The organism is Phreatobacter aquaticus (assembly GCF_005160265.1).
GTDB classification, from domain to species: domain Bacteria; phylum Pseudomonadota; class Alphaproteobacteria; order Rhizobiales; family Phreatobacteraceae; genus Phreatobacter; species Phreatobacter aquaticus.
Map to the genome: position 1 here is coordinate 2,320,262 of NZ_CP039865.1, position 55,566 is coordinate 2,375,827.

Annotated in this window: 56 protein-coding genes and 1 pseudogene (2 of these 57 only partly in view); 27 read left to right on the forward strand and 30 right to left on the reverse strand. The window is 66.4% G+C overall.

Annotated elements, in window-relative coordinates:
- The 5 genes from E8L99_RS10845 to E8L99_RS10865 form a co-directional block, all read right to left on the reverse strand.
- Positions 1–259 carry the 5' portion of an RES family NAD+ phosphorylase gene (locus E8L99_RS10845; RefSeq protein ID WP_137102073.1) on the reverse strand. 236 nt of this gene lie to the left of the window's left edge, so the window shows 259 of its 495 coding nt (coding positions 1–259); it begins with the start codon at positions 257–259; its stop codon lies off the left edge, out of view.
- A gap of 10 nt (positions 260–269) precedes the next feature.
- Complete coding sequence (locus E8L99_RS10850; RefSeq protein WP_252511335.1) at positions 270–647, reverse strand: antitoxin Xre/MbcA/ParS toxin-binding domain-containing protein; 378 nt, start codon at positions 645–647, stop codon at positions 270–272.
- Between the two features lie 127 nt (positions 648–774).
- Entirely contained in the window at positions 775–1,461 is a 687-nt protein-coding gene (locus E8L99_RS10855; RefSeq protein WP_137099550.1) for an alpha/beta fold hydrolase, read from the reverse strand.
- 88 nt (positions 1,462–1,549) lie between these two features.
- A complete protein-coding gene (locus E8L99_RS10860; RefSeq protein ID WP_215907073.1) occupies positions 1,550–2,788 on the reverse strand; it encodes a multidrug effflux MFS transporter in 1,239 nt (412 codons plus the stop codon).
- A gap of 144 nt (positions 2,789–2,932) precedes the next feature.
- On the reverse strand, positions 2,933–3,802 hold the full coding sequence (locus tag E8L99_RS10865) for a ChaN family lipoprotein (protein WP_137099551.1): 870 nt from the start codon (positions 3,800–3,802) through the stop codon (positions 2,933–2,935).
- A 207-nt stretch (positions 3,803–4,009) separates the two neighbouring features.
- Here E8L99_RS10865 and E8L99_RS10870 point away from each other — a divergent pair, with 207 nt between their 5' ends.
- The 8 genes from E8L99_RS10870 (at position 4,010) to E8L99_RS10905 (ending at position 8,577) form a co-directional block, all read left to right on the forward strand.
- Positions 4,010–4,987, forward strand: a complete 978-nt coding sequence (locus tag E8L99_RS10870; protein ID WP_137099552.1) for a Bug family tripartite tricarboxylate transporter substrate binding protein — start codon at positions 4,010–4,012, stop codon at positions 4,985–4,987.
- A gap of 105 nt (positions 4,988–5,092) precedes the next feature.
- Positions 5,093–5,575: a DUF3828 domain-containing protein gene (locus tag E8L99_RS10875; protein WP_137099553.1), complete on the forward strand. Its 483-nt coding sequence runs from the start codon at positions 5,093–5,095 to the stop codon at positions 5,573–5,575.
- Between the two features lie 92 nt (positions 5,576–5,667).
- Complete coding sequence (locus E8L99_RS10880; protein ID WP_137099554.1) at positions 5,668–6,015, forward strand: ArsR/SmtB family transcription factor; 348 nt, start codon at positions 5,668–5,670, stop codon at positions 6,013–6,015.
- Positions 5,999–6,520 carry an SRPBCC family protein gene (locus E8L99_RS10885; protein WP_137099555.1) on the forward strand — a complete coding sequence of 174 codons (522 nt, stop codon included), beginning with the start codon at positions 5,999–6,001 and terminating at the stop codon, positions 6,518–6,520. Before E8L99_RS10880 ends, E8L99_RS10885 begins: the two co-directional genes overlap by 17 nt.
- Positions 6,521–6,540: 20 nt before the next feature.
- Positions 6,541–7,062 (forward strand): SRPBCC family protein, encoded by a 522-nt coding sequence (locus tag E8L99_RS10890; RefSeq protein ID WP_137099556.1) that lies wholly within the window; start codon positions 6,541–6,543, stop codon positions 7,060–7,062.
- Between the two features lie 86 nt (positions 7,063–7,148).
- Positions 7,149–7,568, forward strand: a complete 420-nt coding sequence (locus E8L99_RS10895; RefSeq protein WP_252511336.1) for a VOC family protein — start codon at positions 7,149–7,151, stop codon at positions 7,566–7,568.
- 31 nt (positions 7,569–7,599) lie between these two features.
- A complete protein-coding gene (locus E8L99_RS10900) occupies positions 7,600–8,088 on the forward strand; it encodes an SRPBCC family protein (RefSeq protein WP_137099557.1) in 489 nt (162 codons plus the stop codon).
- A gap of 195 nt (positions 8,089–8,283) precedes the next feature.
- The gene (locus tag E8L99_RS10905) at positions 8,284–8,577 is read left to right on the forward strand and encodes a hypothetical protein (RefSeq protein ID WP_137099558.1); all 294 of its coding nucleotides are present in this window, start codon (positions 8,284–8,286) and stop codon (positions 8,575–8,577) included.
- Positions 8,578–8,640: 63 nt separating this feature from the next.
- Here the strand turns inward: E8L99_RS10905 and yacG are convergent, their stop codons facing one another.
- Together yacG and E8L99_RS10915 are read right to left on the reverse strand one after the other, a co-directional pair.
- The gene (gene yacG, locus E8L99_RS10910; RefSeq protein ID WP_137099559.1) at positions 8,641–8,838 is read right to left on the reverse strand and encodes a DNA gyrase inhibitor YacG; all 198 of its coding nucleotides are present in this window, start codon (positions 8,836–8,838) and stop codon (positions 8,641–8,643) included.
- Positions 8,839–8,842: 4 nt separating this feature from the next.
- Positions 8,843–9,484, reverse strand: a complete 642-nt coding sequence (locus E8L99_RS10915) for a Maf family nucleotide pyrophosphatase (protein WP_168201830.1) — start codon at positions 9,482–9,484, stop codon at positions 8,843–8,845.
- 186 nt (positions 9,485–9,670) lie between these two features.
- Here E8L99_RS10915 and E8L99_RS10920 point away from each other — a divergent pair, with 186 nt between their 5' ends.
- The 3 genes from E8L99_RS10920 (at position 9,671) to E8L99_RS10930 (ending at position 12,169) form a co-directional block, all read left to right on the forward strand.
- Positions 9,671–10,720, forward strand: a complete 1,050-nt coding sequence (locus E8L99_RS10920) for a MaoC family dehydratase (RefSeq protein WP_137099560.1) — start codon at positions 9,671–9,673, stop codon at positions 10,718–10,720.
- A 193-nt stretch (positions 10,721–10,913) separates the two neighbouring features.
- Complete coding sequence (locus E8L99_RS10925; RefSeq protein ID WP_137099561.1) at positions 10,914–11,474, forward strand: sigma-70 family RNA polymerase sigma factor; 561 nt, start codon at positions 10,914–10,916, stop codon at positions 11,472–11,474.
- Complete coding sequence (locus E8L99_RS10930; RefSeq protein ID WP_137099562.1) at positions 11,471–12,169, forward strand: hypothetical protein; 699 nt, start codon at positions 11,471–11,473, stop codon at positions 12,167–12,169. The genes E8L99_RS10925 and E8L99_RS10930 overlap by 4 nt, the downstream gene beginning before the upstream one ends.
- Positions 12,170–12,206: 37 nt before the next feature.
- On the opposite strand, the gene E8L99_RS10935 is transcribed toward E8L99_RS10930, so the two are convergent.
- Positions 12,207–13,175 (reverse strand): hypothetical protein, encoded by a 969-nt coding sequence (locus tag E8L99_RS10935; RefSeq protein ID WP_137099563.1) that lies wholly within the window; start codon positions 13,173–13,175, stop codon positions 12,207–12,209.
- Here E8L99_RS10935 and E8L99_RS10940 point away from each other — a divergent pair.
- Positions 13,152–14,489 (forward strand): S8 family peptidase, encoded by a 1,338-nt coding sequence (locus tag E8L99_RS10940; RefSeq protein WP_137099564.1) that lies wholly within the window; start codon positions 13,152–13,154, stop codon positions 14,487–14,489. The two genes, E8L99_RS10935 and E8L99_RS10940, sit on opposite strands and share 24 nt — an antisense overlap.
- 126 nt (positions 14,490–14,615) lie before the next feature.
- On the forward strand, positions 14,616–14,879 hold the full coding sequence (locus tag E8L99_RS10945) for a hypothetical protein (protein ID WP_252511337.1): 264 nt from the start codon (positions 14,616–14,618) through the stop codon (positions 14,877–14,879).
- Between the two features lie 95 nt (positions 14,880–14,974).
- On the opposite strand, the gene E8L99_RS10950 is transcribed toward E8L99_RS10945, so the two are convergent.
- Positions 14,975–15,658: a DJ-1/PfpI family protein gene (locus E8L99_RS10950; protein WP_137099565.1), complete on the reverse strand. Its 684-nt coding sequence runs from the start codon at positions 15,656–15,658 to the stop codon at positions 14,975–14,977.
- A gap of 98 nt (positions 15,659–15,756) precedes the next feature.
- On the opposite strand from E8L99_RS10950, the gene E8L99_RS10955 reads away from it, so the two are divergent.
- On the forward strand, positions 15,757–16,713 hold the full coding sequence (locus tag E8L99_RS10955) for a GlxA family transcriptional regulator (protein ID WP_137099566.1): 957 nt from the start codon (positions 15,757–15,759) through the stop codon (positions 16,711–16,713).
- A 76-nt stretch (positions 16,714–16,789) separates the two neighbouring features.
- Here E8L99_RS10955 and E8L99_RS10960 read toward each other — a convergent pair whose 3' ends face one another.
- The 10 genes and pseudogenes from E8L99_RS10960 to mdh all read right to left on the reverse strand — a co-directional run bounded on the left by E8L99_RS10960 (position 16,790) and on the right by mdh (position 28,322).
- Positions 16,790–17,089 (reverse strand): hypothetical protein, encoded by a 300-nt coding sequence (locus E8L99_RS10960; RefSeq protein ID WP_137099567.1) that lies wholly within the window; start codon positions 17,087–17,089, stop codon positions 16,790–16,792.
- A 227-nt stretch (positions 17,090–17,316) separates the two neighbouring features.
- The gene (gene lpdA / locus E8L99_RS10965; RefSeq protein WP_137099568.1) at positions 17,317–18,714 is read right to left on the reverse strand and encodes a dihydrolipoyl dehydrogenase; all 1,398 of its coding nucleotides are present in this window, start codon (positions 18,712–18,714) and stop codon (positions 17,317–17,319) included.
- Between the two features lie 33 nt (positions 18,715–18,747).
- Complete coding sequence (locus tag E8L99_RS10970; protein ID WP_137099569.1) at positions 18,748–19,494, reverse strand: SDR family oxidoreductase; 747 nt, start codon at positions 19,492–19,494, stop codon at positions 18,748–18,750.
- 47 nt (positions 19,495–19,541) lie between these two features.
- Positions 19,542–19,934, reverse strand: coding sequence for a hypothetical protein (locus E8L99_RS10975; protein ID WP_137099570.1), 393 nt, complete (start codon positions 19,932–19,934; stop codon positions 19,542–19,544).
- Positions 19,935–19,957: 23 nt separating this feature from the next.
- On the reverse strand, positions 19,958–20,392 hold the full coding sequence (locus tag E8L99_RS10980) for a hypothetical protein (protein ID WP_137099571.1): 435 nt from the start codon (positions 20,390–20,392) through the stop codon (positions 19,958–19,960).
- Positions 20,393–20,425: 33 nt separating this feature from the next.
- The gene (gene odhB, locus E8L99_RS10985) at positions 20,426–21,655 is read right to left on the reverse strand and encodes a 2-oxoglutarate dehydrogenase complex dihydrolipoyllysine-residue succinyltransferase (protein ID WP_137099572.1); all 1,230 of its coding nucleotides are present in this window, start codon (positions 21,653–21,655) and stop codon (positions 20,426–20,428) included.
- Between the two features lie 57 nt (positions 21,656–21,712).
- Positions 21,713–24,667 (reverse strand): 2-oxoglutarate dehydrogenase E1 component, encoded by a 2,955-nt coding sequence (locus E8L99_RS10990; protein WP_137099573.1) that lies wholly within the window; start codon positions 24,665–24,667, stop codon positions 21,713–21,715.
- Positions 24,668–24,827: 160 nt separating this feature from the next.
- The gene (sucD, locus tag E8L99_RS10995) at positions 24,828–25,718 is read right to left on the reverse strand and encodes a succinate--CoA ligase subunit alpha (RefSeq protein ID WP_137099574.1); all 891 of its coding nucleotides are present in this window, start codon (positions 25,716–25,718) and stop codon (positions 24,828–24,830) included.
- Between the two features lie 330 nt (positions 25,719–26,048).
- A pseudogene (gene sucC / locus E8L99_RS11000) lies at positions 26,049–27,242 on the reverse strand (ADP-forming succinate--CoA ligase subunit beta); the annotation flags it as partial.
- A 117-nt stretch (positions 27,243–27,359) separates the two neighbouring features.
- Complete coding sequence (mdh, locus tag E8L99_RS11005; RefSeq protein WP_137099575.1) at positions 27,360–28,322, reverse strand: malate dehydrogenase; 963 nt, start codon at positions 28,320–28,322, stop codon at positions 27,360–27,362.
- Positions 28,323–28,809: 487 nt separating this feature from the next.
- On the opposite strand from mdh, the gene E8L99_RS11010 reads away from it, so the two are divergent.
- Positions 28,810–30,438, forward strand: coding sequence for a glycosyltransferase family 39 protein (locus E8L99_RS11010; RefSeq protein WP_168201642.1), 1,629 nt, complete (start codon positions 28,810–28,812; stop codon positions 30,436–30,438).
- Positions 30,439–30,450: 12 nt separating this feature from the next.
- Here E8L99_RS11010 and E8L99_RS11015 read toward each other — a convergent pair whose 3' ends face one another.
- Positions 30,451–30,645: a carbonic anhydrase gene (locus E8L99_RS11015; RefSeq protein WP_137099577.1), complete on the reverse strand. Its 195-nt coding sequence runs from the start codon at positions 30,643–30,645 to the stop codon at positions 30,451–30,453.
- 70 nt (positions 30,646–30,715) lie between these two features.
- Here E8L99_RS11015 and E8L99_RS11020 point away from each other — a divergent pair, with 70 nt between their 5' ends.
- Positions 30,716–32,392: a glycosyltransferase family 39 protein gene (locus E8L99_RS11020; RefSeq protein ID WP_168201643.1), complete on the forward strand. Its 1,677-nt coding sequence runs from the start codon at positions 30,716–30,718 to the stop codon at positions 32,390–32,392.
- Positions 32,393–32,408: 16 nt separating this feature from the next.
- Here E8L99_RS11020 and E8L99_RS11025 read toward each other — a convergent pair whose 3' ends face one another.
- From E8L99_RS11025 to zapE, 4 genes are all read right to left on the reverse strand, one after another.
- Positions 32,409–33,104 carry a carbonic anhydrase gene (locus E8L99_RS11025; protein WP_252511338.1) on the reverse strand — a complete coding sequence of 232 codons (696 nt, stop codon included), beginning with the start codon at positions 33,102–33,104 and terminating at the stop codon, positions 32,409–32,411.
- A 200-nt stretch (positions 33,105–33,304) separates the two neighbouring features.
- On the reverse strand, positions 33,305–33,886 hold the full coding sequence (locus tag E8L99_RS11030; RefSeq protein WP_168201644.1) for a TetR/AcrR family transcriptional regulator: 582 nt from the start codon (positions 33,884–33,886) through the stop codon (positions 33,305–33,307).
- A 52-nt stretch (positions 33,887–33,938) separates the two neighbouring features.
- Positions 33,939–34,664: a DUF1003 domain-containing protein gene (locus E8L99_RS11035; RefSeq protein WP_168201645.1), complete on the reverse strand. Its 726-nt coding sequence runs from the start codon at positions 34,662–34,664 to the stop codon at positions 33,939–33,941.
- 29 nt (positions 34,665–34,693) lie between these two features.
- On the reverse strand, positions 34,694–35,869 hold the full coding sequence (gene zapE, locus E8L99_RS11040) for a cell division protein ZapE (protein ID WP_137099582.1): 1,176 nt from the start codon (positions 35,867–35,869) through the stop codon (positions 34,694–34,696).
- Positions 35,870–36,188: 319 nt separating this feature from the next.
- Here zapE and sdhC point away from each other — a divergent pair, with 319 nt between their 5' ends.
- From sdhC to sdhA, 3 genes are all read left to right on the forward strand, one after another.
- Positions 36,189–36,596 carry a succinate dehydrogenase, cytochrome b556 subunit gene (gene sdhC / locus E8L99_RS11045; RefSeq protein WP_137099583.1) on the forward strand — a complete coding sequence of 136 codons (408 nt, stop codon included), beginning with the start codon at positions 36,189–36,191 and terminating at the stop codon, positions 36,594–36,596.
- 13 nt (positions 36,597–36,609) lie between these two features.
- Positions 36,610–37,005: a succinate dehydrogenase, hydrophobic membrane anchor protein gene (gene sdhD, locus E8L99_RS11050; RefSeq protein WP_210421803.1), complete on the forward strand. Its 396-nt coding sequence runs from the start codon at positions 36,610–36,612 to the stop codon at positions 37,003–37,005.
- A 62-nt stretch (positions 37,006–37,067) separates the two neighbouring features.
- Positions 37,068–38,888, forward strand: a complete 1,821-nt coding sequence (gene sdhA, locus E8L99_RS11055; RefSeq protein WP_137099584.1) for a succinate dehydrogenase flavoprotein subunit — start codon at positions 37,068–37,070, stop codon at positions 38,886–38,888.
- Positions 38,889–39,208: 320 nt separating this feature from the next.
- On the opposite strand, the gene E8L99_RS11060 is transcribed toward sdhA, so the two are convergent.
- Positions 39,209–39,988: a glycosyltransferase family 25 protein gene (locus tag E8L99_RS11060; protein ID WP_137099585.1), complete on the reverse strand. Its 780-nt coding sequence runs from the start codon at positions 39,986–39,988 to the stop codon at positions 39,209–39,211.
- Between the two features lie 214 nt (positions 39,989–40,202).
- Here E8L99_RS11060 and E8L99_RS11065 point away from each other — a divergent pair, with 214 nt between their 5' ends.
- Both E8L99_RS11065 and E8L99_RS11070 read left to right on the forward strand, forming a co-directional pair.
- Positions 40,203–41,903: a carbamoyltransferase C-terminal domain-containing protein gene (locus E8L99_RS11065; RefSeq protein WP_168201646.1), complete on the forward strand. Its 1,701-nt coding sequence runs from the start codon at positions 40,203–40,205 to the stop codon at positions 41,901–41,903.
- A gap of 309 nt (positions 41,904–42,212) precedes the next feature.
- Positions 42,213–42,779: a hypothetical protein gene (locus tag E8L99_RS11070; protein WP_137099587.1), complete on the forward strand. Its 567-nt coding sequence runs from the start codon at positions 42,213–42,215 to the stop codon at positions 42,777–42,779.
- Between the two features lie 243 nt (positions 42,780–43,022).
- Here the strand turns inward: E8L99_RS11070 and E8L99_RS11075 are convergent, their stop codons facing one another.
- The 3 genes from E8L99_RS11075 to E8L99_RS11085 all read right to left on the reverse strand — a co-directional run bounded on the left by E8L99_RS11075 (position 43,023) and on the right by E8L99_RS11085 (position 45,181).
- Positions 43,023–44,000 carry a tyrosine recombinase XerC gene (locus E8L99_RS11075; RefSeq protein WP_137099588.1) on the reverse strand — a complete coding sequence of 326 codons (978 nt, stop codon included), beginning with the start codon at positions 43,998–44,000 and terminating at the stop codon, positions 43,023–43,025.
- Between the two features lie 331 nt (positions 44,001–44,331).
- Positions 44,332–44,820 carry a bacterioferritin gene (bfr, locus tag E8L99_RS11080; protein ID WP_137099589.1) on the reverse strand — a complete coding sequence of 163 codons (489 nt, stop codon included), beginning with the start codon at positions 44,818–44,820 and terminating at the stop codon, positions 44,332–44,334.
- A gap of 109 nt (positions 44,821–44,929) precedes the next feature.
- Positions 44,930–45,181 (reverse strand): (2Fe-2S)-binding protein, encoded by a 252-nt coding sequence (locus E8L99_RS11085; protein ID WP_137102079.1) that lies wholly within the window; start codon positions 45,179–45,181, stop codon positions 44,930–44,932.
- Between the two features lie 242 nt (positions 45,182–45,423).
- On the opposite strand from E8L99_RS11085, the gene E8L99_RS11090 reads away from it, so the two are divergent.
- Positions 45,424–47,601, forward strand: coding sequence for a primosomal protein N' (locus E8L99_RS11090; protein WP_137099590.1), 2,178 nt, complete (start codon positions 45,424–45,426; stop codon positions 47,599–47,601).
- Positions 47,602–47,828: 227 nt separating this feature from the next.
- On the opposite strand, the gene E8L99_RS11095 is transcribed toward E8L99_RS11090, so the two are convergent.
- Both E8L99_RS11095 and ygfZ read right to left on the reverse strand, forming a co-directional pair.
- On the reverse strand, positions 47,829–49,280 hold the full coding sequence (locus E8L99_RS11095) for a C13 family peptidase (protein ID WP_137099591.1): 1,452 nt from the start codon (positions 49,278–49,280) through the stop codon (positions 47,829–47,831).
- Between the two features lie 426 nt (positions 49,281–49,706).
- A complete protein-coding gene (ygfZ, locus tag E8L99_RS11100; RefSeq protein WP_137099592.1) occupies positions 49,707–50,576 on the reverse strand; it encodes a CAF17-like 4Fe-4S cluster assembly/insertion protein YgfZ in 870 nt (289 codons plus the stop codon).
- Between the two features lie 311 nt (positions 50,577–50,887).
- Here ygfZ and E8L99_RS11105 point away from each other — a divergent pair, with 311 nt between their 5' ends.
- The 5 genes from E8L99_RS11105 to E8L99_RS11125 form a co-directional block, all read left to right on the forward strand.
- A complete protein-coding gene (locus E8L99_RS11105; protein ID WP_137099593.1) occupies positions 50,888–52,213 on the forward strand; it encodes a dihydroorotase in 1,326 nt (441 codons plus the stop codon).
- A 282-nt stretch (positions 52,214–52,495) separates the two neighbouring features.
- On the forward strand, positions 52,496–53,173 hold the full coding sequence (locus tag E8L99_RS11110; protein ID WP_137099594.1) for an outer membrane protein: 678 nt from the start codon (positions 52,496–52,498) through the stop codon (positions 53,171–53,173).
- A gap of 279 nt (positions 53,174–53,452) precedes the next feature.
- Complete coding sequence (locus E8L99_RS11115) at positions 53,453–54,157, forward strand: outer membrane protein (RefSeq protein WP_137099595.1); 705 nt, start codon at positions 53,453–53,455, stop codon at positions 54,155–54,157.
- A 241-nt stretch (positions 54,158–54,398) separates the two neighbouring features.
- On the forward strand, positions 54,399–55,115 hold the full coding sequence (locus tag E8L99_RS11120) for an outer membrane protein (protein WP_137099596.1): 717 nt from the start codon (positions 54,399–54,401) through the stop codon (positions 55,113–55,115).
- A 119-nt stretch (positions 55,116–55,234) separates the two neighbouring features.
- Positions 55,235–55,566: the 5' portion of a class I SAM-dependent methyltransferase gene (locus tag E8L99_RS11125; RefSeq protein WP_137099597.1), read on the forward strand. Its footprint extends 292 nt past the window's final position; 332 of the gene's 624 nt are visible here — the first part of the coding sequence; it begins with the start codon at positions 55,235–55,237; its stop codon lies beyond the right edge, outside the window.

Genomic DNA, 55,566 nt, shown 5'->3' on the forward strand with positions numbered 1-55,566 from the left:
CTCCGCGGCCCGCCTCCGTCGCAAGGTCCACGATGTCGTCGCAGTCCACGTCATAGGTCACCACCGTCAGCGGCGGGAAGCGGCGGGCAAAGCCGTGGCTGACCTCGGCGAACATGCCTTCGATGGTCAGCGCCAGATAGAGCGCGGGCGTGCCCTTCGCGTTGAACCGCCCGCCATGGATCGCCGCGCCCTCGCCCGACAGCGGCGTCCACGCCCAGCGCGGGTCATGCGCCCGGTAGGCAAGGCCGGTCCAGCGGATGAGCTTCACCTCAGGCGAAACCGCCGGTGGCGACATGGTCCAGCCAGTCGCGCAAGGGCCCGGCCTTGCCGTCCTTGACCAGGCTTTCCGCCGTCCGCCCGCCAAAGGCGGGCAGGGGCTCGGCGCGATACCAGGCCAGCGCCTGTTTCTCGCCGCCGGCCCAATCGCTCACGCGCGCAACGATCTCGACCATCTCGGTAACGCGTCCTTGCGTCTTCGGAGCGTTCGCCCGGGCAGTTCGATGGAATGTCTCCGGCTTCACGCCCATCGTGTCGGCCAGCTGCGCCTTCGACACGCCGAAGCGGTCCGCGACACGTTCGATGACGACCAGGCCATCCTTGCCGAAATAGCTGGCAGTACGGACCGTCCCGCGTGGGCCGACGGTCACGAACTGGCCCGTTGTGGACTTGCGAGAAATCGTCTTTCCAGTCTTGGGAGCCATTGGTGAGCCATCTCGGTCGACAGAGAACAATGACAGAATATATGGCAGGTGCATCTGGGCGGCAAGCCGCCCCCTACCTCACGCCTTTGGCAAACCCCGCCACCGTCCCCACCACGCGTCCATCCTGCCCGGCAAAGCCGTGATAGCCCGCCGCCTGGCAGGGATCGCCGCGATCCTGGCCACCGTCCATCCAGACCACCCTGACACGCGCGCCGCCCCAGGCCTTGAACGGCTCGACGCCGGAGGGCGGGGTGAAGCGGCAGCCATCCTGCCGGTGGTGCACGACCAGCGTCGGCGGCAGGCTGGCCGCTGAGCCGATCTGGCCGCGGATTTCGTTGAGGAACCCCGCGGTGATCGCCATGCCGTTCGGCCGCGCCGACAAGGCACCGGCGAGCTGCAGCGTGCCGCGGCTGGTCGCGACCACCGTCACCGGCTTGTTGAACCGCGTGCGGAGATAGGTGATGGCGGATGAAGCCGACACGCCGGCATCGATCACCAGCGAGGCGACACCCGCCGAGGCATAGGCGGCGCGCGTGCGCACCAGCTGATTGCCGCGAAGCCCCGAGAACGAGCCATCCGGCCGGATGCCGAGATAGCCATTGCCGCCGGGGATCAGCACCACCGCCGCGCTCGGCCGGGCCGGAGCGTTCAACAACCCATAGCCGCCGGAGAGCTGCACCGCCTCTTCGGCGGCGGCCGCGGGCAGGGCGCCAAGAGTCAGGATCAGGAGGGCTGCACGGAGCGTGGCTGCGCGGGGCATGGCGTCGTCCTTCGCCTCTCGGGGGACGCGAAGGCTCGCATATCGGGTGGGCCGACGCCCGCCCGGATGACTACGGAACGCCCCTACCTCACGGGCCCTTCTGCGGGCGGAACAGCTTGCCGCGCTCCGCCACCAGAACCATGGCCAGCGCCAGCCAGCCGCAGACCGCGAACCCCGCTACGATCGGCAGCGCCGTGCCGTCGAAATGCTGGCCGATCCAGAAGCCGATGAGGGCCGCACCCACCGTCGAGACGAAGCCCTGCACCGACGAGGCCGTGCCGGCGACATGGCCGAGCGGGTCCATCGCCATGGCGCCGAAATTCGACACCATCAGGCCGAAGCAGAACATGGTGGCGCACTGGAACAGCGAGAAGGTCCACAGCGTCTCGTGGCCGGTGAAGGCCACCAGCGCATGCAGCGCGGTGACGGTGAGATAGCCAAGAAGCGCGCCATGCGACACGCGGCGCATGCCAAAGCGCTCGACGATCTTCGAATTGAGGAACGAGGCGAGCGCCATGAAGCCCGCCACCACGGCGAAGATCACGGTGAAGATGTCGCCCGCCTTGAACACGTCGACGAACAATTGCTGCGCGGCATTGATGAAGCCGAAAAGGCCGCCCACCATGAAGGTCATGGCCAGCATGTAGCCGACCGGCACGCGCAGCGTGAGGCAGAGCCGGAAGGCGGCGAGGATCGGCTTCACCTCGATCGGCGAGCGGTCGTCGGCATGCAGCGTCTCCGGCAGCTTGGCGATCACCCAGGCCGACACGACGACGCCGAACAGGCCGAGCAGGATGAAGATCCAGCGCCAGGGCGCCACCAGCACGATGGCCTGGCCGATGGAAGGCGCGAGGATCGGCACGGCCAGGAACACGATGAAGGTGAGCGACATCACCCGCGCCATCTGCCGTCCCGAATAGGTGTCGCGGACGATCGACACGGCGAGCACGCGGGTGCCGGCTGCGCCGATGCCCTGCACCACGCGGGCAATCATCATGGTGGTGAAGTCGGGCGCGAAGGCTGCCGCCAGGCTCGCCAGCGCATAGATAGCGAGGCCGCCGAGCAGGATGGGGCGGCGGCCGAACCGGTCGGCGAGCGTGCCATAGATGATCTGCGCCGCGCCAAAGCCCAAGAGATAGGACGTGATCACCCATTGCCGGTCGTTGGCGGAGGTGATGCCGAGCGCGTCCCCGATCTCCGGCAGCGCCGGCAGCATGGAATCGATGGCGAGCGCATTGGTCGCCATGAGGGCGGCCATCAGCGCGACGAACTGGCGGAAGCCCAGCCCCGGATAGGGCCCGGCGGCCGGTGTCTCTGTCTGGGTCATGGTTCTTGTACAGCCGGGGATGCGGAGGCCGCTCGAGCTTCGGGAGCGGTCCAGGCGCAGAATATTGCACTGCAATAACCGCTTGCGGCGGCCATGGCTAGCACCCTGCGGTAGGCCGGCCCCGCGTCAGGCGGGGTGCTGCCCCTAACCCGCGACCAGTCTCGGCCGCATCTGCCGCGTCAGCCTGGGGTCGACGACGTCGAGCCGGAACACCGCATCGGCCAACTGGCGATCGGGCTCGATGGTCAGTGTTTCCGCTTCATTGGGCAGGAGCACCGCGACATCCCGAATGCCGAGATCGGCCAGCTGGAACGGCGTGCCGTGACCATATTCCAGATGGCCCCGGCCAATGATGCCGATCACCAGCGGCGGCTCGGGCACGGCGCGGGCTCGCGCAATGTTGCAGGCAAAGGCCCGGTCCCAGCATTGCTGGGCGCGCACGAAACGGTCGAAGCCGGGATCGTCGGGCGAGCGGACCGGGCCGGTGGGGCCAGGCGCGCGGCCACCGGCACCCGTCAGGTCGAACAGATAGCGGCGATAGGCCGGCGTTGCGGTGGCAGACGGCGTCAGCCCGTCGCGCTCAGCTTCCGGGATCGCGTCCCAGCCATCCTTGCCGACGCGCGTCACCAGTGGGCGATGGCAGTTCAGCGCCAGCATGGGCACACGCTGCTGCCGGCAGAAATGGAACAGCGGCAGGTAGATTTCCGGCGGAAAGCCCCAGACCGTCTGCCATTCGCTGGCCTCGAGAAAGGCCCGGGTGTCGAACGCACCCGCCACCCAGTGGTCGAGCACGGGCTGGACGCGCCTTGGGAACATCTCGAATCCCAGGGCGATGTTCGGATTGTGCGCGGCGATCATCACCGCGACATGCAACTGCCAACGATGGATCTCGGCCACGTCATGGCTCTCGCCAATAAGCACGACCTGCTTTTGCGCCAGCTCCGCCATGAGGGTGCCCTGGTCGAGTACGGTTCCGCTGCGCGGATCGAGCCATGTGGCGGGCTGATGGATCATGAACGGCCTGGTCTTGGAGATTGATGGAGATTAGCGGCGCGAATCCAATAAAATCTTGATGAAATTTGTCAAGTTAACCGGCGCCGCACGGCAGGTGCTGCAGATGACGTCCGGCATGGGCCGCTCGGAGGGCTTGCCGCCGTGCTGGAAATGCCATTCTCTCTTGTCTGAAATATCGTTTCAAAAACGCTTCAGGAGAGACGCTCGATGCCGCCCCATAGCCGCCGGACCATCCTTGCCGCCACTGCCGGCCTAGCCGCGGCCCATGTTTTGCCAGCCCGCGCGCAATCCTTTCCCGATCGCCGCGTGACGCTGATCGTGCCGTTCCCGCCTGGCGGTCCGGTGGACCTGACAGCCCGCGAGATCGGGCAGAAGCTGTCGAGCTACTGGAACCAGCCGGTGATCATCGAGAACCGTCCGGGCGCCGATGCGGTCATCGGGGCGCAGGCGGTCTCCAAGGCCGCGCCCGACGGCTACACCATGCTGGTCTGCGCCATCCATCATTCGGTCCATCCGAGCCTCAAGCCGAACCTGCCCTACAATTTCCTCGAGGACTTTCTGCCCATCAGCGGCGCGGGCATCTTTCCGATCATCGTCTGCGCTCATCCCTCACTGCCGTTCCAGGACATCAAGGGCCTGATCGCCCATGCCAAGGCCAATCCGGGCAAGCTCTCGTTCGGGTCCGCGGGGATGGGCGGCGGCACCCATCTGGCGGGCGAATTGTTCAAGAGCATCACCGGCACCGACATGCTGCATGTCGCCCATCGCGGCAGCGCGCCGGCCATGGCGAGCCTGCTCGGAAACCATGTGCAGCTGATGTTCGCCGATGGTCCGACAGCCGTTCCCCAGGTGGAGGCCAAGACGGTCCGCGCCCTGGGCATCTCGCCGGCGCGGCTGCCGCTTCTGCCCGATATCCCCACCATGGCGGAAGCCGGCCTGCCGACTTTCGACGCCCATTCCTGGTCTGGCATCGTCGTGCCGAAAGGCACGCCTGCCGACGTCGTCGCCAAGCTCAATGCCGATGTCGTGCGCGCGCTGAAAGAGCCGGACACCAGCGAGCGGCTGCTGCGTTTCGCGGCCCAGCCGGCGCCGATGTCGACCGAGCAGTTCGGCGCCTTCCTCAAGGCCGAGACGGCGAAATGGGCGGCGGTCATCAAGGCGGCGAATATTCCCATGCAGCAATGACAGCGAGCGCGGGTTCGGCGGCCGACATGCCGCGCCGTTGAACCTTGGTTGTCGCGACGGCGACCCATGGCTGGCACGTGACATCACGGTGCCCCGGAGCCTGCCATGATCCGCCTCGTTCTCGCATTCCTGCTGTCCTTGACTGCGACCTGGCCGATCACGGCCGCCGAGGCCCCGCGTCAGCCGGGCCCGGTGGATGCGATCCAGGCGATCTATGTGGCCTATCGGGGCGCCACGCTCGGCGGCCCGGCTCTCCGCCAGGTCTACAGCGCGCGGCTGACCCGCCTCATCGCGGCCGATGAAGCCGCGACCCCTGAGGGCGAGGTCGGAACCATCGACTGGGATGTGTTCGTCAACGGCAATGATTGGCGGCTGGGACCGGTCACCGTCGATCTCATCGCCCAGTCCGGCGATCGTGCCGAAGTGCGCGCCCGCTTCACCAATCACGAACAGCCGCGCGAGAACCGGTTCGACTTGGTCCGCGAGGGCGGCCGCTGGCTGGTCGACGACATCCGCACGACCAACTCGCAAGGTCCCTGGTCGATGGTGAAAACGCTCACGGACGCGGCCTCCCGCCCTCCCCAATAGACGGCGAAGCGATACCCAGGCTGACGCCTTGACGCGCCGATAGGATCTTTGTATTTAACCGATGAGTTAATTACAGGGGCAATGTCCATCGCATGGCAGCCGACCAGCTGAGCCTCACCCTGTCGGCCCTCGCGGATCCGACACGCCGGGCGATCCTTGCGCGGCTGTCGCAAGGCGAGGCCTCCGTCACCGATCTTGCCGAGCCGTTTGCCATGAGCCTTCCGGCGGTCTCCAAACATCTCAAGGTGCTGGAACGGGCGGGCCTGATCAGCCGCGGGCGGGAAGCGCAATGGCGACCGTGCCGGCTGGAGGCGGCCCCGCTGGGCGAAGTCGCAGGCTGGCTCGACCATTACCGCCGCTTCTGGGACGCAAGTTTCGACCGCCTCGACGCGTACCTGCAAGCGCTTCAGAAAGGATCCCCCGATGACCGCAACCACTGACCGTCTGACCGGCGATTTCGCCATATCCCGCGAGGTCCAGGCGTCTCTGGCGCTGGTCTGGAAGGTCTGGACCGAAGCCGATCACCTCGCACGCTGGTTCGGCCCTGTCGGGTTCACCGTTGTTGGCAGCACGCTGGACCTCAAGCCCGGTGGCCGCTTCCACTACGGCATGCGCGCGCCGGGCGGCGCGACGATGTGGGGATTGTGGACGTTCCGCGAGATCGTGGAGAATGAACGTCTGGTCTTTGTCGCGGGCTTTTCCGACGAGGCGGGTGGGGTGACCGTCCATCCGATGGCGCCGACCTGGCCGCGCGAAATGCTGTCCACCGTGATCTTCACGGAAACGGCCCGAGGCACGATGTTGCGGCTCGAGGCTCGGGCACTCAATCCGACGGAGATCGAGGCCCAGACCTTCGACCAGGGCAAGGCCGGCATGACCCAGGGCTGGGGCGGAACGTTCGGCCAGCTGGAGACCTATCTGCGATCGGTGCAGGATAAGGCCTGATGGCAAGGAGCTTCCGGATCATGACCTACGCCCTGATCACGCTCGTCGTTCTGATTGCCGGCCTCTGCGCCTACGCGACGACCCGGCCCGATTCCTTCCGGCTGGAGCGATCCATCGTCATCGCCGCATCGCCTGAGAAAATCCTGCCGCTGATCGCCAACTTCCACCGTTGGGCGGAGTGGTCGCCGTTCGAAAAGATCGACCCGACCATGACCCGCACTTTCGGCGGGCAGCCGAGTGGTGTCGGCGCCACCTATGGCTGGGCCGGCACCGGCAAGGCGGGCGCCGGACGGATGGAGATCACCGGCCAGACGCCCGAGAGTGTCACGATCAAGCTCGATTTCTCCAAACCCTTCGAGGCCCACAACATCGCCGAGTTCACCATCCGGCCCGAGGGGGGTGGCACGCGTGTCACGTGGGCGATGCATGGCCCGAGCCCGTTCATCACCAAGCTGATCACGATCTTCGTCAGCATGGACCGCATGGTCGGCAAGGATTTCGAGGCGGGCCTGGCCAGCATGAAGCAGGTTGCCGAGCGCTAGTCCCAACCTCCCGCAATTATTGCAGCAGTGTCGCGACCGGCGGCGGGCTGCTGCGTTGACCCTCAACATCTGCGGAGTTTCTTCCGATGGCTGCAATGATCCTGTCTCCCTACCTCGGCTTTGATGGACAGTGCGAGGAGGCGTTCCGCTTCTACCAGACCGTGCTCAACGGCCAGATCACGGCGATGATTCCCTTTGGCGAGACACCGGCCGCCTCGGCCATGCCGGCTGACAAGCAGAACGCGATCGTCCACGCCCGGATGGAGTTCGGCGGCAATGTGCTGATGGGGGGTGACGCACCGCCCGGCGTTCACACCGGCACCAAGGGCGTGTGCATCTCGCTGGTGATCAACGATGAGGCCGAGGCCGAGCGCGTCTTCACGGCTCTGGCCGAGGGCGGCACGATCCAGATGCCGTTCGCCCAGACCTTCTGGGCGCATCGCTTCGGCATGGCGACCGACCGCTTCGGCACGCCCTGGATGGTCAATTGCGAGACCGCGGCCTGACGGCCCGTCCCGCCCTCAACGGAGAATGCCAATGACCCCGGCAGCGCAACCCGACCACCAGCCGGTTCCCGGGGCCGGCGACGAGCTCCTGCTCACACGCCTGTTCGATGCGCCACGCGAACTGGTGTTTCGGCTCTGGACCGATCCGGTCCACGCCATGCGCTGGTGGGGGCCGGTCGAGCACCCTGCCGTCGAGATGCATATGGATGTGCGCGAGGGGGGCCGGTGGCGCCATTGTCTGCGCGCCGTGGAGACCGGCGAACTGCTCTGGCAGGGTGGCGAGTTCCGGGAAGTGACGCCTCCCGAGCGTCTCGTGTTCACATTCGCGTGGGATGAGCAAGGCGAGCGCGGACTGGAAACCCTGGTCACCGTGCTGTTCGCCGATGAGGGTGACAAGACCCGCATGACCTTCCGCCAGTCTCCATTCCGCTCGAATACCCAGCGAGATGGCCACGGTTATGGCTGGACCAGCAGCTTCGGGCGCCTGGATGGCCTGCTTGAGAGCGGCGGCTTCGCCTGAGTGTCTCGCGTCGTTGTCGGTAAAAAGCGACGAAAATCGGCCGGAATAGCCGGTTTTTGTCGCGTTGCAGCGTCTATTTGCGTGCAATGCAGCACATTATCGCGTTGACGTTGCAGGGGGCTGTGCCATAGTCAGTCCACATTTGTCCGCCAGGTTGTCCTTTCATTGGAATGACGAGCGAGAAGGAGCTGCCCTATGCCACGCGCCCTCGCAGGCCTCGACATGAATGAAGTCTTCACGAGCGAAGACATGGACGAAATGACGGTGGCTTTCGATGCCGCCGTGCACCGCCTGGACGACGTCCTGGCCGACAGCATCAGCCATCACGCCATCGCCTCGGTCATTGTCCAGCACTATGCCCTCGGCATTCGCGACAAGATGGTTCTGATGGCCTCGGCCGTCGATGCAGCGCGTGGCGCCCATGGCGAAACGCCGCGTGGTGCGATCGCCTGGCGCGGCCAGCGCGAGACGGCTTTGACGGCGGCCTGACCACTTCACACGTGGCGACCAGCAATGCCGCCTCCGGGCGGCATTGTCTTTTGTGGCGTGGGCTCAGCCCTGGTCGTCGTCGTCGCCCTGGTCATCCTCGCGAGCGGGGATCGCGTAGACGCCCTTCATCCAGCGATTGAGATCGACATCGGCGCAACGCTTCGAGCAGAACGGCTTGAAGCGCACCAGTGCCGGCTTGCCACAGATCGGGCAGGCGACGGGCGGCTCGACAGGCTTGTCGTTATCATTGACCGGGTTCATCGCATCAACCCTGGCTGATCCAGCCGAGCGTCACCGGATAGCCCGCCGATCCGATCATCCCGACCGCCTCGGTCAGCGGCAGCCCGACCACATTCGTGTAGGAACCCGACAACGACACGACGAACGCGCCAGCTATGCCCTGGATCGCATAGCCGCCAGCCTTGCCGCGCCATTCGCCCGACGCGAGATAGGCCTCGATCTCGCCCTTCGACAGGCGCTTGAAGCGCACGCGGGTCTCGATCAGCTTGGTGCGCGCCCGCTCGGCCTGATCGACCATGCAGAGCCCGGTATAGACGCGGTGTGAGCGTCCGGAGAGCAGGCGGATGCAGGCCGCAGCCTCCTCGATCGTCTCCGCCTTCGGCAGGATGCGCCGGCCGACGCAGACAACCGTATCCGCCGACAGCAGGATCGACCCGACGGGTGCCTCGGGATCGTCGCGCAGGCGCTTGACCGCTTCGGCGGCCTTCTCGCGCGCAAGCCTGAGAGCCAGCTTGCGCGGGCTTTCGCGCGGCCAGGGCGTCTCGTCGATCTCGGCCGGCAGCAACCGGTCCGGCTCGATGCCGGCCTGTTGCAGCAGGGCCAGCCGGCGCGGCGAGCCGGAGGCGAGGATCAGATAGGGCCGGCCGGGTATCGATGTCGGAGCCATGGTCGCCTTGGTGGAACAGGCCGCCCTGAACGGCGGTTCGTGGCGCCGATCGATAGCCGATCGATCCGGCTTTGGGAACTCGGCCACGGGTGCGAGATCACAGACGGGGTCGATCCCCCGTTCGGGCTGCTTGGACTTCGCACTGCAGCACGGCATAGACTGGCCGCTCAACGAGGAGGACCCGCCATGCCGAAGACCAGTCCCGGCCGCTTCTTCGAGGATTTCAGCCTCGGCGACACGCTGCGCCATGCCACGCCCCGCACGGTGACCCATGGCGACGTCGCGCTCTATACCGCGCTCTATGGGCCGCGTTTCGCCGTCCAGTCGTCCGACGCCTTTGCGCGCGCAATCGGCTATCCGCATAGCCCGGTCGACGATTTCCTGGTCTTTCACATCGTCTTCGGCAAGACCGTCCCCGATGTCTCGCTGAATGCTGTCGCCAATCTCGGTTATGCCGGCTGCCGGTTCCTGGCGCCTGTCTATCCCGGCGACACGCTGTCGACCGTCTCCGAGGTGATCGGCCTGAAGGAGAACTCGAACGGCAAGACCGGCGTCGTCTATGTCCGTTCCATCGGCGTCAACCAGAACGGTACGCAGGTGCTCGACTATGTGCGCTGGGTCATGGTGAGGAAGCGCGTGGAATCGGCGCGGGCGCCCGGCGAACTCGTGCCGGCCTTGCCCAAGGCGCTGGAACCGGCCGAACTCGGCGATGCCTGCCCAGTCATCGATCCCCAGGCCTATGACACCGGTCTCTCCGGCCAGCGCCATCGCCTCCGCGACTATGTGGCTGGCGAGATGATCGACCATGTCGACGGCACGACGGTGGAAGAAGCCGAACACATGATGGCGACCAGGCTCTATCAGAACACCGCCAAGGTGCATTTCAACCAGTTCACCGAGGGCCAGGGCCGCTTCGGGCGCCGGCTGATCTATGGCGGCCATGTCATCTCGATCGCCCGCGCGCTGTCGTTCAACGGTCTGGCCAACGCGTTCCACATCGCTGCGATCAATGGGGGCCGGCATGTCGCTCCGCTCTTTGCCGGCAATACCGTCTTCGCCTGGTCGGAGATCCTCGACGTGCAGGACCTGCCCGGACGCGACGATGTCGGCGCGCTGCGCGTGCGCACCATCGCGACGAAGGACCGCCCTTGCGGCGATTTCCCCCGCCGCACCGGCGAGGACTATGACCCCTCGGTCATTCTCGACCTCGACTATTGGGCGCTCATTCCGCGCTGAGCCCTGTCGCGCGCTCGCCATCAGGTGGCCCGAATGACGCTCGACAAGGGTCTGGAAGGTTGACCTAGGGCTAGGTTCCGTCATGGTACGGCCTGCCCGATCCACATGTCGGAAAAGATTCTTCAGATGGCTCTTGAACCTTTCCCGCGCTCGCCGCGACTGACCATACGAGCCCACCGGCTCGGAAGTGACGATGCAGTCTGACAGCGACCAGGACCTAATCCTCCGCGTTGCCAAGGGCGATCGTCTCGCCTTCAGGGCCCTCTACGCCCGTCACAATGTCCGCGTGTTCCGGTTCATTCTCCGGTTCATCAAGGACGAAGGGACGGCCGAGGACCTGATCGGCGAAGTCTTCCTCGACGTGTGGCGGCAGGCTGACAGGTTCGAGGGGCGCTCCAGCGTCTCGACCTGGATCCTCGGAATGGCCCGATTCAAGGCGTTGTCGAAGTTGCGGCGACCCAGGGAAGAGGCCCTCGACGAGGAACAGGCTGGCGCCATAGCAGACGAGGCGGACACGCCCGAGGTGGTGGCTCAGAAAGTTGACAAGGCGCAGGCGATCCGTCGCTGCATCGACCAGCTTTCACCCGAGCACCGGGAAATTGTCGATCTCGTCTACTACCAGGAGAAATCGATCTCCGAAGTGGCCGAAATCGTCGGTATCCCGGAAAACACCGTCAAGACGCGCATGTTCTATGCGCGCAAAAAACTCCAGGAGCTCATGCAGAGCGCGGGAGTTGATCGAGGTTGGCCATGACGACGCGCAATCCCATCGAGACTTCATCCGAGCGCCGGGCCATTTCCGAGCTGCTTCCCTGGTATGCAGCCGGCACGCTCAACGCCGCCGACAAGGCGCGCGTCGAGGCCGCCATGGCTGCCGATCCGACGCTGCGCGAGGAGCTTGAACTCGTTCGCGACGACCAGCACGCAACCCTTCAGCTCGCCGACTACGCCCCGGTTCCCTCGGCGCGGGTGCTCGACGACCTGATGCGCAAGGTGGATGCCGAGCCGGCCCGCTTCGCCCATGTGGCGTCCCGTGCCAAGGCCGGCTTCGCCGACTGGCTCGGTTCCAAGCTCGCGGCCTTCCAGCCGCGGACCCTGGCCTATGCGGCGGGCGCGGCGGCTGTTGCCCTCGTCCTCCAGGCTGGTGTCATTGGCTCGGCCTATCTGGGCGAAGGCGCGACCTTCCGCACGGCATCCTATTCCACCGACAATGCGGTTCATGCCGTTGGCACCTTCGTGCTGGTCGGCTTCACCAACCAGGCCACCACGTCCGACATGACGATGTTGCTGCAGCAGAACCAGGCGATCATCGTCGAGGGGCCGCGCCAGGGTGGCGTCTACAAGGTGCGCATCGGCGCTCGCGGCATGGCACAGGCCGATGTCGAGCGGGTCGTCGGCCAGCTGCGCGCCAAGTCCGACATCGTGCGTTTTGTCGGGACCTCCAACTGAGCGCGAAACACGTGTGCCGTGGGCATGCGTTTTCGCCTCAGAACCGCACCATTTGCGCATTCAAATAGAAACACTCGGTGTCTAGGGTCGCCGCGATCGTTCGTTCGAAGGATGCAAAGCCATGGTCAATGCCGACGGCGCGCGGAAAATGTCCCCGAAACGGCGTAAGCCTCTGACGTGGCTCGCGCTTTTGGCTGGCGCCATCGGCATGGTGGCGGTTGACAGCATGCCGGCTTATGCCCAGTTCGGCATCAGCATCCCAGGTCTCGGCGGCCTCGGCAATCTGACCCGCGGGCGCTCCAACGTCACGCGCGGCCGCGTCCCGAATGTCGGGCGCGCACCGACGATCGGACGCGTGCCCAACATGGGCAATGTCGGCCGGATGCCCGGCGGCAATATCGGTCGTGGCCCCGGCAATATCGGTCGTGGGCCCGGTGATTTTGGCCGCGGCCCCGGAAATATCGGTCGTGGTCCCGGCGATTTTGGCCGCGGTCCCGGAAACATCGGTCGTGGTCCGGGCGATTTTGGCCGCGGTCCCGGAAACATCGGTCGTGGCCCCGGCGATCTTGGTCGCGGTCCTGGAAACATCGGTCGTGGCCCGGGCGATTTTGGTCGTGGTCCTGGAAACATCGGTCGCGGGCCAGGCAATATCGGTCGCGGCCCCGGGAATATCGGTCGTGGTCCTGGGAACATCGGGCGTGGGCCCGGGAACATCGGGCGCGGTCCCGGCAATATCGGACGCGGCCCAGGCGATTTCGGCCGTGGTCCTGGCAATTTCGGACGTGGTCCCGGTAACTTCGCCGGTCGTCCTCCCGGTGGTCCGGGTGGCTTCGGTTTCGGTGGCGCTGCCAATTTCGCCGGCGCTGCCGCGGCTGCGACGGCCGCCGCGATCGCCGTTCCCGCCATCACCTCCATCATCGCAAGCTCGCGCGCCGAGGCCGGCGTCTATGCCCGCGATCCCAATTATGTGCCCGGCCTGCCGATGCCGACCGAGCGCCGCTACCAATCGGGCGAGGTCCTGTTCGTCCTGAAGCCGGACGCGCCGCGCGAGACCCTGGCCCGCGTGATCGCGCGCTACAACCTGCGCCTCATCAGCGAGGAGCGGCTCGATTTCATGGGCACGGTCGTGCATCGCTACCGCGTGCCCGACCGCCAGGACGTGCCGGCGGCCATCCGCGAACTGACGCGTGACGAACAGATCGCCTATGTCCAGCCGAACTACGCATTCGACCGGCCGGATTTCCGCTTCCGGCTGCAGAGCGCCGCCAGCACGGCGGCCTCGGGCGGATCGCTGCAATATGTCGTCGATGCCCTGCGTCTGCAGGAAGCACATCAGATGGCGCGCGGATCGCGGATCTCGATCGCGGTGATCGATTCCGGCATCGATGCAAGCCATCCGGAAATGGCTGGCCGCGTCGTGCGCTCGTTCGATGCCGTCGGTGGCCCGTTCCTGGCCCATGAGCACGGCACGGGCATGGCGGGTGCCATCGTCGCCCATGCCCAGCTGACCGGCGTCTCGCCCGGAGCCGACATCTATGCGGTGCGCGCCTTCGCGCCGGGCCAGGCGGCGGGCGCTTCCGGCACCAGCCTTCACATCCTCAAGGCCATGGACTGGGCGATCCGCAACAATGTGCGCATCATCAATATGAGCTTTGCCGGTCCGCGCGATCCGATGATGACCCGGGCCATCCAGGTGGCCGCCGAGCGGCGCATCACCATGATCGCAGCTATGGGCAATGAGGGGCCGAATGCCCCGCCGTCCTATCCGGCGGCAGACCAGAATGTCATCGCGGTGACCGCAACCGACCGCAACGGCAACCTGTTCGAAGCGGCAACGCGCGGCAATCACGTGTCGGTCGCCGCGCCCGGCGTCGAGGTCCTGCTGCCGGCCCCGCAGGGCGGCTACCAGATCTCGTCGGGCACCTCGGTGGCGGCTGCCCATGTCAGCGGCATCGCGGCCCTGATCCTCGAGCGGCAGCCTGATCTCGATCCGGCCGATCTCCGCCGCATCCTGCAGGAAACCGCGCGTCATGGCGCGACCGTCAATCCGCAGCTTGGCGCAGGCGTTGCCGATCCGGTGCCAGCCATCAACGCGGCGGCCAATGCGCCGGCGCCGGGCTCCAGCACGCCGATGGCAACCGCCCCGACGCCGGGTGTCCGCTCGCCCGAGCGGGCCGATGCCCAGCCGCCCCAGCAGCAGCCGGGTCCGCGCCAGGCGATCATCCAGCCCGAACAGGCCGCGCCGCGCCCGGCGACGACCCAGCCGGGTGTGCCGGTGCCCGCCCCGCAGGCGACCTCGCCGAAGGCGACCAAGCAGTAATCGGCGTCACGCGTCGTCCTGAAGCCCGCGCAAAAAAACTTTGCGCGGGTTCGAACCTTTCTCTCTGTCACCGCGACCCATGTTCAAGAGGGCTGTTGAGGGCCTTCGCCGAACCGGAGAGAGATCATGAGCCGCTTGAAGACCCTGGCCATCGCCGCCGTCGCCGCCTCTGCGCTCACCCTTGCCGTCACGCCGAAGGCAGAAGCCGCCTACTTCCCCTGGGGCGCCGTTGTCGCCGGTGTGGTGGTCGGCGGAGCCGCTGTCGCCATCGCCAATTCGCGCTCCGCCCACGCTGATCCGCTGCCGGCCTATGGCAGCTGCTACATGGTGCGCCGCTGGGTCGAGACACCCTACGGCCCCGCTGTCCGCCGCATCCGTGTCTGCGACTGATCCTACGTTTTCTCTGCCTCCACACTCCTGACCATGCCTCGAACCCCTGGCCCGCAAGGACCGGGGTTCTTGGGCGTTGGCGCCAGGCGCTTGCGTCAGAGAAGGGCCGCCGCGGCCTCCGCTTCCGCACGCCGCTTCGCGACGATTGGCGTGACGGTCGCGTGATAGCGCGCCAGGACATCCGGCGGCGCGAGTTCCGGCCGTCCGGCGGAGAATGGCGGCGCAGGCGCATATTCCAGGCCGAGCTGGATTGCCTGCGCGACCGCGGGGCCTGAGATCTCCGCCAGCACCGTCAGCGCGAAGTCGATGCCCGCCGTGACGCCGCCGCCGGTGATCGTGTTGCCGTCGCGCACGACGCGGGCCTCGTCGGGGACGGCGCCAAACAGCGGCAAGAGATCGCGCCAGGCCCAGTGGCAGGCGGCGCGCTTGCCCTTGAGCAGCCCGGCGGCGCCCAGGATCAGCGACCCCGTGCAGACCGAGGTGACATAGCTGGCGCCAGCGACGAGCCGCTTCAGCTCGGTCATGAAAACCAGGTCCTGCGGCACCTGGGTCGCGGCCATGCCGCCGGGCACGCAGACCAGGTCGCAGGTCTCGACCTCGGAAAGTGTCACCGTATCGGCGAAGACCAGCCCATCGGCGGGCACCGCGCCGCCCGCCGAACTGGCGACGATGGTCCGGCTGTTCGGCATGCGGCTGAGGAACTGGTGCGGGCCGGTAAAGTCGAGATGGGTCATGCCGGGATAGATGGCGAAGACGATGACGAAGGGCGGGGCAGACATGGCGAGGACCTCCGAAAAGGGGCTGGTTGACGCCTCACGATCCCCGATCCATCGTCTATCCGAAATGACTCTGTTCCCTCGTTTTCAGCCAGAGCGTCATGGCCCGCACGATCGCCTTCCTGATCTTTGACGATTTCCAACTGCTCGACGCAGCCGGACCGATCGCGGCCTTCGAAATGCCCGCACGTGGGATGCAGCCGGTGCCCTATCGCCTGTCCCTTATCGCGGCTTCCGCAGGGCCGGTCAGGAGTTCGTCGGGCGTGACGATGCAGGCGGAAGCCATGGATGCCGTCGGACCGATCGATACGCTGATCATCGCGGGCGGGCAGGGCACGATTGCCGCGATGGACTGCCCTGCCATCCGCGGCTTCGTCCAGCGCGAGGCGGCTCGGGTGCGCCGGCTGTGCAGTGTCTGCTCCGGCGCCTATGTGCTCGCCGCGGCCGGACTGCTCGACGGGCGGCGGGCCACCACCCATTGGCGCCGCTCGCCGCATTTCGCCAGGCGGTTTCCGCAGGTGAAACTTGAGCCGGACCGCATCTTCATCCGCGACGGACATGTCTGGACGGCGGCGGGCATCACCGCCGGCATCGATCTCTCCCTGGCCCTGATCGGCGAGGACCTGGGCGAGGCCGTCGCACGGCAGGTGGCGCAGGAACTGGTGGTCTTTCACCGCCGTCCGGGAGGCCAGTCGCAGTTCTCGGCGCTGCTGGACATCGGCGCTCCGGAGGGCCGGCTTGCGACCGTGCTCGGCTGGATCCGCGAACATGTCGGCGAGGCGCTGACCGTCGAGCGCCTGGCCGAGCAGAGCCACATGAGCCCGCGCAATTTCGCCCGGGCCTTCACCCGCGAGATCGGCATGACGCCCGCGAAGGCGGTTGAGCGCATTCGGCTGGAAGTGGCCCGAGAGCGCATCGAGAGCTCCGCCGCGCCGATCGAGCAGGTGGCAGCGATCACCGGCTTTCGCGATCCCGAGCGCATGCGCCGGGCTTTCCTGCGCGCCTTTGGCCAGCCTCCGCAGGCCTTGCGCCGGGCGGCGCGCGCGGCGACAGGGTGACGGCAGGACTGGACCCATAACGAAAAGGCGGCGGGCTTTTGGCCCACCGCCTCGTCATGCCGGTCCGATCAGACGATCAGCGGCGGAAGGTGCGCTCGCAGACCATGGTCTGGTAGTAGCGGCTGAACGTGCAGACCTCGCCGTAACCACCGGCTTCCGTGTGTGTCGCGCGGGTGCGCTGGTGCGTCGGCGGCAGATTGATCTGCGCCGGGGGGAGGCGGTCGATGCTCGAGAAATCGCCCGGGCCACCGGCGCCACCGCCACCACCACCGCCGCCACCGGCGGTCTGGGCCGAGGCCATGCCGGTCAGGGCAGCGGAAAGGCCGATCGCGAGCGTGGCGGCCAGAGCGAAAGTCGAGATGCGGGACTTGGTCATTGGGTCATTCCTCGTGAAGGTTGCTTGGAGCGTCAGGTCTCTGACGCCTTCGATGTCCATGGGTCGGTCGGCTAGCCCCTTTGGTTCAATCGACGCGGAAGATTCTTGATCGCGCTCTCCCGGTTGGTCTTCACGCCAAAGCAAAAGGCCCGGCATCGAGCCGGGCCTTTCTCAGTCATGGGCACCGTCAACCCCACGAAGGGGCGCGGGCAGGCGGCACTGGAGCCTCAGATATGGATCGCGCGCTTCTCGACGGCGAGCGCTGCTTCCTTGACCGCTTCCGACATGGTCGGATGGGCGTGCGTCGAACGCGCAAGATCCTCGGATGAACCGCCGAACTCCATCAGCACCACGGCCTCGTGGATCATCTCGCCGGCGCCGGCGCCGACAATGTGGACGCCCAGCACCCGGTCGGTCGTGGCATCGGCCAGAACCTTGACGAAGCCGTCGGTCGCCCGATTGGCGCGGGCGCGGCCATTGGCGGTGAACGGGAACTTGCCGACATTGTAGGCGATGCCGGCGGCCTTGAGGTCCTCTTCCGACTTGCCGACGGTTGCGACCTCGGGGAACGTGTAGACCACGCCCGGAATGGCGTCGTAATTCACATGGCCCGCCTTGCCGGCGAGGATCTCGGCCACCGCCATGCCCTCGTCCTCGGCCTTGTGGGCGAGCATCGGGCCGCGCACCACGTCGCCGATGGCATAGATGCCGGGAACATTGGTGGCGAAATGGTTGTCGATCACCACACGCCCGCGCTCCATGGCGACGCCTGCGGCCTCAAGGCCGAGACCCTCGGTATAGGGACGCCGGCCGATCGCCACGAGGACGATATCGGCCTCGATGCTCGCTGCCTCGCCACCGGCCGAGTGTTCCACCGTCAGGGTGACGCCCTTCTTGGCGGCCTTGGCTGCGGTCACCTTGGAGCCGAGCTGGAACGTGATGCCCTGCTTGCCGAGGATGCGCTGGAACTGCTTGGCGACATCCGCATCCATGCCCGGCAGGATGCGGTCGAGATATTCGATCACGTGCACCTCGGCGCCCAGGCGGCGCCAGACGGAGCCCAGCTCCAGACCGATGACGCCGGCACCGATCACGACGACCTTGCCCGGAACCTTCTCAAGCTCCAGCGCACCGGTGGAGGACACGATCTGCTTCTCGTCGATGGCGACGCCCGGCAGCGGCGTCACGTCCGAGCCGGTGGCGATCACGATCGCCTTGGTCTCGAGAACCTGGCTCGAGCCATCATCAGCGGTGACCTGAACCTTGCCCGGTGCGGTGATCGTGCCAAGCCCGGTGAAGCTCTCCACCTTGTTCTTCTTCAGGAGGAACGCCACGCCATTGACGTTGGCGTCCACCGTCTCCTGCTTGTGGACCATCATCTGCTTGAGGTTGAGCTTGGGCTTGGCGACATCGATGCCGAGGGCTGCAAAGCCATGGCCGGCCTCGTCGAACATTTCGGAGGCGTGGAGCAGCGCCTTGGACGGGATGCAGCCGATATTCAGGCAGGTGCCGCCATGGGTCTTGCGCTTCTCGACGACGGCAACCTTGAGGCCGAGCTGGGCGGCGCGAATGGCGCAGACATAGCCGCCGGGGCCGGTGCCGATGATGATCAGATCGTAGGACATGCTGGGAATCTCCGAAAAGAAGGAGGACGGCGCTCAGCGCCCGCCCGAAACGGTGATGAAGGTACCGGTGGAATAGGACGCGTCGTCCGACAGGAGCCAGAGCACCGCCTTGGCGACCTCGTCGGCCGAGCCTTCGCGCTGCATCGGGATGGCCGAGCGAAACTGCACGACGCGGTCGGGCGCGCCGGCGCTGGCATGGATGTCGGTGTCGATCAGGCCGGGGCGCACGGCATTGACGCGGATGCCCTCGGCCGCGACTTCCTTGGCAAGGCCGATGGTGAATGAGTCGATCGCGCCCTTGGAGGCCGCATAGTCGACGAATTCGTTGGGCGAGCCGAGATAGGCGGCGGCTGACGACATGTTGACGATCGCGCCGCCCTTGCCGCCGTGCTTGGTCGACATCCGCTTCACCGCCTCGCGGGCGCACAGGATCGAGCCGATCACGTTGATCGCCATCATGCGGTGCAGCCGCGCGGCCGAGAAATCCTCGACGCGGGCGCGCAGGTCGACCACGCCGGCATTGTTGATGAGGCCGACCAGGGGGCCGAGCTTGTCGGCGGCGGCATAGATCGCCAGCACGTCGGCTTCCTCGGCGACATCGCCCTTCACAGCAATAGCCTGGCCGCTGGCATGGACGATCGCGTCCACCACCTCGTCGGCGGCCACCTGATTGGCGGTGTAGTTCACCACCACGGCATAGCCCTTTGCGGCCGCCTGCAGCGCGCAGGCCCGGCCGATGCCGCGGCTCGCTCCGGTGACGATGACGACGCCCTTGGACATGATGTGCCTCGCTCAGACCGTTTCAGGTGACAGATGGGGTGGAAGGATCAGCCGCGCACCGAAATGACCGTAGCCGGCGGATGGGCCGGCTCCGTCGAACGGCAATTCCGCGTGACCCGTGGGTTCGGATAATCGTAGGCGAGCGCGCAATAGAAACCCGGCCGGATCCGCCTGACCGTGATCTCGCGGTGGCGGCCGGAAATCTCGAGAATGTGCACGTCGCCGGAGCCACGCTGGCCGACCGTCAGGCGTTGTGCGCCAGGGATCCACGACAGTTCGAACGGCGTGCAGGCACGGTCGAGCATGAAGCCCGTGGCCGCCACAACCAGGCAGGCGCCGGGGCCGGCCCGGAAGTCGTCATAGGGCGGAATGGCGCAGGCGGAGAGGGCGACCGCCGCCAGAAGACCGGCAGCTGACGGCAAGACCCAGGAGGTCGTCATGGCCGTTCCTCCGCGCTCGTGCGTCATCGCCGTTCCAGGAGGCGCTTCATCTCGTGCTGGGGCACGATGTAGCGAAATTGCTCATAGCGGGTCTGCCAGTCGCCGACGACCGAGCAGAAGGCCTGCAGTGCCTGCGGTTCGGCGAAGCGCGGCGTCACCTTGTCGAGATCGAAGCGGCTGACGAGAGCGCCGACCGCCGCATCGGAAAGACCCGCGCCGCGCAGCAGCGTGGCCGCGTCGGCCACATCCCGCACCCAGAAGGTGCGCAGGTGGGTGACAGCTTCGGCCGGTTCAGGTCCGAGAGCCGCGCAGGCTGCAAACGCCCCGCGTTCCAGCGCCGCGCGGACCAGCACATCCTCGGCGATGCCCCGGACCAGGCCCTCCGTCGGGCGCTGCGCCGCGGCCGGACCGGCCGCGACCCATGCGAGACACGCCAGAAGCGGGACCAGTTTGCGCATCGCCCAGTCCTCCCGGTCAGTTGGCCGCCCTTGTCAGAGATCCATCACGAGGCGGGCCGGATCTTCCAGGCTTTCCTTGACGCGCACCAGGAAGGTCACGGCTTCCTTGCCGTCGACGATCCGGTGATCGTAGGAGAGCGCCAGATACATCATCGGGCGGATCTCGATCTTGCCGCCGACCACCATCGGACGATCCTGGATCTTGTGCATGCCGAGAATGCCCGACTGCGGCGCGTTGAGGATCGGCGTCGACATCAGCGAGCCATAGACGCCGCCATTCGAGATGGTGAACGTGCCGCCCTGCATCTCGTCGATCGACAGCTTGCCGTCGCGGGCGCGCTTGCCGAAATCGGCAATGGTCTTCTCGATCTGGGCGATGCCCATCTGGTCGGCATCGCGCACCACCGGCACGACGAGGCCCTTGTCGGTGCCGACAGCGACGCCGACATGGCAGAAGTTCTTGTAGATGAGATCGGTGCCGTCGATCTCGGCGTTCACCGCCGGGATGTCCTTCAGCGCCTGCACGCAGGCCCGCACGAAGAAGCCCATGAAGCCGAGCTTGGTGCCGTGCTTCTTCTCGAACAGGTCCTTGTACTGGGCGCGCAGCGCCATCAGCTGGCCCATGTCGACCTCGTTGAAGGTCGTCAGCATGGCCGCCGTGTTCTGGGCATCCTTCAGGCGGCGCGCGATGGTCTGGCGCAGCCGGGTCATCTTCACGCGCTCTTCGCGCGGCGCGTCGGCGGCGGTCGAGGCCGCGCGGGCGGCAGGGGCTGCTGCTGCGGGGGCCGGAGCCGAGATGCCGGCAGCGATCGCGCCGAGCATGTCGCCCTTGGTCACGCGGCCATCCTTGCCGGAGCCGGCGACAGCTGCCGGGCTCACGCCGGATTCAGCGGCCATGCGGGCCACCGCCGGGCCATTGTCGGCGCTGGCGGCCTTGGCTGCGACGGGGGCCGCCGCAGCGGCGACCGGGGCAGGGGCCGCAGCCTTCGGGGCTTCCGCCTTGGGCGCGGGAGCCGCGGCCGCACCGCCTTCCGAAATCTGGCCGAGCAGCGCCGAGACGCCGACCGTCGTGCCGGAATCGGCGACGATCTCGGCGAGCGTGCCGGAGGCCGGCGCGTTCACTTCCAGCGTCACCTTGTCGGTTTCGAGCTCAAGCAGCGGCTCGTCCTTGGTCACGGCCTCGCCGGGCTTCTTGAACCACTTGGCGACGGTCGCCTCGGTGACGGATTCGCCGAGCGTCGGAACGCGGATTTCGGTGGCCATTGCAATCTAGTCCTCGGTCAATTCGGGAGCCGGCCCCGCCGCGGGGCCGGACGGGGATCAGGCGAAGGCCTCGTCAAGGAAGGCCTGGAGCTGGGCAAGGTGACGCGACATCAGGCCGGTGGCGGTTGCAGCCGATGCCGGGCGGCCGACATAACGCGCCCGCTTCGACTTCGATCCGGCCGTGCTCAGGACCCATTCGAGATAGGGCTCGACGAAGCTCCAGGAGCCCATGTTCTTCGGCTCTTCCTGGCACCAGACGACATCGGCATTCTTGAAGCGGCCGATTTCGGTGGCGAGCGCCTTGAGCGGGAAGGGATAGAGCTGCTCGACACGCATCAGGTAGACGTCGTCGATGCCGCGCTTGATGCGGTCCTCGTAGAGGTCATAGTAGACCTTGCCCGAGCACAGCACGACACGCCGGATCTTCTTGTCCTCGACGAGCTTCGTCTCCTGATTGGGCAGGATCTGCGCATCGTCCCACAGCACGCGGTGGAACGAAGTGCCGGTCACCAGTTCGTCGAGGCGCGACACGGCCCGCTTGTGGCGGAGCAGCGACTTCGGCGTCATCAGGATCAGCGGCTTGCGGATCTCGCGTTTCAGCTGGCGGCGCAGGATGTGGAAATAGTTTGCCGGCGTCGAGACATTCGCCACCTGCATATTGTCTTCCGCACACATCTGCAGGAAGCGCTCGAGGCGCGCCGAGGAATGCTCGGGACCCTGGCCCTCATACCCGTGCGGCAGCAGGCAGACGAGGCCCGAGAGCCTCAGCCACTTGCGTTCCGCCGACGAGATGAACTGGTCGAACACGACCTGGGCGCCATTGGCGAAGTCGCCGAACTGGCCTTCCCAGAGCGTCAGAGCGTTCGGCTCGGCGAGCGAATAGCCATATTCATAGCCGAGCACGGCCTCTTCCGAGAGCATCGAGTTGATGACCTCGTACTTGCCCTGGCCCTCGCGGACATGGTTGAGCGGCGTGTAGCGGCCCTCGGTCTCCTGGTCGATCAGCACCGAATGGCGCTGCGAGAAGGTGCCGCGCTCGCAATCCTGGCCGGACAGGCGGACGCGATGGCCCTCGTCCACCAGGGTGCCGAAGGCCAGCGCCTCGCCGGTCGCCCAGTCGATGCCCTCGCCGGTGTCGATCATCTTGCCGCGGTTGTCCATGAACCGCTGGATGGTGCGGTGGGCGGTGAACCCCTCCGGAACCTTGGTGATCGCCTTGCCGATCGCGACCAGCTTGTCGCGGTCGACGCCGGACGTGCCGCGGCGCGGATCGTCATCCGTCGAGGCGCCGCCGGTCAGGCCCGCCCACTTGCCGTCCAGCCAGTCGGCCTTGTTCGGCTTGTAGGACTGCCCGGCTTCCATCTCGGCGTCGAGACGGTTGCGCCAGTCGGTCTTCATCTTCTCGACTTCGCCCTCGGTGACGACGCCTTCGGCCACGAGCTTCGCGGTATAGACATCCAGCACCGACGCGTGGGACCGGATCTTCTTGTACATGAGCGGCTGGGTGAAAGCCGGCTCGTCGCCCTCGTTATGGCCGAAGCGCCTGTAGCACCACATGTCGATGACGACGGGCTTCTGGAACTTCTGGCGGAACTCGGTCGCGACCTTGGCGGCAAACACCACCGCTTCCGGATCGTCGCCGTTCACATGGAAGATCGGTGCTTCCACCATCTTCGCCACATCGGAAGGATAGGGCGAGGAGCGCGAATAGCGCGGATAGGTGGTGAAGCCGATCTGGTTGTTGATGATGAAGTGGAGCGAACCGCCGGTGCGGTGGCCCTTCAGGCCCGACAGGCCGAAGCATTCCGCCACCACGCCCTGGCCGGCAAAGGCAGCATCGCCGTGGATCAGCAGCGGCATGACGGCCTTGCGATCCTCGGGCGGGCAGCCGTGCTGGTCCTGCTTGGCGCGCACCTTGCCGAGCACCACCGGATTGACGATCTCGAGATGCGACGGGTTCGGGGTCAGAGACAGATGGACCTTGTTGCCGTCGAACTCGCGGTCCGACGAGGCGCCGAGGTGGTACTTCACGTCGCCCGAGCCTTCCACGTCGTCGGGGGCGTAGGAGCCGCCCTTGAACTCGTGGAACAGCGCGCGGTGCGGCTTGCCCATCACCTGGGTCAGCGTGTTCAGGCGGCCGCGATGGGCCATGCCCAGGCAGATTTCCTTCACGCCGAGATTGCCGCCGCGCTTGATGATCTGCTCAAGCGCCGGGATCATGCTCTCGCCGCCATCAAGGCCGAAGCGCTTGGTGCCGGTGTAGCGGACATCGAGGAACTTCTCGAAGCCCTCGGCCTCCACCAGCTTCTGCAGGATGGCGCGCTTGCCCTCCTTGGTGAAGGCGATCTCCTTGTCCGGACCTTCGATGCGCTCCTGGAGCCACGACTTCTGCGCGGGATCCGTGATGTGCATGAACTCGACGCCGAGCGTCTGGCAATAGGTCCGCTCAAGGATGCCGACCATCTCGCGGATGGTCGCGAATTCCAGGCCCAGCACCTTGTCGATGAAGATCTTGCGGTCGTAGTCGGCTTCCGTGAAGCCGTAGGAGCGGGGGTCGAGCTCCTCGTGGGTCTTCGGCGGATCGATGCCCAGCGGATCGAGATTGGCGTGCAGATGGCCGCGCATGCGGTAGGCGCGGATCAGCATGATCGCCCGCACCGAATCCTTGGTCGCCTGCTGGATCGTCTCGGCGGAGACCTCGGCGCCCTTGTCGGCAGCCTTGGCCTTCAGCTTGTCGCCGATGGCCTTTTCCACGAGGCCCCAATTGCCGTCGAGCGCGGAAATCGTCTCGCCATTGGCCGCGATCGGCCAGTTCGGCTTCTTCCAGGAAGCCCCCTTGGCGTTCTTCTGCACATCGGCCTTGTCGTCGCCGAGCGTCTTGAAGAAGGCCTGCCATTCGGCATCCACCGAGGAGGGATCCGTCTCGTAGCGGGCGTAGAGGTCCTCGATATAGGCAGCGTTGCCGCCATAGAGGAAGGAAGTGAGCGCGATGGTCTCGTCTTGACGTGCCATTGTCCGGTTCCTGCGTGCTCGACGGATACGGCGGGGACCGCTCCGGATGTCCGCTTCGAGACGCCTCTCAGTGCGTCTTCTTCGGTGGTGGAAATCGGCCCTGATCGGGCCGATTTCATGTTCGTTGGCAAGTTTGACCGGGGCGCGTGGCCCCGAGCCTTCACTTCCGCTTGTTCAGGACGTCGACCAGGGTCTTGCCGAGGCGCGCCGGCGAGGGCGACACGCGGATGCCCGCGGCCTCCATCGCTGCGATCTTGTCCTCGGCGCCGCCCTTGCCGCCCGAGATGATTGCACCGGCATGGCCCATGCGGCGGCCGGGAGGCGCGGTACGGCCCGCGATGAAGCCAACCATCGGCTTCTTGCGGCCGCGCTTGGCCTCGTCACGGATGAACTGGGCGGCATCTTCCTCGGCCGAACCGCCGATCTCGCCGATCATGATGATCGACTCGGTCTTCGGGTCCGCCAGGAACATTTCCAGCATGTCGATATATTCGGTGCCCTTGACCGGATCGCCGCCGATGCCGACAGCCGTCGTCTGGCCCAGGCCCTCGCGGGTGGTCTGGAACACCGCTTCATAGGTCAGCGTGCCGGAGCGCGAGACGATGCCGACATTGCCCTTCTTGAAGATGTTGGCCGGCATGATGCCGATCTTCGATTCGCCGGCGGTGACCACACCGGGGCAGTTCGGGCCGATGAGGCGCGACTTCGAGCCTTCCAGCGCGCGCTTCACCTTGATCATGTCCTGCACCGGGATGCCCTCGGTGATGCAGATGATCAGCGGGATCTCGGCGTCGATGGCCTCGCAGATGGCGTCAGCGGCGCCCGGCGGCGGCACATAGACGACGGAGGCGTCAGCCCCGGTCTTCTCGCGCGCCTCGGCCACGGTGTCGAACACCGGCAGGCCGAGATGGGTGGAACCGCCCTTGCCGGGCGAGGTTCCGCCGACAACCTTGGTGCCATAGGCGATCGCCTGCTCGGAATGGAACGTGCCATTCTTGCCGGTGAAGCCCTGGGTGATGACCTTCGTCTTCTTGGTGATCAGGATCGACATGTCAGGCTCTCACTTCTTGCCTTTGGCCTTGGAGGCGGGTGCCTTGGCGGCGCCAGCCTTGGGCGAGGATGCCTTGACGGCGGTCTTGGTGGCGGCAGCCTTGGCAGGAGCCTTCGCGGCAGCGGCCTTGGCAGCGGGTGCCTTGGCCGGCGCCTTGACATCGCCGCCCTTCGGCTTGGAGGCCTTGGCGGCCGGGACCTTCTCGGCTTCCGCCTTGGTCGAGGCCTTGCCCGTGGTCTTGGAGACGGCCTTGGCGGCCGGCGTCTTGGCGGATGCCTTGGCCGGAGCGGCCTTGGCGGGAGCCTTGGCAGCGGCCTTGGCAGCCGGAGCCTTGCCACCGACGGCGGCGACGATCTTCTGGGCCGCGTCGTCGAGGTCGTCGGCGGGGATGACGTTCAGGCCCGACGTGCGGATGATCGCCTTGCCCTCTTCGACATTGGTGCCTTCGAGACGCACAACCAGCGGAACCTTGAGGCCGACCGCCTTCACCGCGGCGATCACGCCACGTGCGATGACGTCGCACTTCATGATGCCGCCGAAGATGTTGACCAGGATGCCCTTCACCTTCGGGTCGGCGGTGATGATCTTGAATGCCGCGGTGACCTTCTCTTCAGTGGCGCCGCCACCGACGTCGAGGAAGTTCGCCGGGCTTTCGCCGTAGAGCTGGATGATGTCGAGGGTCGCCATGGCGAGGCCGGCGCCGTTGACCATGCAGCCGATCGTGCCGTCGAGCGCGATATAGGCGAGGTCATACTTGGAGGCCTCGATCTCCTTCTCGTCCTCTTCCGTCTTGTCGCGCAGGTCGACCACGTCCGGGTGGCGATAGAGCGAGTTGGAATCGAACGACACCTTGGCGTCGAGAACCTTGATCTGCTGGTCCTTGGTGACGATCAGAGGATTGACCTCGAGCATCTCCATGTCCTTCTCGACGAAGGCCTTGTAGAGGATGCCCGCGACCTTCTCGGCCTGCTTGGCGAGATCGCCGGTCAGCTTCAGCGCCTTGGCGATCTTGCGGCCGTGGTGCGGCATGTAGCCGGTGGCCGGATCGACCGAGAAGGTGATGATCTTCTCAGGCGTCTTGTGGGCGACTTCCTCGATGTCCATGCCGCCTTCGGTGGAGACCACGAAGGCCGTGCGGCCGGTCTCGCGATCGACCAGCATGGAGAGGTAGAATTCCTTGTCGATGTCGGAACCGTCCTCGATATAGAGGCGGTTGACCTGCTTGCCGGCCGGGCCGGTCTGGATGGTCACCAGCGTCGAGCCGAGCATCTGCTTGGCGAACTCGGCGACCTCGTCGATCGACTTGGCGAGCCTGACGCCGCCCTTCTCGCCGGCCGAAGCCTCCTTGAACTTGCCCTTGCCGCGACCGCCGGCATGGATCTGCGACTTGACCACCCAGAGCGGGCCGCCCAGCGTCTTGGCGGCTGCCTTGGCTTCCGAGGCCTTGAAAATGGCAACGCCATTGGAGACCGGCGCACCGTACTGCTTGAGCAGCGCCTTCGCCTGATATTCGTGGATGTTCATCTTGGAGGTCCTAGCGGGAAGGAGCGAGTTGCGACTGGCGAGTGGCGTTCGGGGAAGGGCAGAAGGGGCCGCCTGCGGCGAACCCCCCGGCCATTCGCTCGTCGCCGTTCACCCAATTCATGCCAGTGACGGAGCGATGGTCTTGCAGGCGTCGACGAGCGTCTTCACCGAGGCGACCGACTTTGCGAACATCTCCTGCTCGCTCTTGTCGAGCTCGAACTCGACGATCTTCTCGACGCCACCGGCACCGATCTGCACGGGAACGCCGACATACATGTCCTTCACGCCATATTGGCCGGTGAGGTAGGCGGCCGACGGCAGGACGCGCTTCTTGTCCTTGAGGTAGCTCTCGGCCATGGCGATGGCGGAGGCGGCCGGCGCATAGAAGGCCGAGCCATTGCCGAGCAGCGCGACGATCTCGCCGCCGCCCTTGCGGGTCCGCTCGACGATGGCGTCCAGCTTCTCCTGGGAGAGCGCGCCCGACTTGACGAGCTGGTTCAGCGGCACGCCGCCAACCGTCGAATGGCGCACCATCGGCACCATGTCGTCGCCGTGGCCGCCGAGCGTCCAGGCGTGGATATCCTTGATCGAGACGCCGGTGGCCTCGGCGAGGAACAGCTCGAAGCGCGAGGAGTCCAGCACGCCGGCCATGCCGACCACCTTGTTCGCCGGCAGGCCGGAGAACTTCTGCAGCGCCCACACCATCGCGTCGAGCGGGTTGGTGATGCAGACCACGAAGGCGTTCGGCGCGTACTTCTTGAGGCCGGCGCCGACCTGCTCCATGACCTTCAGGTTGATACCGAGAAGATCGTCGCGGCTCATGCCGGGCTTGCGCGGCACGCCGGCGGTGACGATGGCGACATCGGCGCCCTCGAGCGCTTCATAGGACGAGGTGCCGGAGAGGTTGGCATCGAAGCCTTCCACGGCGGAGGCCTGGGCGATGTCCAGGGCCTTGCCCTTGGCCGTACCCTCGGCAATGTCGAACATGACGATGTCGCCAAGTTCCTTGATGCCGGCGAGGAGGGCGAGGGTGCCGCCGATCTGGCCCGAGCCGATCAGAGCGATTTTCTTGCGCGCCATGGGTGATGTCTCTCGGATGAGGGGTTGCGAACTTGGAAGCGCCCGCGTGAGGCCGTCGATAGACCCATTTCAGGGGGCGATTCAAGCATTCCTTTGGCTTTTCCGGGCCTTTTTGCCATGTCTGCGGCCCCGTCGAAGCCAAGGCTGGGAACTATCGAAAAAATGTGTGAAAACAATATGATCATCGGTCGAGGCTCAGGCGCATTCTGTCGCCTGCTGGCTGGGCATAAGACGATCTGCCTAGACGCTCGGTGGCCGGCCGGCGGTGGCGGGCCAAAACAAATTACAAAAAATGTAAATTGTAAATGTCAGTAGCGGATACGAACCGCATCGTCTGGCTGAGGGGGCCGGACAGGCGTTGCCGGCCGACGCCCGGCTTGTCGCATAGGACAAATGTTGGCATGTATCAGACTGTAACTGGCCTGGAATCCCATACGCGCTCATGTCGTTGCCCGCCCCCCTACACACGAGCGCGGCTGCCGCAGGTGTGCGAAGCAGTCCTGACGTCATCTGTCTGCTGATCCTTGTCGGGTCCTGGCTTGCGGCCATCGCGGTTGTCGGACCGAGGGGAGACTTTCCCATCGTCGACGACTGGGCCTATGCGGTCACCGTCAAGGCGCTCGTCCAGGACCATCGGCTGGTCTTCTCCGAGTGGATCGCGACCAACAACCTGACCAGCGCCTTGTGGGGCAGCCTGTTCGCGCTGGTCTTCGGCTTTTCGTTCGAGACCCTGCGCCTGTCGACGCTCGTCGCCGGCTTCCTTGGCGGCGCGGCGCTCTACGGCTGGGTCAGGCAAGCCGGCTTCTCGCCAGCCAGCGCGCTGATGGCCGCCTTCTGCCTGATGTTCAATCCGATCTATTTCCAGCTGTCGTTCTCGTTCATGACCGATGTGCCGTTCACCGCGGCTCTGACCATCGCCCTGGCGCTGATCACGCGCGGTGTGCTGGCAGGACGCCCTGGCGCGACGGCCGGCGGCTGGGCGGCCGCGCTGTTCGCCCTGCTGATGCGGCAGGTCGGCATGGCGATTCCTCTCGCCCATGCGGCGGCGAACATCGTCACGCGCCGGCCCACCTGGCGCGGGATGGCCGTCGCGATCCTCCCGGTCGTCGCCTTTGTCGCCGTGCAGCGTGGCTATGCCCGCTTCCTCGCCGAGACGGGGCGGATGCCGGAACTGTACGGAATGCAGTCCGATGCCATGTGGAAGATGCTCGCCGGGCCGGTGGCCGAAAGCATCCCGGTCGCAGCGGTGTTCCTGCTGTATCTGCTGCTCTATCTCGGCCTGTTCCTGAGCCCGCTCGCGCCAGGTTTTGTCGGAGCGGCCTATCGAGACCTCGGTGCCCGGTGGCGTCCGCCCATTGTCCTCCTGGTCGTCGCCCTGACAGTCGCAACCACCGTCGCCTTGCTCGCGCTCGGGCATCCCATGCCGATCTGGCACGATGCACTCACCGTCGGCGGGCTCGGCGTCAGCGGCGACGGGCCCCCGGCCCCCGGGGTGATGTGGGTCATCGTCACCGTCGTGTCGGCGCTGTCCGGCTGGGCTCTCTTTGTCGCGCTCATCGCCCATGGCTTCGCCTGGCGGCGTTGGTCGCCCGGCATGCCCTGGCTCATGGTGTTTGCGGGCTGCACGGCGCTGATCATCGCAGCCCCGGTGGCGTTCATTTCGTTCCGTTTCGATCGCTATCTGGTGCCGATGATGCCCTGCCTCATCATGGTTGGTGTCATCGGGGCCTGCGCGGCGAGGCCCGATGACCAGCGCGGCAGCAGCCAGGCCGCCTTCGCGATCCTCATGGCCATGATGGCCGCCTTCTCCATCGCCGGCACCAAGGATTACATGGCGTCACGCGCAGTCCACGACGCAGCCGTCAGGAGCTTGCTCGATCAGGGAATACCGAGCGAGCGCATCGACGCGGGCTGGGTGTTCAACGGCTACCGGAATTTCGGCCGCTTCGGCACGGTCCGCGACATGTATTCGTGGCTTCTCACCCCGGACTATAGGGTCGCGTCTCGTCCGGCCCCCGGCTACGACATCATCGAAAGCCGGCCGGTCCAGCGCTGGCTGCCCTGGGCGATCGGAAGGACGCCGATCCTGGTCATGCGCCGGCAGGCGGCGCCTTAGACGCCGCCTTTGTCAGCCGAGGCAATCCACCTTGCCGCTGGCCAGATTGTCATAGGCGCCGACGATCTTCACCTTGCCGTTGCCTGCTAGGTCGGGGATCAGCGGTCCCGTCGCCCTCAGGCGCCGCACTTTGCGCAGGACCATTTCGCGCACCGACTGATCGACGAAATCGCCGCCCTTCGCCCACTCCGCGATGGCGGTCGGCACCCGGCTTGTCGCTTGGGATAAATGTTGGCATGTCTCGGCTTGTGACCGATCTGGGATCCCACACGCGCTCATGTCGTTGCCCGCCCCCCCACATACCAGCGCGGCCGCCGCGGATGTGCGAAGCAGTCCCGACATCATCTGCCTGCTGATCCTCGGTCTGTCCTGGCTCGCGGCCATCGCGGTTGTCGGGCCGCGAGGCGAGTTCCCGATCAATGACGACTGGGCCTATGCGGTCACCGTCAAGGCGCTCGTCCAGGACCATCGTCTGGTCTTCTCCGACTGGATCGCGGCCAACAACCTGACCAGCGCCCTGTGGGGCAGCCTGTTCGCACTGGTCTTCGGCTATTCGTTCGAGACCCTGCGTCTGTCGACACTGGTTGCGGGCCTCCTGGGCGGTGCCGCGCTCTATGGCTGGGCCAGGCAATCCGGCGCCTCGCCGGCCAGGTCCCTGATGGCCGCGTTCTGCCTGATGTTCAATCCGTTCTATGTCCAGCTGTCGTTCTCGTTCATGACCGATGTGCCGTTCACCGCGGCGCTGACCATCGCGATGGCGTTGATCACACGCGGAGCGCTCGGCGGACATGGTGGTGCGACGGCCGGCGGCTGGGCGGCCGCGCTGTTCGCCCTGCTGATGCGGCAGGTCGGCATGGCCATTCCTCTCGCCCATGCGGTGGCCAACATCGTCACGCGCCGGCCCACCTGGCGCTCGATGGCCTGGGCGGTCCTCCCGGTCATCGCCTTCGTCGCGGTGCAGCGTGGTTATGCCCGCTTCCTCGCGGAGACGGGGCGGATGCCGGAACTGTTCGGCACGAACTCCGAGTTGATGTTGCAGCGCCTGGCCGGTCCCTTGAGCGTGACAATTGAGGGCGCCGCGGCCTTTCTTCTCTACCTGCTGCTTTACCTTGGCCTGTTCCTTGGTCCGCTGACCGTCATGTTTGCAGCGCCGGCATTTCGCCGGCTTGGCCCGGCGATCAAACTGCGTCTGGGGGCGGTTCTTCTCGGTGCGACGCTTCTGGTGACGGTCACGATGCTGGCCCTGGGGCACCCGATGCCGGTCTGGAGCAATACGCTGACCGAAAGCGGCCTGGGTGTCGACGGCCATGGGCCGCGAGCCCCCTATCTGATGTGGGCGGCCCTGACCCTTGTCGGCTGTCTGTCCGGCTGGTCCCTTCTTGCCGCGCTCATCGTCCACTGCCTGCGTTGGCGGGAATGGCCCCCGGCCATGCGCTGGTCCATGCTGTTTGCGGGCAGTACCGCGCTGATCATTGCGGCGCCGATCGCCATCACCCCGCTGCGATTCGACCGCTATCTGCTGCCCATGTTGCCCTGCCTGATCATGCTTGCCGTCATGGGGGCGGGCGGGGGCGGGGAGCTCCGGCGCCCCGCGCGCGCTGGGGAGGTGGTGTTCTGGCTCGCAATGGCGCTAACCGCGGCCTTTTCGGTGCTCTCGACCCGGGATTACATGGCCTCCCGCAGGGTACACGATGCCGCTGTCAGTGCTCTCATCGACCAGGGAATTCCGAGCGAGCGCATCGATGCGGGCTGGGTGCTCAACGGCTATCGCAATTTCGGCCGCTTCGGCATCACCCGCGACCCGGAAACATGGCTCCTCACCCCGGACTATGTGGTCGCGTCTCGTCCGGCCCCCGGCTACGACATCATCGAAAGCCGGCCGGTCCAGCGCTGGCTGCCCTGGGCGGTGGGGCGGACGCCGATCCTCGTCATGCGGAAGCGGTCTGTTCCCTGACGAGGACCGGCTGATCTCAGACGATGAAGTCCACCTTGCCGCTGGCCAGATTGTAATAGGCGCCGACGATCTTCACCTTGCCGCTGCCGGACAGGTCCGAGATCAGCGGCCCGGTCGCCTTGAGGCGCCGCACCGTGCGCAGGACATTCTCGCGCACAGACTGGTCGACGAAATCGCCGCCCTTGGCGCGCGCCGCGATGGCGGCCGGCACGATCGGCTCGATCATCGGCCCGATGGCGCCGGGATAGGTGGCGTTCTTGGTCACCACATCGCAGGCGGCCGACACCGCGCCGCAGGCCTGGTGCCCCATCACCACGATCACCGGCGATTTCAGCACGGCCGCGCCATATTCCAGCGTGCCAAGCGCCGTGGTGTCCACCGTGTTGCCGGCATTGCGCACCACGAACAACTCGCCGAGGCTCAGGCCTCCGAAGATCAGTTCCGGCGGCACGCGGCTGTCGGCGCACGAGACGATCGTCGCCCAGGGCGCCTGGCCGCCAGCGACTTCCTCGCGGCGCTTGGTCATGTTGATCACGCAGGCCTCGGGGCTTGCGACATAGCGCCGGTTGCCGGCCTCAAGCTGCGCCAGAGCCTGATCGGGCGTCAGGCTGGTTCCCGGCCCGTCGGCGGCGCGTGCCTTGCCGGTGGTCATCATGCCGGAGGCGAGGGCCGCGCCGAAACCGGCCAGCCCCAGGGCGCCGCGGCGGGTCATTCGAGAGGTGTCACACTGGTCGCACATGGGGGGATCTCCGGCGTCTGGGCGTACGCGTATCCCTGTCGGGCCGCGAACCTTTGACAGCGGCCGGCGCATCATGCTCCGGCCGTTGACCTGCCGGACACTGCCTCAAACGCGATACCGGTATTACATGGTGCTAATGCGTATTCTCAGGGCGAGAAACGGTCCCTTCGTCATCACACCCCGCCGCTCACCAGCGTCCGGATGATGATCCGCGCCATGGTGCTGAGGCGGGTCTCCACCTGCTGGCGGGTGAGGTCGCGCGTCTCGATCACCAGCGCGGGGTGGATGAAGCGCTGCATGGCGTCGGCGATGAAGGCGACGGCGCGGGCCTCGTCGCGCAGGCGGAACGGGCCGGGCTCCAGCCCCTCGTCGACGATGGTCTCCAGGAAGGCCCTGAGCCTGGCGCGATGGACCATGATGGCATCGCGCCGTTCCGCCCAGAAATCGGCGAAGGCTCCGTAGATCGCGGGGTCGCGATCCAGCCCGTCGCGCTCCGCCTTGCCCCAGGTGACGAGAAAGCGCTCCAGCTTGTCGTCGGCCGGATCCGGCGCATTGGCGATGTCACCGAGTATCACCTCCACCGAGCGGGTCCAGGCGATCACCACCGCCTCGATCAACCCCGCCTTGGAGGGGAAGAAACGATAGACATTGGCGTGGCTCATGCCGGCCTCGCGGGCAACCGCCACCACTGTCACGCGTTCGGGGCCGAAGCGGCGCACATGATCGGCGGCAATCGCCACCAGACGCGCCTGCACGCGGTCTTCCGGGGGCTGCTGCCCTTCGCGCCTTGGCGCGGTGATCCGCGCGCTAGTCCGCCTTGCCACGGCGATCCCTCAGGTCCTGCAGCAATTCGATCTGCATCGTCTGCATTTCGGCGAGCCGCTCCCATTGCCGGCTCAGCAGATGGTCGATCTTCTCGTGGAGGTGCCGGATCTCCAGTTCCGCCTTCAGGTTGATCTGGAAGGCGTTCTCGGAGCGGCGGCGGTCCTTCGCCTCCTGACGCTTCTGGCTCATCATGATGATGGGCGCCTGAATGGCGGCAATGCACGACAGGATCAGGTTGAGCAGGATGAACGGATAGGGATCGAAGGCCCTGGCGACCATCAGCACATTGCCAGCCATCCAGATGGCCAGCAGCGCGAAGAACGCCATGATGAAGGTCCACGAACCGCCGAACTCGGCGACGCGGTCGGCCAGCCGTTCGCCGAAGGTCCGCTCGGTCTCGATCTGGTCCTCGACATTGGTCGCCAGGATGTCCTGGCTTCGCAGGCTGTCGACGACATCGCGCTCAAGCGCGGTGATCTCGCCACGTTCGGATTTCAGCAGGTCCTCGACATAGCGGCCACGATAATCGGCCACCGCCGCCCGGTCGACAAAGTCGCCGGACTGAATGGACGGCACGTCCTGGCGAATCCGTTGTGCAAGGCCCGCCCGCAGCGAGCCGAACCGCACGGCGTCCCCGGGTGCGATCGGGCTGCCGGTAATGGCGCAGGACCGGAGCTGGTCGCCGTCGCCCTCGTGCGAATGTGCCACAGGATCCTCCGCCGGGCCGCGGCCCGCCGTCACGTCTCGACGATGCCGCCGGTATCCCCGACATTGTGCGGACGGCGGGCATGCGGCAAGGCCAGATATTCCTCCGAGCGCATCTCGATCAGCCGCGACGCCGTGCGGGCGAACTCGAAGGCTTCCACGCCCTCGTCGTTGAGATAGATGCCCATCGGCTCGGCGCCGGCGCTCGCCACCAGCTTTACCTGGTTGTCGTAGAGCGCATCGATCAGCGTGATGAAGCGCTTGGCCTCATTGCGCCGGGCAAGCCCTCGCAGCACGGGAATGCCGTCGATCATCACCGTGTGGAACGTGTGCGCGATGGCGAGATAGTCGGAGGCGCCCAGCGGCTTTTCGCAGAGCTCGGAAAAGGTGAAGCGCGCGATGCCGTGTGATTGCCGGGGCACCGGCACATGCCGCCCTTTGACCGGCAGCTCGGCCGGCTCTCCACGCGCCCCGCCGGTGAGCCGTGACCAGGCCTCGTCCATGGAGCGGTCGGCCTCCGGCCCGAGCGGTGTCAGCCAGACAGGCCGCCCCGACAGCTTCTCCAGCCGGAAGTCCGTGCGTGATTCGAGTTTCACCACCGCCATGCGCTCCTGCATAAGCTTGATGAACGGCAGGAAGAGGGCACGGTTCAATCCGTCGCGATACAATTCGTCGGGCACCACGTTGGAGGTCGCGACCACCACCACGCCCTCCTCGAACAGCCGGCCGAACAGCCGGCCGAGAATCATCGCGTCGGCAATGTCGGTGACCGAGAACTCGTCGAAGCAGAGCAGCCAGGCCTCTTCCGCCAGATCGGCCGCCACCGGCGCGATCGGGTCGTCGCCCTTCACCTCGCCGGCCTTCAGCTTCTGCCGGTAGATGTGGATGCGCTCATGGACATCGGCCATGAACTCGTGGAAATGCGCCCGCCGCTTCCGCCTGACGGGGCTTGCCGCCATGAACAGGTCCATCAGCATGGTCTTGCCGCGGCCGACCTCGCCCCAGATGTAGAGCCCGCGAACCGGCTCGCGCTTCTCGCCGCGGGCAAACAGCCAGGACAACGCGCCGGATTTCCGGCGCGCCAGGCGATAGTCGCCGAGTTCGGCATTCAGCGCCGCGAGGCGCTTGGCGATCACCGCCTGCGCGGGATCGAACGAGATTTCGCCGGAATCGACCAGGGACTGGTAGCGGGAGAACGTGTCGGACATCGGGATCAGGACTTAGCCGGGTGGGCGAAGCGAGGCAATCCGGCGCGGGCGGGCGGCGGCTGGGCGAAAGCGTGGCAGGTTCGACAATAACCCCACCCCAACCCTCCCCGTGCCAACGGGGAGGGTTGGGGCGGGGCAAAGAGCGGCGACGTCGAAACAATCCCCATGTCACACACTCCCGCGTGCCCGCCGCGCATTTTGTCGTCTAGCTCCTTCGTCTCATTCCAGTCTACGTTGCGCCGGAGCGCCGGGTTTCGTAAACAGGCGCGTGATTTCCGGCGGCCGGTTCATCCGGCCTGTTCCGAGGACAAATTCGACGATGGCCGATTCCAAGCCGATGGTTGAGCGCCCGCTCTCCCCGCACCTGCAAATCTATCGCCCGATGCTGACGATGATGATGTCCATCGTGCATCGCGCCACGGGCATGGCGCTGTTCTTCGGCACCGTCCTGCTGGTCTGGTGGCTGATCGCCGCCGCCTCCGGGCCGACGGCCTATGCCAATTTCCAGTGGTATGCCGGCTCGTTCATCGGCCGCCTCGTGCTGCTCGGCTACACCTGGGCCCTGTTTCACCACATGCTCGGCGGCATCCGGCACTTCATCTGGGATACCGGCCGCGGCTTCGGTCCGGTCGAACGCGAATGGCTGGTGCGCGCCAATCTCATCGGTTCGGTTGTGCTGACGATCCTGACCTGGGTCGTTGCCTATGCCGTGCGCGGCGGCGTCTGAGGGAGCCGGCATCATGTCTCATTCGAAGTCATCCATGCGCACGCCGCTCGCCGAGGTTCGTGGCCTCGGCTCGGCCCGCTCCGGCACCCATCATTTCTGGATGCAGCGCGTCACGGCGATCGCCAACATCCCGCTGTCGCTGTTCGTCATCGGGCTGATTATTTCCACCGCCGGCTCGAACTATGCGGCGGTCAAGGCAACGCTCGGTTCGCCGCTCGTGGCGATTCCGCTGATCCTTTTCATCGGTTCCGCCATATACCACATGCGTCTCGGCATGCAGATGGTGATCGAGGACTATGTGCCGGCTGAAGGCCCGAAGGTGGCGCTGCTGCTCGTCAGCACCTTCTTCTCGGTCATCGTTGGCCTCGCCTCGGTCTTCGCCGTTCTGAAACTGTCCTTCGGCGTCTGACTTCGCTGAGACGTTCTGCCCCGGCCCGCCGGGACCCCCTTTCGATCCAGGAGCACCGCGCCATGGCTCAAGCGACCAATCCCGCCGTCAACGGCCGCGCCTATGACATCACCGACCACACCTATGACGTCGTCATCGTCGGCGCCGGTGGCGCGGGCCTGAGGGCGGTCGTCGGCTGCGCGCAGGCCGGCCTGCGCACCGCCTGCATCTCCAAGGTGTTCCCCACCCGCTCGCACACGGTCGCCGCCCAGGGCGGCGTCGCCGCCTCTCTCGGCAATATGGGCGAGGACCAGTGGCAGTGGCACATGTACGACACCGTCAAGGGTTCCGACTGGCTGGGTGACCAGGACGCGATCGAATATCTGGTGCGCAACGCGCCGGCCGCCGTCTACGAGCTCGAGCACTGGGGCGTGCCCTTCTCGCGCACCGAGAGCGGCAAGATCTATCAGCGCCCGTTCGGCGGCATGACCACCCATTTCGGTAAGGGCACGGCCCAGCGCACCTGCGCCGCCGCCGACCGCACCGGCCACGCCATGCTGCACACGCTCTATGGCCAGGCGCTGAAGAACAATGCCGAGTTCTTCATCGAGTATTTCGCCATCGACCTGATCATGGGCGAGGACGGCCGCTGCCTCGGCGTCGTCGCGCTGAAGATGGATGACGGCACGCTGCATCGCTTCCGCGGCCGCCAGACCATTCTGGCCACCGGCGGCTATGGCCGCGCCTATTTCTCGGCGACCTCCGCCCACACCTGCACCGGCGACGGCAATGCCATGGTGCTGCGCGCCGGCCTGCCGCTGCAGGACATGGAATTCGTGCAGTTCCACCCGACCGGCATCTACGGTTCGGGCTGCCTCATCACCGAGGGTTCACGCGGCGAGGGCGGCTATCTCACCAATTCCGAGGGCGAGCGCTTCATGGAGCGCTATGCCCCCTCGGCCAAGGACCTTGCCTCCCGTGACGTCGTCTCGCGCTCCATGACCATGGAGATCCGCGAGGGCCGCGGTGTCGGCAAGAACAAGGATCACATCTTCCTGCACCTCGATCATCTCGATCCGAAGATCCTCGCCGAGCGCCTGCCGGGCATTTCGGAGAGCGCCAAGATCTTCGCCGGCGTCGATGTCACCAAGGAGCCGATCCCGGTCATTCCGACCGTCCACTACAACATGGGCGGCATCCCCACGAACTTCCACGGCGAGGTTCTGACCAAGAAGAACGGCGATCCCGACGCCATCGTCCCCGGCCTGATGGCCATCGGCGAGGCCGCCTGCGTCTCGGTCCATGGCGCGAACCGCCTCGGCTCGAACTCGCTGATCGATCTCGTGGTGTTCGGCCGCGCCGCGGGCCTGCGCGCCGCCGAGACCGTCACCCCCGGCGAGAAGCACCAGGACCTGCCGAAGGATGCCGGCGAGCTCGCGCTCTCCCGCCTCGACAAGTTCCGCCATGCCTCCGGCGGCACGCCGACCGCGCAGCTGCGCGCCCGCATGCAGGGCGTGATGCAGTCCAACTGCGCCGTGTTCCGCACCGGCGAGGTGCTGACCGAGGGCCAGAAGCTGATCCACGAGGTCTGGCAGGGGTCGAACGACGTCAAGACCACCGACCGCTCGCTGATCTGGAACTCGGACCTGATCGAGACACTGGAATTCGACAACCTGATCTCGCAGGCGGTCGTCACCATGGACTCCGCTGCCAACCGCCAGGAAAGCCGCGGCGCCCATGCCCGCGAGGACTTTGCGGACCGCAACGACAAGGACTGGATGAAGCACACGCTGGCCTTTGCCGACGACCAGAAGAAGCAGGTCTCGATCGACTACCGCCCGGTTCACACCTACACGATGACCAACGACATCCAGTACATCGAGCCCAAGGCCCGCGTGTACTGAGCGGTCCGGCCCGTCTCATATTGATCCGAACGCGCGGCCCTCGGGTCGCGCGTTCTGCTTTTGGGGGCAGGGCAGCGTCCTGTGGTGCTCCCTGTCGGCCAGCGCAGTCTTCCCCTCGCCCCCACGGGGAGAGGTCGACCTGGGCGAAGCCGAGGTCGGGTGAGGGGGACAGTCCTCACCGGATAGAGCTCGCCCCCCTCTCCCGGACGCTGTCGCGTCCGACCTCTCCCCAACGGGGCGAGGTGAGGTACCGCGCCATCGGGGATGGCGATCGGTGACGGATGGTAGAGGCAGCAGCGACGACCGCTCGTGTCCTGCCCTCACGCCCGTTCCAGCGACCCCAGCCCCAAGGCTCCGGATGCCGGGCCGCGCCGCGCATGCCATTCGGCGCGCAGGCGCAGGCTTGTCTTGTAGAGAGGGCGCACCGCCGTCCGCCTGATCCGCTCCAGCGCCGGCATGGTCCGGCTGATCGTCGACCCGCCAAGCGAGGCGCCGCCATTGGCGACCACCGGCCGCACCAGGTGATGGATCGGCACGCCAGTCGCCCAGGTGAGCTGGATGAAGCTGTCGACGGGGCGGTCGAAGCACTCGCTGGCGGCGATGAGCCGCGAGGCCGCAGCCCTTGTCACGATCTGGCCGACCATCTCGACCTGCGGCAAGGTCCGGCATCCGATGAAGTCCGTGTCCGGCGATCGTTCGGGTGACCGGTGGCTGTGCAACTGAACGAAGGCCCACTGCTCCCGCTCGGCGGCCAGCCGGTCCAGCGCGGGGAGGAAACGCGGTCCCAGCACGGCGTCGTCTTCCAGGATCAGCGCCTGGTCGTGGCCGGAGGCGACCAGCGCCTGCCAGGCTGCGCGGTGACTGAGGAAACAGCCGATCTCGGCCGCGCCGAGGGCGAACGGGTAACGGGGCCTGAAGAGATCGGGCTGGTGGGCTGCCCGTTGATCCGGCGTCAGGCCCAGGCCGTCCACGGCATCGATCAGGTGACCGGTCATGGGCAGGCTGTCGATCAGGCGGCGTGCATGAATGCGCCGGGCGGTTGCCCGTGGCAGGCTGATGACCAGCGCCAGGGTCCGTTCGGTCCATGTCCGCTTTGGCATCGCAATCCTCGCAACTCGGGGGAGGCGGCAAAGGCCCGCCAGTCGCGGCGTGACATGCCGGCGACCGATCCCGAGTTGGCGGTGGGGTGGGTGCGAAAATGTGGAGCAATCCGGTACAGTGACCGGGAATCTTCGCCTGATCTGTAACGCTTGATTGCGGCTCCGTATCCAAGCGTTTAATCACGGGCGCGCCGTCACCAGAGAGCCTGACCCTGTGATCATTCTCGGTTTCTACCAGTCCCATGATGCCTGCGCGGCGCTCTATGACGATTATCGCTGCCTCGCCTCGGTGGCGCTGGAGCGCGTCACCCGCATCAAGACCGATGGCTATCGCTTTCCGTCCGAGGCTGTCGCCGAGTGCCTTGCGAGCGCAGGGCTGACGCCTGGCGATATCGGCGCGGTCTGCTATCCCCGCATGCGCTATCCGGCAGACGACATCCAGAACGGGTTCCACCGGTTCGGTGGCCTGTTCGGGGCGCACAAGGTCGACCCGATCGCGCATCTGCGCTCGGGCCGGGCCAAGGACCTGGCCGAGGTCGTGGATGTCAGCGCCTTCGCGGCCCGCCACGGCTGGCCGGCGGGTGCTGAGACTTTCTTCTACAACCACCACAAGGCCCACGCGCTGGCGACGCTCGCCCACATGCCAGCCGACGAGGTGCTGCTCTACACGGCCGATGGCGGCGGCGATGACGTGTTCTATTCGGCGCGGCTCCTGAAGGATGGCCAACTCACCGACCTCTTCGGCGGCGAGGCCGACACATTGGCCCGCACCGTGCCGCAGCGCCCGGGCGATTCGCTCGGCAAGCTCTACGCCTATGTGACCGAGGCGCTCGGCTTCCGCTCGCTCCGCCACGAGGGCAAGGTGCTGGGGCTCGCGGCCTTCGGCAAGCCGGTCCATGCGGAGCGCATGACCGCGCTCTATCAGGTGTCCGATGATGGCCAGATCCATTGCGCCATGCCGCGCTGGCGCGTGCGCATGCTGGTCAATTCACTGGCCAAGAAATGCTCGCGCGAGGACATGGCAGCTTCCGTCCAGCAGACGCTGGAAAACGTCATTCTTGCAGCCCTCGCCAAACTGCTCCGCCGCGCGCCGGTCCGCCATCTCGGCCTTTCCGGCGGCGTCTTCGCCAATGTGAAGCTCACCCAGCGCATCGCCGAGCGCTTCGATCTCGACGAGATCTTCGTCTATCCCGCCATGTCCGACCAGGGCGAGGCCGATGGTGGCGTGCTGGAATTCCTGTTGAAGCGCGACGGTCTTGCGAGCTGGCTCGGCCATCGCGAGAAGCTCGGCAATGTCTATCGCGGCCGCGACTATACCGGCGATGTCGACCGCGTCTTTGCAGCGGGTGGCGCGGTGAAACGCCCCGCCGCCGACCCGATCGACGAAGCGGCGACCATCATTGCGGCCGGCGGCATTGTCGGCACCTATCTCGGCCGCATGGAATATGGCCCGCGCGCGCTCGGCGCCCGCTCCATCATTGCGGCCGCCACCGACCGCTCGATCAATGACTGGCTGAACAAGCGGCTCGACCGCACCGACTTCATGCCCTTCGCCCCGGTCGTGCGCGCCGAGAAGGCGAAGGACCTGTTCCTGCTGCCGGACGAGCTCGCCTACACCGCCAATTTCATGACGGTCACCTGCGACGTGAAGCCGGAATGGCGCGAGAAGATCCCGGCCTGCGTCCATGTCGACGGCACGGCGCGGCCGCAGCTGATCCACCGCGAGCAGAACCCGGTCTATTACGACGTTCTGGCGGCCTATGAGCAGAAGACCGGCATTCCCGCCCTGATCAACACCTCGTTCAACGTCCACGAGGAGCCGATCATCAACAAGCCCGAGGAAGCGCTGCGCGCGCTGAAGGAGGGCCGGGTGGATCACCTGTTGTCGGAGAATGCAGTCTGGTCTCTGGGGTGAGGGCGCTCACGTCCCGCAGAAGCGCTGGTTGATTGAAGACGTCCTTCGAGGCTCGCTGACGCTCGTACCTCAGGATGTGGGTGGAGACGGTGTGCCGGAAGGCGGCCTGCCCGCCAGCGGAATCCAACCTGTCCTCATCCTGAGGTGCGAGCGTTAGCGAGCCTCGAAGGACCTCTTGTTGTCGGAGCTCAGACCGCCGGAAATCGCGGCACCTCCGTCACCCCCGAAACATTCGCCCTCGCTTCCGCGCCGTCGTCCAGACACAATGAACTGGCGAAATCGCTCATGTTCACTGCCCATGGAGCGCCGATGCGCCGCTATCTGCTTCGCCCGCTGATCGTCGTCGCGGCGATCATCATCCTGATCGAGACTTGGATCTGGGACCATCTTGGTCCCTGGGTGCGCCGCTTCGTCGAGATCCTGCCGTTCAAGGCACTGAAACAGGCGATCCATGATGGCATCGAGCGGCTGCCGCCCTATGCGACGCTGGCCGTCTTCGCCATTCCGGTCGCCGTCCTGTTCCCGTTCAAGCTCGCGGCGCTGGCGCTGATCGCCAGCGGCCACCTCATTCTCGGCGCCCTGATCTTCTGCGCCGCCAAGGTAGTGGGCGTCGGCGTTGCCGCCTTCCTGTTCGAGGCTTGCAAGCCGAAGCTCCTGCAGATCCCGCTCTTCGTGCGGCTCTACGACATGTGGAACCGCTGGGTGGTCTGGGCGCACCACTATATCGACCCGGTCAAGAAGCGGATCGCCGGCTATACCCGCCTCGTGCGCGGCGGCCGCTCGGGCCGCTCCTTTCGCCTGCTCATGCGCTTCCGCCGCGTGCACCGCGAGCGCCGGGCGATGATGGCGCGGACCGCTGCAACGGGGAATGCGTAGCGGGCAAAGGGGCCTTCGAGTGTTAGTCCGGGCTGAGACCTTCACCTCTCCCCGACGGGGAGAGGTCGGCGCCCGTTAGGGCGACGGGAGAGGGGGCGAGCTGCTGTTCGGTGAGAGTGATCCCCCTCTCCCGCCCTCGGCTTCGCCTCGGTCGACCTCTCCCCGTCGGGGCGAGGTGAAGGGTGCGCGGGCTGACATGTCTCCCTCCAGGGGAGGGTGCAACGGCGCTCCGCCTGAGGCCCATCACGCCCGGGGATGCGCGCTCTCGTAGACCTTCATCAGTGCTGCCGTATCGACCGCCGTATAGACCTGCGTCGTCGAGAGTGACGCATGGCCCAGGAGTTCCTGGATCGACCGCAGATCGCCGCCGCGCCCCAACAGATGGGTGGCGAAGGAATGGCGCAGCGCATGCGGCGTGGCGCTTGCCGGTAGCCCCAGCGCGCCCCGCAGCCGTTCCATGGCGAGCTGAATGATGCGCGGCGAGAGCTGCCCGCCCTTGACGCCGACGAACAGCGGATCGTCCGGCCCGAGGCTCCACGGGCAGAGCTTGCGGTAGTCGTCGATCGCGGTCGCGACCTTGGCAATCACCGGCACCTGCCGGGTCTTCTGGCCCTTGCCGAGGACGGTCAGCTGCCCCTGCTCGCCTGGCTTCGGCGCGTCCTTCTGTCTGAGCCCAAGCGCCTCCGAAATGCGCAGGCCCGAGCCATAGAGCAGGGCCAGCACGGCGGAGTCGCGGGCAATCACCCAGGGGGCCGTATCCTCGTGGTCGCGCGCTTCTGCAGACACCACCTGACGGGCTGCGCCGATGGCCAGCGGGCGGGGCAGGCGGGTGCCCGCCTTCGGCGTGCGCACGGCGGCAAAGGCGGCCATGCGGCCCTCGCCCTCGCGTTCCAGAAAGCGGGAGAAGGAGCGCACCGCCGCCAGCGCCCGGCCGATCGAGCGGGCTTCCAGCCCATCGGCGCGGCGGCGGGCCAGAAAGGCACGGACATCGCGCGGGTGCAGCCCGGCCATGGCGGCCAGCGAGACATTCTCGCCGAGATGGCTGGCGAGAAAGCCGAGAAAGACCCGGACATCGCGGCCATAGGCCTCCAGCGTCTTGGGCGATAGCCGCTTCTCGGTGCCGAGATAGCGCAGCCAGCGGCCGACGGCTGCCACCATGTCGGCGGCGGCGCCGGGCATCAGGAGATCGGCGGGGGCGGAGAAATCGGCAGGGCTGGCCATGAGGGGATCATGGCAGGGGAGAGTTCACGGGCGGTGAATGGGGGAGGGGCGAGGCAGGGGCGAGGCAGGGGTGCCCAACGAATGATTGTACTTCCCGCAGGCGGAGACGTCCCCTCTCCCCGCATGCGGGGAGAGGGTTAGGGTGAGGGGCCGTTCGGAGACTAGGGGATTGATCGGCGACGAGGGGCGACGTGCCGGCGAGCGGCTGCATTCAGCGTGGCCCCTCACCCGCCCTCGGCCTTGCCTCGGGCGACCTCTCCCCGCAGGCGGGGAGAGGTAAGGGTATGCGCTGTCGGAAAACCGATACGCGACGAACGCGCTGTCCCCGCCCTCAGTGCTCGTCGCCGCCGAGCTTGCCCATATGCTTCTGCGCATAGAGCTGCTCGCCGACCTGGGCCATCAGCTCAAGCTGGGTCTCGAGGAAGTCGATATGGCCTTCCTCATCGGTCATCAGCGCGATGAACAGGTCGCGCGAGGGATAGTCCTTCACCGTCTCGCAATAGGCCGCCGCCTCCTGGTAGAGCGCACGAGCACCGATCTCGGCATTCAGGTCGGCCTGGATGACCTCCTTCACCGTCTGGCCGATCTGCAGCGGATCGAGCACCTGCAGGTTCGGATGGCCTTCCAGGAACAGGATCCGGTCGATGAACTTGTCGGCGTGCTCCATCTCCTCGATGGATTCCTTGCGCCAGAACTTGGCGAGGTCCTTGAAGCCCCAATTGTCCAGCATGCGGAAATGCAGCCAGTACTGGCTGACCGCGGTCAGCTCGCTGCGAAGGCCCTTGTTCAGGTACTCGATGACCTTCTTGTCGCCCTTCATCGCTGGCCTCCATGTCTGACAATGGCCGGCATCCTGGCCGGCAGGGGAAGCCAGATTCCAACCATTCCAGACAGGAAAAGGCAAGGCGGCAGCAGCCGGTCGTCAGGCCTTATTCGGCGGCGATCAGCACCGGCTCGCCGTGCGCATGGCCGGCGCATTCGCCGACCGGGCAGGCGGCGCAACCCTGTGACACGCCGGCTTCGCGCAGGATGGCGCGGATGGTACGGGCGCAACGGCCGCAATTCGGGCTGCACCCCAGGCAGGCATAGACCTCGCCGACGGCGCGCGGGCAGTCCGGCCCATCGCCCAGGCAGGCGCGGATGTCGTGGTCACTCAGCACATTGCAATGACAGACGATCACCGGATGTCTCCGCCCCAACCGCTGGACTGCATGGAACAGATCCGATCGAGCCATCTTGATGTAGAACAAAAGATACGTGATTTCAATGGGTTGAGGCAATATTGGAGCCATTCCAGAGATGTGCCTAAGTGTCAGCGCGGCTGGCGCAATTCGCAGTTTGCAGAATGATTCCAGTCTGCGCGGGTCCCATCCCCCGCGCTCCGCAATTCCCTTCGCGGGCCTCCCGTGCTTTGTCTGCCGGAATGACAGCGCCGCGCTACGCCGATGTCCTGATTCCCGTCGCGATCGACCGCCCCTACAGCTACCGCGTGCCGGCGGAGCTGGAACTGGGGCCGGGCGATGTCGTCTCCGTGCCGCTCGGCAACCGCACGGCGCTCGGCGTCGTCTGGCAGCTGCGCGACGATCCCGGCGGCGTCTCGCACAACCGCCTGAAGGACGTGCTGGCCCGCTACGAGGTGCCGGCGGTGCCGGCCGCCATCCGCCGTCTGGTCGACTGGATCGCCGACTACACGCTCTCGCCGCGCGGCATGGTGCTGCGCATGGCGGTGCGCGATCCCGACCATCTGGCGCCGCCCCGCCCGCGCATCGGCGTGCGGCTCACCGGCCAGCCGCCATCGCGGCCGACATCGGCGCGTACCAAGCTGATGGCGCTGATGGCCGATGGTCTGGCGCGTGCCAAGGGCGAGGCTGCCAAAGAAGCCGGTGTCTCCATCGGCGTGGTCGACGGGCTCATCGATGATGGCGCACTGGAGGCGATCACCCTGCCGCCGGAATCGGTGGCGGAGACGCTCGATCCCGATCACGCCCGGCCCGCCCTCAATCCCGCACAGCACGAGGCGGCACAGGTGCTGGCCGATGGCGTCGCCGCCCGCGCCTTCCAGGTCTATCTGGTCGATGGCGTCACCGGCTCGGGCAAGACCGAGGTCTATTTCGAGGCCGTCGCCGAGGCCATCCGCCAGGGCCGCCAGACGCTGATCCTGGTGCCGGAAATCGCGCTGACCACCCAGTTCCTCGACCGCTTCGCCGAGCGCTTCGGCCATCGCCCCGCCGCCTGGCATTCCGGCGTCGGACAGGCGCGGCGCGGCCGGGTCTGGACGGGTGTTGCCGCCGGCGAAGTGCCGGTGGTGATCGGCGCGCGCTCGGCGCTGTTCCTGCCGTTCCAGGATCTCGGCCTCATCATCGTCGATGAGGAGCACGAGGGCGCCTACAAGCAGGACGATGGCGTCCATTATCACGCCCGCGACATGGCGGTGGTGCGCGGCCGGATGGAGGCGATCCCGGTCGTTCTCGCCTCCGCCACGCCCTCGCTCGAATCCCGCGTCAATGCCGACAAGGGGCGCTACCGCCGCCTCATCCTGCCCGAGCGCTTCGGCGGCCGCGAGATGCCGGCCATTTCCACCGTCGACATGAAGGTGCAGGGCCCGCCGCGCGGCCGCTGGATCTCACCGGCGCTCGAACTCGCCATGCGCCGCACGCTGGAGGAGAAGGAGCAGTCGCTCATCTTCCTGAACCGGCGCGGCTACGCACCGCTCACGCTCTGCCGCACCTGCGGCGAACGCATCCAGTGCCCGAACTGCTCGGCCTGGCTGGTCGATCACCGCTTCCGGCGCCGGCTCGTCTGCCACCATTGCGGCTTCTCCATGCCGCCCCTCGAACATTGCCCGAAATGCGATGCGGTCGATAGTTTCGTCGCCTGCGGCCCGGGCGTCGAGCGCATGGCGGAGGAATGCGCGACGCTGTTCCCCGAGGCGCGGCTGCTGGTTCTCTCCTCCGACATGGCCGGCGGCATCGAACGCATCCGCCAGGAGATCGAGGCCGTCGCCAAAGGCGAGGCCGACATCGTCATCGGCACCCAGCTCATCGCCAAGGGCCACAATTTCCCGCATCTGGCTTTGGTTGGCGTGGTCGATGCCGATCTCGGCCTGCAGAACGGCGATCCCAGAGCCGGCGAGCGCACGTTCCAGCTGCTCCAGCAGGTGGTCGGCCGCGCGGGCCGCGCCAAGGACGGCTCGCGCGCGCTGATCCAGACGCACAGGCCCGACCATCCGATCATCGATGCCATCGTGAAGGGCGACCGCGAGGCCTTCTACGAGGCCGAGATCGCCATGCGCGAGGAGGCGCAATTGCCGCCGCATGGGCGTCTCGCAGCGCTTGTCGTCTCGGCCGAGGCGCAATCCGACGCCATGGCCTATGCCCGCATGCTGGTGCGCTCGTCGCCGGCCTCGAAGGATGTGAAGGTCCTGGGCCCGGCGGAAGCGCCGCTGGCGCTGGTGCGCGGCCGCCACCGCATGCGCATTCTCGCGCGCTCGCCCCGCGCCTTCGATCTGTCGGGCTGGCTGCGCGACTGGCTGTCGAAGGTCGAGGCGCCGAGAGGGAACGTACGGCTGGAGATCGACGTCGATCCGCAGAGTTTTCTTTAGAGGGCAGGGCGGGATGAGAGGCAACGGTCGGTGGGGAGATCGGGCCCCTCACCCTAACCCTCTCCCCGCAGGCGGGGAGAGGGGATGTCTCCGCTTCCAGCGCATTCGCCTGCGCACATGATCTGGTGTCGAGAGCAGCGCGCCGGCTGAGCCGGGCGGCCTCTGTTCCCTCTCCCCGCCTGCGGGGAGAGGGCTAGGGTGAGGGGCGAGCCACGGCGCTCGCCAAGCTACTGGCTCACGTTTGCGCCGATCCGGTTGCTGGCGACAAGCCGGACCCATTCGTCATCCGTCCCGATCACCGCGCCGAGCCGGGTGCGCAGTCGGCTTCCCACATGGATCTGCGGCTGTGATGGAGTGAGCTTCTGCTCCGCCTCCCATTCGCCGACCAGCCTGCGCGCCACGGTGAAAGCGCCGATCAGGCTGTCGCTCTGCCGCAAGCCATTCTCCAGCAAGGCCTCGCCGAAATAGGTCAGGCTGCGCGTGTCGGAGCAACCGAACGAGTTCCGTTCGGCCGATGACGCCGTCATGATCATCGTGTTTTCATCGGCGAGCACCGGCACGAACGTGCCCGAATAGCAGGATGACACGATGAGGATGCGGTTGCGGATGCCGGCCTCGTCGAGGGCTGTCTTGAGGCTTTCGGGCGACAGCGTCTCATAGACCAGCGCGCCGAACTCCAGCGCGAAGCCGTCGCGATTGCCATGGGATGTCATGGCGAGGACCAGCACGTCCCGTTCGGTATCCATGCGGCGGGCAATGCCTTGCAGCGCCTGAGCGAGATTCTGGATGCTGGCAATGGGCCGGCTTGCGCTCGTGCCGGGATTGTTGATCAGGGTCATGGTGCGCCCCGTCGCCCGCAGCCTGACGGCCAGAGCGGCAACCGCCTGCTCGGCCTCGTTGAGGAAGACATTCTGTCTAGCCCATCCGGCAATCCCCAGCACGAAGACATTGGGGGCCGATGGGTCGACGGGCGCCAGGCCATCGAGCGCTGCGGTCATCAGCGCGGGCTGGGCAAGCTTCGCCTGCGCCTGCCGGCGCATATAGTCCCGCCTCTGCTCCGCCATGGCCTCGGTCTGCTGCGGCTGTGACAGACGGCTGGCAAACTCCCAGACATTGGCAGTCGAACGGTCGAAATCGCTGCCCACAAAGGCTGGCGAATAAGGGAAGGCCAGGGCCGCGGCCAGACTGGCGACGCTCAGCCCGAGCGCGCGGAGCGTCGGTCGCCGCGAGCCTGCGCCATGCAGGAAGATGCGGCGCGTCGCGACGAAGGCAAGTGTCAGCAGGCCAAGCGCGGCGGCAGCGCTGGCGATCAGGCCGGCGATCGCGGGCCAGCCGGGCAGCCCAAGCAGGGGCAGCGCGAGCAGAACCACCAGCGTCGCTGCTACCGTCTGGGCGAGCAGCACGATGAGCAGATGCCAGGTTACGCGCGCCGTCGGATCCCGTCCGGCAAAGGCCAGGGTGATGGCGACCAGCACGGCCACCCAGGCGATCAGGGCGTTCAGGCCATACATGTCCCAGGTGCCATCGGCACCAGATGTTGCCCAGTCGATGAGAAGAAGGCAGGCGATCATTGTGCATGTGACGGCCACCAGGCGAAACGGCGAGCGCCGGGCGGGCGGTAGAAGCGTCTTGGCGGTAACGAGGCGATATCCTGCCGCGATGGTCTGTCCAATACCCATGTCGCGCGCTCCCTTGCTGTCAGCTACGCACCATCGTCATGGGTATGCGTAAATAAAAAACAGCAAGAAGATGGTTGAGGTTTCACGAAAACAGAATCTCAAACGTCTTGTTTTTCGATCTATATTGGTTGTCGTCGGGCGAAATTATGCAACCTCAAGTATTTTCCGGCGACGTCATGCCGATAGGGCAGGGCTGACGTGTGGATCATCCGATAGCGACATCAGGCCCCTCACCCTAACCCTCTCCCCGCAGGCGGGGAGAGGGGATGTCTCCGCTCCCGTCGCGTCAGCCTGCGCACATGATCTGGTGTCGAGAACCGCACGCTGGCTGAGCCTGGCGGCCTCTGTTCCCTCTCCCCGCCTGCGGGGAGAGGGCTAGGGTGAGGGGCCACTGAGCCACGAAAACGAGGCGCGCCCCGCCTTCTTTCAGCCAGCCTTCTCGTCCGTCATCTCTCCCGGCCAGGCAAACCTGGCCCAGTCCGGCTTCACCACCCGAACCGCAATTCCACCAGCCGTCAGCGGCTCGCCCGCGGTCATCGCATCGGCCACCTTGTCGAGGCGCAGTTTCGCCAGCGCCCGGCCGCTTCGCACCGAGCCCAGATGGCCGATGAGCCTGTCGCCGGCCACCACGTCGATGCCCTCCAGCGGCTCCGGCCCGTCATAGCCGATGGGCACGATGCGGGTGCGCGCGGTGCCGCGATGCTGCATGCGGCTCACCACTTCCTGGCCGACATAGCAGCCCTTGGTGAAGGACACGCCGTGGAGCTGGTCCATGTCGGTCTCGTGCGGGAAGGCGTCGCCATAGGCGAAGTCGCGCCCGCCCTCCGGGATGCCGATCGCCACGCGATGGGCGTCGTAATCCGCGCCCGACGCGTTCTCCACCGGCAGCGGCTGGAACATCCGCCAGCCAAGCGCGGGATGGCGCGGATCGCGGTAGAGCAGCCCGCCGACCTCCGGCGCAGTCTCGCCGCCCCAGAAGGCTGTGACGCCCAACTGGTCCGACTGGTCCTCCACGATCACCTTGGCGCGCAGCTTGTAAAAGCCGAGCTTGCGCGCAAGGTCCGCCGCCAGCACGCGCTTCACGTCGAGGAGATAGCCGCCGCCGATCGCGTCGGGCGCGCGCACCACCAGAAAATCGACGATGATCTTGCCCTGGGGCGTCAGCAGCGCGCCGAAGCCCGCCTCGCCCTCGGCGAGAGCCTCGACATCGCAGGTGACGAGGCCCTGCAGGAAGTGCCCGGCATCCTCGCCGATCACCCTCACCACGCCGCGTTCGCCGAGATGGGCCTGCTGCATTGTTGCGTTCCCTGTCAGTGTCTTACGTGCTTTCCCGCAACCTAGCACACACGTCACCCCCGGCGAGCCCGCGAGGGCGAGGGAAGGGGGGCCAGGAATGCTGCGGCCGGACAACGCAATCGAAAGTCTGGATCCCCTTCCCTCGGCGCCTTGCGCCTCGCCGGGGATGACGATTGTGCTCGTCTGGCGTCATGCGGACGAACGGCCATGCACTGCAGCCGCCATCTTGGCACCCTTGCCGTTCTCCGACATAAGCGTGTCGCCGCGCGGCTCAAGCCCCAAGACCATTCATCCGACCGGAGACCTGCCCCATGCCGACCTATGACGTGATCTACAGGAACGGCACTCTGGTCAATCAGGATGGCCGGACGAGCCGCGATATCGGCGTGACCGGTGGTCGCATCGCCGCCATCGGCGACCTCAGCCAGGCCTCCGCCGGCGAGGTGGTGGACTGCACCGGTCTCCACATCCTGCCGGGCGTCATCGACAGCCAGGTCCATTTCCGCGAGCCGGGCCCCACCCACAAGGAAGATCTCGAATCGGGCTCGCGCGCCGCCGTCATGGGCGGCGTCACCGCCGTCTTCGAAATGCCCAACACCGACCCGCTGACGATCTCGGAGGCAGCGCTCGCCGACAAGGTGAAGCGCGGGACGAACCGCATGCACTGCGACTTCGCCTTCTGGGTCGGCGGCACCCATGAGAACGCCCAGCATGTCGCCGAGCTGGAGCGCCTGCCGGGTGCAGCCGGCATCAAGGTGTTCATGGGCTCGTCGACGGGATCGCTGCTGGTCGAGGACGACGAGGGCGTCGCCTCGATCCTGAAGAACACGCGCCGCCGCTCGGCCTTCCATTCCGAGGACGAATATCGCCTGCGCGACCGCAAGGGCGAACGCATCGAGGGCGATCCGCGCTCGCACCCGGTCTGGCGCGACGAGATCGCGGCGCTCACCTGCACCGAGCGCCTTGTCGGCATAGCCAAGCGCTTCAACGCCAAGATCCACGTCCTCCACATCTCCACGGCGGAAGAGATCGACTATCTCGCAGGCCACAAGGATGTGGCGACCTGCGAGGCGACGCCCCATCACCTCACCCTGGTCGCGCCGGACTGCTACGAGCGGCTCGGCACGCTCGCCCAGATGAACCCGCCGGTGCGCGATGCCCGCGCCCGTGCCGGCATCTGGAAGGGGATCGATCAGGGCATTGTCGACGTGCTCGGCTCCGACCACGCGCCGCACACGCTGGAGGAAAAGCAGAAGACCTATCCGGCCTCGCCCTCGGGCATGACCGGCGTCCAGACGCTGGTTGCCACCATGCTCGACCATGTGAATGCCGGCCGCCTGACGCTGGAACGCTTCGTCGATCTCTCCAGCGCCGGCCCCGCCCGCATCTTCGCCATCGCCGGCAAGGGCCGCATCGCGGTCGGCTATGACGCCGACCTCACCATTGTCGACCTGAAGCGCCGGCAGACCATCACCAACAGCTGGATCGCCTCGAAGAGCCAGTGGACGCCCTATGACGGCGTCGAGGTGACCGGCTGGCCGGTCGGCACCATCATCCGCGGCCGGCGGGTGATGTGGGAGGGTGACCTCGTCACGCCGTCAGGCGGGCAGGCCGTGCGTTTCCAGGATCAGCGCTGACGGGAGAGCAGGGGAGTGGCGCCATGGCGAGTGGGTGCGGTCGATTGCGAAGGATGTCGTTGCACGCTCGAGCCCTGCCGGGATCAGTTGATCCGCAATGGCTTTGCATGTTTGGCCTGCCTGATCGACGAGGCGTGACCAAGTGAACGCCGCAAAACTCTTCAACGGGCGGAGTGGACAGCTCCAACGCTACGTAAACTCGGTGATTGTGTTGCCCTGGGGACACGCAATTGGAGATGGTTCCCTGATACGGTAGCCCATCATCACCTGAGGTTTCCCCCCATGCGCCGCATTCTCCTCTCCGCCGCTTCCGCCTTGGCTCTCGTGACAGGCGCCCAGGCTGCCGATCTCGGCGTCCGCCGGGTCGAGGTCCCCTCGGCCATCATGGCATCGGGGTTCAGCTGGACCGGTTTCTACGCTGGTGTGCACGCCGGTTATGGCTGGGGCCGAAGCACGGGCACCAACCCCTTCGGCGGTCAGTTTCCGTTGAGCACCTCCGGCGCGCTGTTGGGCGCGCAGGTCGGATACAATTATCAGATCAACAGCCTCGTTCTGGGTGTGGAGGCTGACCTCGCCTACACCACGATCGGCGGGCACACCGCCCTTGGTCTGACCGGGCGTAACAACATGCTTGGATCGCTTCGCGCCCGTGCCGGCTTTGCAGTCGACAGGTCGCTTTTCTACGTGACCGGCGGTCTCGGCATTCAGACTGCGTCTTTCACCCAGGGTGCTGGGGCGGCCGAGAAGTACACGCGCTTCGGCTGGGTTCTGGGCGCTGGCTATGAATATGCGATCACCAACAATTGGACCGTCAAGGCTGAGTACATGTACTATAACTTCGGTACACGGACTCTTGGGCCGATCTACGCCGGCACCCTTCGCTCTGATGGTCACACCGTCAAGCTCGGCGTGAACTACCTGTTCTCGACCGGCCCGTCGGCGGTCGTCGCCCGCTACTGAGCCCATCCGGCGGCTTGCCGCCCGGACATTTGCCAGCAAGCCCGGCCCGCAAGGCCGGGCTTGTTGCATTTGGCATGACCGGCTACCTCGTCGTCATGTCGGGTGGGCAGCCGCGCGCCTGCCGAGGGCAGCGGTGCGCGGGCACTGTTGCGGTCGTGCAACATTGCCAACGGGTTTTGCTCCCGTAGGGGCAACCTGACTTGTCGCGGAAACGGGACTCTTTGTAAGTGACGGTCAGCCGAAACTGACCGTGCCCTAGTCCATCGAAGTGAGATACCCATGAAGAAGCTTGCATTCGCTGCCATCGCCGCCGCCGCCATGATGGGCCAGGCCCAGGCCGCCGATCTCGGCGTGCGCCGCGTCGCCGTTCCCGCCGCCATCGCGGCGCCGGTGTTCAACTGGACCGGCTTCTATGCTGGTCTGAATGTCGGTGTCGGCATTGCCAACACCAATTTCTCGGTGCTCGCACCTGGCTTCCCCGGTTCCGGCAGCGGCTTGGTTGGCGGCGCGCAGATTGGCTACAACCACCAGATCAACAACTTCGTCATCGGCGTCGAAGGCGACCTCGGCTATTTCGGCGTGTCGCGCTCGGCCGTTGTTGGCGGCGCCACCGTCAACTGGAAGACCACCTGGGATGCCTCGCTGCGCGCCCGCGCCGGCGTCGCGATCGACCGTACGCTTCTCTACGTGACGGGCGGCGTGGCCTTTGCCGATCTCACCCTTCGTCAGACCCCCGCCGGTGGTGCGACGGTGTCCGGCAGCCAGACCCGCGTGGGCTGGACGCTGGGTGCCGGCATCGAGCACGCGCTCACCCAGAACTGGACGGTTCGCGCCGAATATCTCTATGCCAACTATGGCAGCAAGATCATCCGCAGCAACAATGGCGGCGTGACGGACCCGGTTAGCCTGCAGGAGCACAAGGTCCGCATCGGCGTGAACTACCTGTTCTCGACCGGCCCCTCGGCGGTCGTCGCCCGCTACTGAGACCATCCGGCGGCACATTGCCGCCTCCGACATTGCCATCAAGCCCGGTCCACAAGGCCGGGCTTGTTGCATTTGGGCAGGCTAACAGCGGCAGCGCGAAGCGACGAAGGCCACCTGTTGCGGCGTTGTCACAAGCCGCGGCAAAGAGCAACCCCGCGTCAGATGCCCTAGCGGAATCACTTCGCCTGAATAAAGTACACGTCTGCATTCATCATGAACCCCTTCATCTCCTGGACAAGTTATGAAGAAGATCGCTCTGGGCGTGCTGACCGCCGCCGCTCTTGCCGGCAACGCTCAGGCAGCCGATCTCGGCGTTCGCCGCGTCGCCGTTCCCGCCGCAATCGCGGCGCCGGTGTTCAACTGGACCGGCTTCTATGCCGGTCTGAATATCGGCCTCGGTATCGCCAACACGAATTTCGGCGTTGTGATCCCCGGTGCTCCCAGCTCGGGCTCGGGGCTCGTTGCTGGCGGCCAGATCGGCTACAATCATCAGATCAACAACGTTGTCCTCGGCGTTGAAGCTGATCTCGGATATTTCGGCGTGTCGCGCACTGCGGCCATCGTTGCCGTCGGCGGCCCGACGACGATTTTCACATGGAAGACGACCTGGGACGCCTCGCTGCGCGCACGCGCCGGCGTCGCTGTCGATCGCGCCCTGCTCTACGTGACGGGCGGTGTGGCCTTTGCCGATATTGGCATCCGCCAGACCTTGCTCGCTGTCACCGCGACCGGCGGGCAGACCCGCGTGGGTTGGACGCTCGGCGCCGGCCTTGAATATGCCGTGACCCAGAACTGGACCATTCGCGGCGAGTATCTGTACGCCAATTACGGCCGCAAGGGCATTACGGCCAATACAGGTGTCACGAGCCCCCCGGTCAGCCTGCAGGAGCACAAGGTCCGCATCGGCCTGAACTACCTGTTCTCGACCGGCCCCTCGGCGGTCGTCGCCCGCTACTGAGACCATCCGGCGGCAGGCTGTCGCCACTGACATTTCCAGCAAGCCCGGCCCGCAAGGCCGGGCTTGTTGCATTTGGCGAAGCAGGAAGATCGTCCTATATTGTTCGCAAGGAGAATGGGATGACGGTTGGACTGAACGCATCGACAGCCGGCTATGCCGAGGAAGCCGACAGGCTTGCGGTGCAATATGAAAGCATCGCTTTCGCCGACGTGCATGCGCTCGTGCTGCCGTTCTTTCCCGCCACTCCGGCGGATGTTCTGGATGTCGGCGCCGGAACGGGCCGCGATGCGGCGGCGCTGGCCGCCCTGGGCCACCGGCTCGTCGCGGCCGAGCCGACCGCCGAATTGCGCGCTCATGGCGAGCGCTTGCATGCCGCCCATCCGATCGTCTGGCTGGATGACGGCCTGCCGGATCTTGCCGGGACCCGCGCGCTCGGTCGCCGCTTTGATCT

Excerpts from the sequence above, each read along its gene's own strand:
- E8L99_RS10855 (WP_137099550.1), bottom strand. The coding sequence starts at position 1,461 with ATGCCCCGCGCAGCCACGCTCCGTGCAGCCCTCCTGATCCTGACTCTT.
- E8L99_RS10860 (WP_215907073.1), bottom strand. The coding sequence starts at position 2,788 with ATGACCCAGACAGAGACACCGGCCGCCGGGCCCTATCCGGGGCTGGGC.
- E8L99_RS10865 (WP_137099551.1), bottom strand. The coding sequence starts at position 3,802 with ATGATCCATCAGCCCGCCACATGGCTCGATCCGCGCAGCGGAACCGTA.
- E8L99_RS10870 (WP_137099552.1), top strand. The coding sequence starts at position 4,010 with ATGCCGCCCCATAGCCGCCGGACCATCCTTGCCGCCACTGCCGGCCTA.
- E8L99_RS10875 (WP_137099553.1), top strand. The coding sequence starts at position 5,093 with ATGATCCGCCTCGTTCTCGCATTCCTGCTGTCCTTGACTGCGACCTGG.
- E8L99_RS10880 (WP_137099554.1), top strand. The coding sequence starts at position 5,668 with ATGGCAGCCGACCAGCTGAGCCTCACCCTGTCGGCCCTCGCGGATCCG.
- E8L99_RS10885 (WP_137099555.1), top strand. The coding sequence starts at position 5,999 with ATGACCGCAACCACTGACCGTCTGACCGGCGATTTCGCCATATCCCGC.
- E8L99_RS10890 (WP_137099556.1), top strand. The coding sequence starts at position 6,541 with ATGACCTACGCCCTGATCACGCTCGTCGTTCTGATTGCCGGCCTCTGC.
- E8L99_RS10895 (WP_252511336.1), top strand. The coding sequence starts at position 7,149 with ATGGCTGCAATGATCCTGTCTCCCTACCTCGGCTTTGATGGACAGTGC.
- E8L99_RS10900 (WP_137099557.1), top strand. The coding sequence starts at position 7,600 with ATGACCCCGGCAGCGCAACCCGACCACCAGCCGGTTCCCGGGGCCGGC.
- E8L99_RS10905 (WP_137099558.1), top strand. The coding sequence starts at position 8,284 with ATGCCACGCGCCCTCGCAGGCCTCGACATGAATGAAGTCTTCACGAGC.
- yacG (WP_137099559.1), bottom strand. The coding sequence starts at position 8,838 with ATGAACCCGGTCAATGATAACGACAAGCCTGTCGAGCCGCCCGTCGCC.
- E8L99_RS10915 (WP_168201830.1), bottom strand. The coding sequence starts at position 9,484 with ATGGCTCCGACATCGATACCCGGCCGGCCCTATCTGATCCTCGCCTCC.
- E8L99_RS10920 (WP_137099560.1), top strand. The coding sequence starts at position 9,671 with ATGCCGAAGACCAGTCCCGGCCGCTTCTTCGAGGATTTCAGCCTCGGC.
- E8L99_RS10925 (WP_137099561.1), top strand. The coding sequence starts at position 10,914 with ATGCAGTCTGACAGCGACCAGGACCTAATCCTCCGCGTTGCCAAGGGC.
- E8L99_RS10930 (WP_137099562.1), top strand. The coding sequence starts at position 11,471 with ATGACGACGCGCAATCCCATCGAGACTTCATCCGAGCGCCGGGCCATT.
- E8L99_RS10940 (WP_137099564.1), top strand. The coding sequence starts at position 13,152 with ATGCCGACCGAGCGCCGCTACCAATCGGGCGAGGTCCTGTTCGTCCTG.
- E8L99_RS10945 (WP_252511337.1), top strand. The coding sequence starts at position 14,616 with ATGAGCCGCTTGAAGACCCTGGCCATCGCCGCCGTCGCCGCCTCTGCG.
- E8L99_RS10950 (WP_137099565.1), bottom strand. The coding sequence starts at position 15,658 with ATGTCTGCCCCGCCCTTCGTCATCGTCTTCGCCATCTATCCCGGCATG.
- E8L99_RS10955 (WP_137099566.1), top strand. The coding sequence starts at position 15,757 with ATGGCCCGCACGATCGCCTTCCTGATCTTTGACGATTTCCAACTGCTC.
- E8L99_RS10960 (WP_137099567.1), bottom strand. The coding sequence starts at position 17,089 with ATGACCAAGTCCCGCATCTCGACTTTCGCTCTGGCCGCCACGCTCGCG.
- lpdA (WP_137099568.1), bottom strand. The coding sequence starts at position 18,714 with ATGTCCTACGATCTGATCATCATCGGCACCGGCCCCGGCGGCTATGTC.
- E8L99_RS10970 (WP_137099569.1), bottom strand. The coding sequence starts at position 19,494 with ATGTCCAAGGGCGTCGTCATCGTCACCGGAGCGAGCCGCGGCATCGGC.
- E8L99_RS10975 (WP_137099570.1), bottom strand. The coding sequence starts at position 19,934 with ATGACGACCTCCTGGGTCTTGCCGTCAGCTGCCGGTCTTCTGGCGGCG.
- E8L99_RS10980 (WP_137099571.1), bottom strand. The coding sequence starts at position 20,392 with ATGCGCAAACTGGTCCCGCTTCTGGCGTGTCTCGCATGGGTCGCGGCC.
- odhB (WP_137099572.1), bottom strand. The coding sequence starts at position 21,655 with ATGGCCACCGAAATCCGCGTTCCGACGCTCGGCGAATCCGTCACCGAG.
- E8L99_RS10990 (WP_137099573.1), bottom strand. The coding sequence starts at position 24,667 with ATGGCACGTCAAGACGAGACCATCGCGCTCACTTCCTTCCTCTATGGC.
- sucD (WP_137099574.1), bottom strand. The coding sequence starts at position 25,718 with ATGTCGATCCTGATCACCAAGAAGACGAAGGTCATCACCCAGGGCTTC.
- mdh (WP_137099575.1), bottom strand. The coding sequence starts at position 28,322 with ATGGCGCGCAAGAAAATCGCTCTGATCGGCTCGGGCCAGATCGGCGGC.
- E8L99_RS11020 (WP_168201643.1), top strand. The coding sequence starts at position 30,716 with ATGTCGTTGCCCGCCCCCCCACATACCAGCGCGGCCGCCGCGGATGTG.
- E8L99_RS11025 (WP_252511338.1), bottom strand. The coding sequence starts at position 33,104 with ATGACCCGCCGCGGCGCCCTGGGGCTGGCCGGTTTCGGCGCGGCCCTC.
- zapE (WP_137099582.1), bottom strand. The coding sequence starts at position 35,869 with ATGTCCGACACGTTCTCCCGCTACCAGTCCCTGGTCGATTCCGGCGAA.
- sdhC (WP_137099583.1), top strand. The coding sequence starts at position 36,189 with ATGGCCGATTCCAAGCCGATGGTTGAGCGCCCGCTCTCCCCGCACCTG.
- sdhD (WP_210421803.1), top strand. The coding sequence starts at position 36,610 with ATGTCTCATTCGAAGTCATCCATGCGCACGCCGCTCGCCGAGGTTCGT.
- sdhA (WP_137099584.1), top strand. The coding sequence starts at position 37,068 with ATGGCTCAAGCGACCAATCCCGCCGTCAACGGCCGCGCCTATGACATC.
- E8L99_RS11060 (WP_137099585.1), bottom strand. The coding sequence starts at position 39,988 with ATGCCAAAGCGGACATGGACCGAACGGACCCTGGCGCTGGTCATCAGC.
- E8L99_RS11070 (WP_137099587.1), top strand. The coding sequence starts at position 42,213 with ATGCGCCGCTATCTGCTTCGCCCGCTGATCGTCGTCGCGGCGATCATC.
- E8L99_RS11075 (WP_137099588.1), bottom strand. The coding sequence starts at position 44,000 with ATGGCCAGCCCTGCCGATTTCTCCGCCCCCGCCGATCTCCTGATGCCC.
- bfr (WP_137099589.1), bottom strand. The coding sequence starts at position 44,820 with ATGAAGGGCGACAAGAAGGTCATCGAGTACCTGAACAAGGGCCTTCGC.
- E8L99_RS11090 (WP_137099590.1), top strand. The coding sequence starts at position 45,424 with ATGACAGCGCCGCGCTACGCCGATGTCCTGATTCCCGTCGCGATCGAC.
- E8L99_RS11095 (WP_137099591.1), bottom strand. The coding sequence starts at position 49,280 with ATGGGTATTGGACAGACCATCGCGGCAGGATATCGCCTCGTTACCGCC.
- ygfZ (WP_137099592.1), bottom strand. The coding sequence starts at position 50,576 with ATGCAGCAGGCCCATCTCGGCGAACGCGGCGTGGTGAGGGTGATCGGC.
- E8L99_RS11105 (WP_137099593.1), top strand. The coding sequence starts at position 50,888 with ATGCCGACCTATGACGTGATCTACAGGAACGGCACTCTGGTCAATCAG.
- E8L99_RS11110 (WP_137099594.1), top strand. The coding sequence starts at position 52,496 with ATGCGCCGCATTCTCCTCTCCGCCGCTTCCGCCTTGGCTCTCGTGACA.
- E8L99_RS11115 (WP_137099595.1), top strand. The coding sequence starts at position 53,453 with ATGAAGAAGCTTGCATTCGCTGCCATCGCCGCCGCCGCCATGATGGGC.
- E8L99_RS11120 (WP_137099596.1), top strand. The coding sequence starts at position 54,399 with ATGAAGAAGATCGCTCTGGGCGTGCTGACCGCCGCCGCTCTTGCCGGC.